We start from the raw sequence: 56,059 nt of genomic DNA, 5'->3' as shown, positions 1-56,059 counted from the left end.
GTTCACGACGGCGCGTCCCGCCTCGTCGAGACCGCCGGTGACGCGGCGCAGCGCCTGCTCGAAGTCGGCCGCGGCCGCTCGGAGCAGATCCCGGATCTGCTCCTGGCCACCGCCGAGGTCGCGCTGGACCGCCCGCTGGGTCATCACGACGGTGTGCAACTGGTTGATGCGGTCGGCGAGTTCGGCCGACACCTCGCGCACCTCCTGACGCAGCGAGGCGGCCAGGGCGGCGACGGCCATGTCGTACGCCATGCCGATGCGGTCGGCCCCCTCGGCGGCCGAACCCTCCAGCGCGGTGGGGAGCGTCGTGAGTGTGCGGTCGAGCCCCCGCACGGTGGCGGTGAGCAGGCGTGTCGACTCGTCGAGGGAGGTCTGTGTCTTCTCCAGGGTGTCCCTGGCCTCGTCACGGATCCGTTCCATGGACTCGGTGGCACGGTCGGTCGCGGCGGACCCGCGCAGTTCGGCGGCGGAGGCGACCGCGTCGAAGCGGTCGGCGACGGACACGCCGGCCGCCGCGATGTGCTCGGCGGCGATCCGTCCCGCCTCGCCGACCGAGTCGCGCAGCGCGGCCACGGACGCGGCCACTCCGCTGGTCAGCACGTCCGCCCCTTGGGCGACCTGGCCCGCGGCCGTGGACGCGCCCCGGGTGGCCTCGCGTGCCTCGGAGGCTCCCGCGCGCAGGACGACGAGCGCCGAGTCGAGCGAGGTCAGGGCCGTGACGGTGCGGTCGGTGGCGCCGTCGGCCTGCGCCACGGCGCGGCGCGCGCCCTCCTGGACGTCGACGGCACGGCCGAGGAGCGTGTGCAACTCCTTCGCCGCGCCCTGCAGTTCTTCCGTGAACCGGCGTGGTGAGGTGGCCGCCGCGCGGACCGCCAAGGCCTCGGTCTGCGCGAGGGCCCCGGACAGTCGCTGCGAGAGCACCAGGCGTTCCCGCTCGTCGCGTTCCTCCCAGCGGTGGCGCAGCATGGTGGTGGTGGCCAGCGCGGCCAGCGCGAGTACCGTCCAGACCGCCATCATGTCGAAGCGGAGGAACGGCCACAGATGTCCGTCGAAGCCCTGCTGCCACAGCGTCAGGAAGGAGCCCTCGAAGCGAGCGCCGGAATCGTTCATGCGCTGGTTGGCCCAGGCCGCGGCGCCGAGTCCGAACCAGGTGATCAGCAGCGGGACGAAGACGAGCGCCGTCGGCAGCAGACCGAGCCGGCGTGCCCGGTCGCCCTTCTCGGCGGGGCCGTCGCCGAGCGCGTCGGGCCCTCCGTACGCGGTGACGAGACTGCCGCCCGCCCACACCTCGAGCCCTCTGCCACTGCTGACAGCGTCCGCCAGGTCGTGTAACGCCGCACTGTGCCGGGCGAGTCTCGGATGCGCGGCCAGATCGGCCAACTCCGCCGACAGAGAAGCCGGTTCGCGATAGGTGGGACCCGGTGTCGGAGGCTGCGCGGGCGCGCGTCCTCGCATCCGGTGCGGAACGAGTCGGAACAGCCTCACAGCACACCACCCCCCGTAAGTGGCCGGTTGTCACCGGCCCACTGTCGGCGCGTCGGTGCGGCGAGATTCGGTCAGGTGACGTATTCCGCTGACGTATTCACCTTCACCACGACCCGCCGTTCCGGTGTCCCGTTCCGGCGGGTCGCTCGGATCAGCCGGCCTCGGACAGCGGCGCGTCGTCGGCGGGCGCGGTGAGGCCCGAGGCCGACCCGGTGTGCGGCGCGGGCGGTTCGAGGGGCGCGCGCTTGGGCCTCGGCGGACGGGGGGCGCGCGGAGTGGGTACGCCCGGCAGCCCACCGGCGTCGGCCGCGGGCCAGCCGCTCTGCGCGGCGATGGCCCGCAGGATGCCCGGTTCACGGATGACGATGCCCCGGTACTTGGTGGTCACGGCCCCGGCGGCGCGGAGGCTGCGCAGAGCGCGCTGCACGCTCGCGTCCGAGATCCCGGCGAGCGCGGCCAGGTCGGTGTGGCTGAGCGGTACGTCGATCCGCAGCCCCTCGGGCACGGCCCTCGCGTAGCTGCGGACGAGATTGTCCAGGGTGCGGGCCAGCCGGACGGTGGCCGTGCCGCCGCTCGTGTCGATGCGGTGACGGGTGGCGCCGCGCAGCTTGCCCGCCACGGATCGCTGCACCACCTCGGACGCGTCCCGGCTCTCCCGCAGGAAGGAGAGGAAGACGGCGCCGGTCAGGGTGCGGGTGACGGTGGGGCGGGCGGCGATCACGGTGGCCGAGCGCGGCTGCCCGTCCAACGCCGAGACCTCGCCGACCAGTTCGCCGCGCACCCGCAGGGCGAGCAGTACCGTGCCTCCGTCCTCGACGGCACCGACGACCTTCACACAGCCGTCGGTGAGGAGCAGCACGGTGGTCTCGGGTCCGCCTTCGCGTATGAGGACGTCGCCGGTGTCGTACCGCACGACACGGCCCAGCCGCAGCAGCGCGTTTCGGTCGTCGGACGACAGGTTGGCCATGAGCGTCCCCTGTGGCCAGCGACTCAAGGGCGTCGAGTGGCTCGTGGGACTGGAATGAGTGTGGTCGCGCATACGGTCCCCCCTCGGTCGACACCGTCCGCTTCGTGCACGGACCGGCGTGCCGGTGCGAGGAACTTAGCGCACAAAAGAGTTGTCGGTGAATCAGATGGACAGAACACCCTTGAGGTCGAAAGAGTGTACGTATTCCCCTCGCGGTGTCTCGACTCGTCACGCCTTGTCCCGGCAACCGGTCACCTGACCGGTTCTTGTCCGGTTCGCTCCGCCACCATGGCCCGGCCGCCCGCGCGCCAGCCGAAGGAGCCCTATGGACATCGTGATGCTGGGACACGGCGGGGTGGGGAAGAGCAGCTACCTCTCGCTGATGTACGCGGCGATGCGCGACGGCATCCAGGGCTTCGGACTCCGTGCCCGCGAGGCGTCCCTGCGCGAGGAACTCACCTCGGCGGCCGAGGAGGTGCTGAGGGGGCGCCGTCCCGGCGGTGGGCGGCGAGAGGTCCTCGAACTGCTGCTCCACTATCAGGGGCGCGCCGTGCTGCCGGTGCGCTGGCGTGACCACCGGTACCTCGCGGGGCAGGGCGGGGAACGGCTGCTCCTCGGCCTGTCCCGCGCGGACGGGATCATGGTGTTCGCCGACGCGCCCCGACTGCTCGGTGACGAGCCGTACCGCGCCGACCTGCGCCGTATGGGCGCGCTGGTGCAGCGGGCCCTGGCCGAGCGCGACGGGCGGCTGACGCCGTTCGTGCTGGTGTTCACGAAGTGCGACCGCCTGCCGTCCGCCGGGGGTGGGCCCGTACCGCTGGACTCCCTGGTCGAACCCTTCGAGGACGTCATCGCGAAGGTCGCCGTCACCGAGAACCTGCGTGGCGCGGTCGCCCTGGTCGCCTGCGGGCACGAGCCCGCGGGCGTGACCGTTCCGGTCCTGTGGATCCTGCACCACGCGATCGTCGGGCGCGGCCTCGCCCTGCATGCCGCACTGACCCCCGGACGTGTCCTCGCGTCGGCGGACGAGGCCGCCGAGTACGAACGCTTGGAACCCCTGTTCGCCCCCGCCGAACGACTGGTGACCCTGCTGTCCCGCGTGCCCAGCTTCTGAACGGCGTCCCGGAACCCGCGGCGGCGCCCGGCGGGCGGCGCCTGCCCGGCCCGCCGCCGGGTGGCGGCTCGGCCCCCGCTTTCGGGTGACCCCACCGCCTGTCGCCCGGGACGCGTCGTACCCCGTGTCCCACCATCGCAGTCGACCGGGGCCCTGGCGCCCGTACCGTCGCCGCGGGGAGTCCGTCATGCGCGTCCCCGCCCGGCGACCGGATACGCCTCTCACTCGAACGGGCGATCCGGAGCGACGCCGGCCGGCGGGGCCCGGCGGTTCTCCGGACCGGCCGGGGCGGGGAGACCGGACAGGTCCGAGCGCCGGAGCGGAGCAGGCGACCGTGCCCTGGACGCCCTGGACGCCCTGGACGCCCTGGACGCCCCGGACGCGCCGCACGCCGGCCGTCGCGCACCGAATCCCGAACCGTGCGGACAGCCTCCCGTCACTGGAATGGACGGTCATCGCAGCCCCTCGCGAGCGGAGGGGTGGTAGCAAGAGAGCTGATGGTCGAATTGAAGGCTTTAATCCCCAAAAGGGCTTTCGGCCCTTCAGGGGATCTCATCCCTCACCTCCCCGAGGAGGCGGTCCCATGACAGCGACGACGCCGAGCACGGCCGGCGCCACGGACGCCGGTGGTGCGCCTGCCGACGAGACCCCCACGATCCACATCCTCTGGATCAACGCGGGGCTGAGCTGCGACGGAGACTCGGTCGCGCTGACGGCCGCGATGCAGCCGAGCATCGAGCAGATCGCCCTCGGCGGCCTGCCCGGCCTGCCGAAGATCGCCGTCCACTGGCCCCTCATCGACTTCGAATGCGGTCCGGTCGGCGGCGCGGACACGTTCATCGAGTGGTTCTTCAAGGGGGAGCGGGGCGAGATCGACCCGTTCGTGCTGGTGGTCGAGGGGTCCATCCCCAATGAGTCGATCAAGCCCGAGGGCTACTGGTCCGGCTTCGGGGACGACCCGGCGACCGGCCAGCCGATCACGACCAGCGAGTGGATCGACCGGCTCGCGCCCAAGGCGCTGGCCGTCGTCGCCATCGGCACCTGTGCCACCTACGGCGGCATCCACGCCATGGCGGGCAACCCGACCGGCGCGATGGGCCTGCCCGACTACCTCGGCTGGGACTGGACGTCGCACGCCGGCATCCCCATCGTCTGTGTCCCCGGCTGCCCGATCCAGCCGGACAACTTCGCCGAGACGCTGACCTACCTGCTCTACCAGGCGGCCGGCTCCGCCCCGATGATCCCCCTCGACGACAAGCTGCGCCCCGCGTGGCTGTTCGGCGCCACCGTGCACGAGGGCTGCGACCGGGCGGGCTACTACGAGCAGGGCGAGTTCGCGACCACCTACGACTCGCCCAAGTGCCTGGTGAAGCTGGGTTGCTGGGGCCCGGTCGTCAAGTGCAACGTGCCCAAGCGCGGCTGGATGAACGGCATCGGCGGGTGCCCGAACGTCGGCGGCATCTGCATCGCCTGCACCATGCCCGGGTTCCCGGACAAGTTCATGCCCTTCATGGACGAGCCCCCCGGCGCGAAGTTGTCCACCAAGGCCAGCGGCGCGTACGGCGCGGTGGTCCGCAGACTGCGGTCCCTCACGACCCAGACCGTCGACAAGGAGCCGAAGTGGCGCCACACCGGCGACAAGATCACCACCGGATACCGGCCGCCGTGGTGAACCCCCGCCCCACCTGAGACGCGGCCGCACCGACCCGGCCACCCCCTCCCGGACCACCCGCGCGAAGAAGGGCACGACACAGACGATGGCACCGAAGACGAAGGCGGCCGGCGACGGTAGCGGCCTGATGGAGATGGCCTGGGACCCGATCACCCGGATCGTGGGCAGCCTGGGCATCCACACGAAGATCGACTTCAAGCAGAAGCGGGTCGCGGAGTGCTACAGCACCTCGTCCGTCTTCCGCGGGTACAGCGTCTTCATGCGGGGCAAGGACCCCCGTGACGCGCACTTCATCACCAGCCGCATCTGCGGGATCTGCGGGGACAACCACGCCACCTGTTCGGTGTACGCGCAGAACATGGCGTACGGCGTGAAGCCCCCGCACCTCGGGGAGTGGATCATCAACCTCGGCGAGTCCGCCGAGTACATGTTCGACCACAACATCTTCCAGGAGAACCTGGTCGGGGTCGACTACTGCGAGAAGATGGTCAAGGAGACCAACCCCGGTGTCCTCGAACTCGCCGAGCGCACCGAGGCACCGCACGCCGGGGAGCACGGCTACCGCACGATCGCCGACATCATGCGCTCCCTGAACCCCCTCGAAGGGGAGTTCTACCGCGAGGCCCTCCAGGTGAGCCGCTACACCCGCGAGATGTTCTGCCTCATGGAGGGGCGCCATGTGCACCCCTCCACGCTCTACCCGGGCGGCGTCGGCACCATCGCCTCCGTACAGCTCTTCACGGACTACCTCAGCCGGCTGATGCGCTACGTGGAGTTCATGAAGCGCGTCGTCCCCCTGCACGACGACCTCTTCGACTTCTTCTACGAGGCCCTGCCCGGGTACGAGGAAGTGGGACGCCGGCGGGTACTGCTCGGCTGCTGGGGCGCGCTCAACGACCCCGAGTACTGCGACTTCACCTACGCCAACATGACCGACTGGGGCCGGCGGATGTTCGTCACGCCCGGCATCGTCGTCGACGGCAAACTCGTCACCAACGACCTCACCGAGATCAACCTCGGCATCCGCATCCTGCTGGGCAGTTCCTACTACGAGGACTGGCAGGGCCAGGAGCAGTTCGTCACCCACGACCCGCTCGGCAACCCGGTCGACCCGCGGCACCCGTGGAACCAGCACACCATCCCGGCCCCGCAGAAGCGCAACTTCGACGACAAGTACAGCTGGGTCATGTCACCCCGCTGGTTCGACGGCAAGGACCACCTGGCCCTGGACACCGGCGGCGGCCCCATCGCCCGACTGTGGTCCACCGCCCTGTCCGGCCTCGTCGACACGGGTTACGTCAAGGCCACCGGGCACAGCGTCGTCATCAACCTGCCCCGCACGATGACGAAGCCGGAGACCACCTTCGAGTGGAAGATCCCGCGCTGGAGCAACGCGCTGGAGCGCAACCGCGCCCGCACCTACTTCCAGGCCTACACCGCCGCCGTCGCGCTGCACTTCGCGGAGAAGGCCCTGGAGGAGGTCCGCGCCGGACGCACCCAGACCTGGGAGAAGTTCGAGGTGCCCGACGAGGCCGTCGGAGTCGGCTTCACCGAGGCGGTCCGCGGCGTCCTCTCCCACCACATGGTGATCCGCGACGGCAAGATCGCCAACTACCACCCGTACCCGCCCACCCCGTGGAACGCCAGCACCCGGGACACCTTCGGCACCCCCGGCCCGTACGAGGACGCCGTGCAGAACACCCCGATCTTCGAGGAGAACTCCCCGGAGAACTTCAAGGGCATCGACATCATGCGCGCCGTCCGCAGCTTCGACCCCTGCCTGCCGTGCGGCGTCCACATGTACGTGGGCGGCGGCAAGACCGTACAGAAGATGCACATGCCCACCGGACTGAGCGGACTGGGCGGATGAGCGCGGCGCGGACGGCCGGGGCGGCGAACCCGGTGAACGCGACGCAGACCGGACTGCGGATCGAGGACGTGCTCGACCGGCTCGCCGCCACCGGGGACCCGGCCGTCCGCGCGGCCGCCGAGGAACTGGTGCAGGCCCTGATGGACTTCTACGGGGCCGGACTCGCGCGGGCGCTCCAGCTGCTCTCCGTACCCGGAAACCGTCGCGCAGGCGGTGACCCGGTCGCACCGCTGCTCGGCGACGAACTGGTCGCGAGCCTCCTCGTCCTGCACGACCTGCACCCCGAGGACCGGACGACCCGGATCGCCCGCGCGCTCGACGCCGTGCGCGAACACGAGCTGGACGTCGTGGACTTCGACGAGACGACCGGAACCCTCACGCTCCGGTCCGCCGCGGCGGCGGGCACGGGCTGCGGGTGCGCCGCGAACGGGACGACGGCGAAACAGGCCGCCGAGGACGCGCTCGCCTGCTTCGCGCCCGAGGTCACGGCCGTCGAGGTGCAGTCCGCCGGCACGCCGGGGGAGCCCCCGCTGCTGCAGATCGGCCTCGGCCCGGATGGCCGGACCGCCGGCCGTCCGGCCCCGGCGAAGACCGCGTGAGCGCGCCCACCGGCGCCCGCCCGGCCACCCGCGGACCGGGCCTGCGCAGGTTCCTGACCGGACGTGAGCCGCGCCAGGAGCGGTGCGGACTGTGCGCGGTCGCGGTGGACGAGGCCCACCACCGCCACCTGGCCGACACCGAGAAGCGGGCCATCGTCTGCGCCTGCCTCCCCTGCGCCCTGCTCATGCGGCAGCCGGGCGCCGCCGCCGCGGGCCGCTTCCGCGCGGTACCGGACCGCTACCTCACCGACCCGGACCACCGTCTCGACGACGGTGCCTGGGAAGCGCTCCAGATCCCGGTCGGCGTCGCCTTCTTCTTCCGCAACGCAGCGCTCGACCGGCTGGTGGCCCTCTACCCGAGCCCGGCCGGGGCCACCGAGAGCGAACTCGACCCCGCCGTCTGGCAGACCGTCCTGGGCGGCAGCCGACTCGCCGGACTGCTCGAACCCGACGTGGAGGCGCTGCTGCTGCGCCGCGTCGACGGCCGCGTCGAGTGCGCCCTCGTACCCATCGACATCTGCTACGAACTGGTCGGCCGGATGCGCCTGTTGTGGCAGGGCTTCGACGGTGGCGCGGAGGCCCGCGCCGCCCTGGACACGTTCTTCCAGCGGGTCGGGGAACGCACCAGGAACGTGGGGGAGGAGAGCCGGCCGTGACCGAGTTCTCCTTCACCTGCACCGGCGTGCGCGCCGACCGGTTCGCCGCCGGACCGACCCTCGTCTTCCGGCTGCGCGTCACCGCCTCCGGCGACGAACCGGTGCACGCCGTCGCGCTGCGCTGCCAGATCCGCATCGAACCCGCCCGGCGCGGCTACGAGCCCGCCGAGGCCGACGCGCTCGCCGACCTCTTCGGCGAGCGCTCCCGCTGGGGCAGCACCCTCCAGCCGGTGCAGTTCGCACAGGTGTCCCTCATGGTCCCCGCCTTCACCGGGGAGACCGAGGCGGACCTCGTCGTGCCCTGCACCTACGACATGGACATCGCCGCGACCCGCTACTTCGACGCCCTCACCGACGGCGAGGTCCCGCTCCTGATGCTCTTCTCCGGCACCGCGTTCACCGGAGCGGGCGGCTTCCGCGTCGAGCCCGTCCCGTGGGACCGCGAGGCCGTCTTCCGGATGCCCGTCACCACCTGGCGGGAGATGGTCGAACAGCACTTCCCCGGCTGCGGCTGGATCCGGCTGCCCCACGACACCATGGACGCCCTGCTCGCCTTCCGCTCCCGCGGGGCGCTGCCGTCCTGGGACGCGACCGTACGGGCCCTGCTCGGCGAAGGCACCGGCACGGATCCCGGCACACCCCGGCCCGCCTCCACCCTCACCCGCATCACCGGAAGGACCGCTCCGTGAGCGTGACCGCGTTCGCCCCGGAGACCGAGGCACGTCTCGCCCTCGCCCGGCAGGTCGCCGACGCCGTCCTCTTCGAGGGCTATGTGCTCTACCCGTACCGGGCCTCCGCCGCCAAGAACCGGCTGCGCTGGCAGTTCGGCGTCCTCGTACCGCCGACCTGGGGCGCCGCGACCGAGGAACACGACTTCCAGCACACCGAATGCCTGATGGAACCCCGGGCGGACGCCACGCTCGCGGTCGAGCTGCGCTTCCTGCGCGCCCGCCGGCGTACCGTCCAGCGGGCGCGCCCCGACGGCGGCTTCGACACGGTCCCCGAACTCCGGCTCGCGGACCGCATTTTGGTTCCCTGGGACGAGGGAACCGAGGAACGCGTCGAAGCGGTCGTACGGGTCGGTGAACTCCTCGGCGACGGTGTCACCATCCCCTTCGAACGCCCCGGCGCGGAGGACACCGAACCCGTCCTCGACGAGACCGGCCGCCCGGTGGGCCGCATGATCCGCCGCTACGAGGAGATCACCGGCGCCCTGCGGCTGTCGGCCCGTGAACTCGACGGCCCCTACCGGGTGATGCGGCTGACGGCCGTCGTGGAGAACACCAGCACCTGGACACCCGCGGACGGCGCGGCCGCCGACCGGGACGCGGCGCTGCCGCGCTCCCTGGTCGCCGCCCACCTGCTCATGGGGCTGAGCGCCGGGTCGTTCCTCTCGATGACGGATCCCCCCGAGTGGGCGAAGGGCGCGGTCGCCGCCTGCCGCAACCTGCACACCTGGCCCGTACTCGCGGGCGAACCCGGCCGCGCCGACGTGGTGCTCTCCTCACCGATCATCCTGGAGGACCACCCGGCCATCGCCCCGGAGAGCCCCGGAGCCCTGTACGACGCCACCGAGATCGACGAGATCCTCGCGCTGCGCACCGCCGCCCTCACCGACGAGGAGAAGCGCGAGGCACGGGGGACCGACGAGCGGGCCGCCGCGGTGATCGACCTCGCGGACTCGATGCCGCCCGAGGTCCTGGAGCGCCTGCACGGGGCCGTCCGCAGCCTGCGCGAGGTGACCGGACCGGCCCCCGCCCCGACCCTCGCCACGGACGGCTTCCCCGACGAGTTCGGGGTACCGCGACCGGACACGCCGTGGTGGGACCCGGCGAGCGACGCCGGATTCGACCCCGGGCACGACCGGGTCGTCGTCGACGGGCACTCACTGGGCGCGGGCAGCCGGGTACTGCTGCGACCGGGCCTGCGGCGCACCGACGCCCAGGATCTGTTCCTGGCCGGGCGCGCCGCGAAGGTCGAGGCCGTGCTGCACGACGTGGACGGCGTGGTGCATCTCGCGGTGACGGTCGAGGACGACCCGGGCGCCGACATCCGACGCGAACAGGGCCGCTTCCTGTACTTCCAGCCGGACGAGGTCACCCCGATGGACGGCGACGCGTGAGCGCCGCCCCGGACCGGCCCCGCCCGGAGAGCGGCCGGGTCCTCGTCGCCGGCATCGGCAACGTCTTCCTCGGCGACGACGGCTTCGGCGTCGAGACCGCGCGCGCCCTGACCGCGCGACAACTGCCCGCCCACGTCGAGGTCGTGGACATCGGCGTACGGGGAGTCCATCTCGCCTACCAGGTGCTGGACGGCTACGACACCCTGATCCTGGTCGACGCCACCGCGCGCGGCGAGGCACCCGGCACCCTCTACGTCATCGAACACGACGGTCCCGAAGGGGACGCGCCGCCCGGCGCGGTCCTCGACGGACACCGCATGACCCCCGACACCGTGCTCGCCCTGCTGGGAACCCTCTGCGCCGGAACCGGCGGACAGCCGCCCCGGCGCACCCTGGTGCTCGGCTGCGAACCGGCCACGGTGGAGGAGGGCATGGGCCTCAGCCCGCCGGTCGCCGCCGCCGTACCGGAGGCCGTCCGGCTGATCGAGGAACTGCTGCGGGCCGACGAGCCGGGAGAGTCCGCGCCGCGGGCCACGGTCGGCGAAGCCGCGAAGGTCGGCGAAGCCGCGAAGTGAGGAGAGAGCAATGATCAAGACCCTCGTCGGCGGCGTGGCCGCGGCCGTCGTCGCCGCCGTCCTCGTGCAGTCCCTGCCCGACATCAGGCGCTACCTGAGGATGCGCAGCATGTGAGCCGGCACCCTCCCGGCCGGGTGACCGCCAGGGCGCGCCGCAGCGCGCCGCGTCGTTGCGGCGAACGGCGTACCCGGCCGGGAGGCGACGGCGCGCCGGTCCGCCGCCCCCGGACGCCTCCCCTGTAATGGGCGGCGGACGCCCCGCCACACGGGTCGCCACGGAGGTCGCCGCACGAGGCGGCCGGCCGGGTGGCGGCCGGCGCGGACCGGCCCCTGCCAGGACGGAGACCGATGCACGAGATGTCCATCGCGCTGGCCGTGATCGGCCAGGTGGAAGAAGCGGCGGAACGGGCCGGTGACGTCACGGCCGTGCGCTCGGTACGGCTCCAGGTCGGCGAACTCGCCGGTGTCGTCCCCGACTCCCTGTCCTTCTGCTTCGAACTGGCCTGCGCCGGGACCCTGCTCGAAGGCGCCGAACTGGTCACCGAGACGGTGCCCGGACGCGCCCGCTGCGCGCCCTGCGCCGACGAATGGGCCGTCGGGATGCCGCCCCTGCTGACCTGCCCGCGATGCGGTGGAGCCGGCACCGACCTGACGGCGGGCCGCGAACTGCGGATCCTCAGCGTGCAGTGGGAGGACGGACCCACGCACGCGCACCTTCGCGAACCGATCCCCGAGGAGCGCTGAACCATGTGCCGTGTGGTCGACCTTCAGCAGGCCGTACTCGCCAAGAACGACGAGAGCGCGCACACCCTGCGCGCCGAGCTGGCCGCCCGCGGCACCACCGTCGTCAACCTGCTCTCCAGTCCCGGCAGCGGGAAGACGGCCCTGCTGGAGCGCGAACTGGAGCTGGCCCGGCAGCGGTCCGTGCCGGTCGCGGCGCTCACCGCCGACCTCGCCACCGAGAACGACGCGGTGCGGCTCGCACGCTCGGGCGTCCCGGTCAAGCAGGTCCTCACCGACGGGCTGTGCCACCTGGAGGCCGACATGCTCCGCCGCCACGTCGAGGGCTGGCTGCCCGACCGCACCCGGCTGCTGTTCGTGGAGAACGTCGGCAACCTCGTCTGCCCGGCCTCCTACGACCTGGGGGAGACCCTGCGCGTCGTCCTCGCCTCCGTCACGGAGGGCGAGGACAAACCCCTCAAGTACCCCACCGCCTTCGGCCTCGCCCACCTGGTCGTCGTCACCAAGACCGACATCGCCGAGGCCGTCGAGTTCGACGAGGCGGCCTTCCGCGCGAACGTCGAACGCGTCAACCCCGGCGTCGAGGTGCTGCTGACCTCGGTGCGCCGGGACCTCGGGATCGGGACCCTGCTCGACCGGGCGCTCGCGGCCGCGGACGGCGCCACCCCGCACGCCCCCGTCATGGCCCACCGCCCGGACGCCTCCGCGCACGCCGGAGCCGCTCCCCACCACCACGAGCACCCCGACGGCACCGGCGCCATGGCGCACTTCCCGTCGTGAGCGAACCGCGGTCCCCGGCCGCGGTCCCCGGCGGGACACCGCTACGCCGCCGGGTCCTCGTACGGGGCGTGGTCCAGGGCGTCGGCTTCCGCCCGTACGTCTACACCCTCGCCACGGGCCTCGACCTGCGCGGGCACGTCACCAACACCCCTGAAGGCGTCGTCGCCGAGGTCGAGGGGACGCCCGGGGCCGTCGCCCGGTTCTGCGAGCGGATCGCGGTGCACGCGCCGCCGCTGGCCCGCGTGGAGTCCGTCGACCACCACGAGGTGCCCCGCACCGGGGACACCGCGTTCAGCATCCTCGCCTCCCGCACCGACGGCCCGGCCCGGACGCTGATCCCGCCGGACACCGCCACCTGCGCCGCGTGCCTGCGCGAACTCGCCGACCCCGACGACCGGCGCCACCGCCACCCGTTCGTCAACTGCACCCATTGCGGCCCCCGGTTCACCATCGTCACCGGCCTGCCCTACGACCGCGCCCACACCACCATGGCCGGCTTCCCGATGTGCCCCGACTGCGCGCGCGAGTACGCCGATCCCGCCGACCGTCGCTTCCACGCGCAGCCCGTCGCCTGCCCCGCCTGCGGTCCCCGGCTGCGCCTGCTCGTCCCCCGGCCGGGCGACGCCGGACCGCCGCGGCCGGACACGCGGGACGACCCGGTCGCCGAGGCCCGCCGGCTGCTGGCGGACGGCGCGGTCCTCGCGGTCAAGGGACTGGGCGGCTACCACCTGGCCTGCGACGCCACGAACCCCGACGCCGTCGCCCTGCTGCGCCGCCGGAAGGCCCGAGGGGACAAACCGTTCGCGGTCATGGCCCGCGGCCCCGACGACATCGGGCACCTCGTGCGTATCGGCGCCGAGGAGCGCGCCCTGCTCACCGGTGCCACCCGCCCCATCGTGCTGCTGCGCCGCCTCGGCGCCGCGCGCACCCCGCACGCCCCGTGGCCGGCCGCGTCCGTCGCACCCGGCAGCCCCGACCTCGGCGTGATGCTGCCGTACACCCCCCTGCACCACCTGCTTCTCGGCCTGCCCGGCGACGCCGACGGTGCCCGCCTGCTCGTCATGACCAGCGGCAACCTCTCGGGTGAACCGATCGTCACCGACGACGAGGAGGCGCTGCGGCGGCTGGCTCACCTCGCCGACGCCTGGCTCACCCACGACCGGCCGATCCATGTGCCCTGCGACGACTCGGTGCTGCGGGTGTGTGACGGGGAGCCGCTCATGGTGCGCCGCGCCCGCGGGTACGCGCCGCTGCCACTGACGCTCCCGGTGCCGGTGCGGCCGGCTCTCGCCGTCGGCGGCGACCTCAAGAACGCGCTGTGTCTCGGCGAGGGCCACCACGCCTGGCTGTCCGCCCACATCGGCGACATGGACGACCTCGCCACCCAGCGGGCCTTCGAGCGGGCCGTCGCGCAACTGGAGTCGATCACCCCGGTGCGGCCGGAGCTGCTGGCGGCCGACCGGCATCCCGGCTACCGCTCCGCCCGCTGGGCCGACCGGAACGCGGCGGGGCGGCCCGTCGTGCGGGTCCAGCACCATCACGCCCATGTGGCCGCCGCGATGGCGGAGGCGGGCCTCGACGGCAGCCGTCCGGTGCTCGGCGTGGCCTTCGACGGCACGGGGTACGGCGACGACGGAGCGGTGTGGGGCGGCGAGTTCCTGCTCGCGGACTACGACGGCTTCGTCCGGTTCGGGCACCTCGCCTACGTGCCGCTGCCCGGTGGTGACGCCGCCGTGCACCGGCCGTACCGGATGGCGCTCGCGCATCTGCGGGCGGCCGGGATCGACTGGTCCGGCGACCTGGCCTGCACGTCGGCCTGCCCACCCGACGAACGCGTCGTTCTGGCACGGCAGTTGGAGCGCGACCTGAACTGTGTCCCGACCTCCAGCATGGGCCGGCTCTTCGACGCCGTGTCCTCCCTGACCGGTGTCTGCCACCGGTCCGGGTACGAGGCCCAGGCGGCGGTCGAACTGGAGGCCGCCGCGCTGACGGCGTCCGCCGGGGACACCGGGACGTACGGGTTCGCGCTGCGGAGCGCGGAACCGGAGCGGGCGGTCCAGCCGGGCGGCGGCGCGCGGACGGACACGGTATCCCTCCCGACCGGCCCCGCGCCCGTCTCGGCGGACGGGGGAGTCGTCGTGGTCGAGCCTGCGTCTGTCTTGGCGGACGGGGGAGTCGTCGTGGCAGGCCCCGCGTCCGTCCGGGCGGAGCGGAGAACCGTCCTGAGCGCCCCGACGCCTGTGCCCGTCCGTCAGCTGTCCGTCCCCGCCGGCCCGGCGCCCGTCCTGGCGGACCCGGCACCCGTGTTCGCGGCGATCGTCGGCGATCTGCGCGCGGGCGTGGCGCCGGGTCTGGTCGCGGCCCGCTTCCACCGGGGCGTCGCCGCACTCGTCCATCGCCTCTGCGTGCTGGCACGGGAGCGGCACGGAGTGGACACGGTCGCCCTGACCGGCGGTGTCTTCGCCAACTCCCTGCTGTCCTCGGCCTGCGCCGCGGCGCTGCGCGCGGACGGCTTCACGGTCCTGCGCCACCACCTGGTGCCGCCGGGGGACGGCGGTCTGGCCCTGGGCCAGCTGGTGGTGGCCGCCCGCGCCGAGGAACGGACCCCGGCCACCGGCTGACGACCCGGCCCGGCCGGGCCCGGCGACCACGTACGACCCGCACGCCCTACAGCAAGGAGAGGCCCATGTGCCTGGCGGTACCCGGCAGAGTGCTGGACATCGAGGAACGGGACGGTACCCGGATGGCCAACGTCGATTTCGGCGGTGTGGTCAAGGAGGTGTGCCTGGAGTACCTGCCCGACCTCCAGGTCGGCGAGTACGCCATCGTCCACGTCGGATTCGCCCTCCAGCGGCTGGACGAGGAGTCGGCGAAGCAGACGCTGGAACTGTTCGCCACCCTCGGCATGCTGCAGGAGGAGTTCGGCGACCCCTGGGAAATGGCCGCGGAGGCGGGCGGAACCCTGCCGCCCGAGGGAGAGGGTGCGCGGCTGTGAAGTACATCGACGAGTTCCAGGACCCGGACCTGGCGCGCCGGCTGCTCGACGACATCCATTCCACGGTGACCAGGCCGTGGGCGCTGATGGAGGTCTGCGGCGGACAGACGCACACCATCATCCGACACGGCATCGATCAACTCCTGCCCGATCAGGTCGAGTTGATTCACGGCCCCGGCTGTCCGGTGTGCGTCACACCGCTGGAGGTGATCGACAAGGCGCTGGAGATCGCCTCCCGCCCCGGGGTGATCTTCTGTTCCTTCGGCGACATGCTCCGGGTACCCGGCACCGGACGTGACCTGTTCCAGGTGCGGGGAGCGGGCGGCGACGTGCGGGTCGTCTACTCGCCGCTGGACGCCCTGCGGATCGCCCAGCAGAACCCGGACCGGGAGGTGGTCTTCTTCGGCATCGGGTTCGAGACGACCGCGCCGCCCAACGCCATGACGGTGTACCAGGCCCGCAGACTCGGCATCAGGAACTTCAGTCTGCTGGTGTCCCACGTGCGTGTACCCCCGGCCATCGAGGCGATCATGCAGTCGCCGAGCTGCCGGGTCCAGGGCTTCCTGGCGGCGGGACACGTGTGCAGCGTGATGGGTGTGGAGGAGTACCCGGAACTCGCGGAGCGCCACCGGGTGCCGATCGTGGTGACCGGATTCGAGCCGCTGGACATCCTCGAAGGCGTACGCCGGACCGTGGCGCAGCTGGAGCGCGGCGAGCACACCGTCGACAACGCCTACCCCCGCGCCGTCCGCCCGGAGGGGAACGCGGCCGCGCGGGCCATGCTGGAGGACGTCTTCGAGGTCACCGACCGGGCGTGGCGCGGTATCGGCGTGATTCCCGACAGCGGCTGGCGGCTGTCCGCCAAGTACCGTGACCACGACGCCGAGCACCGTTTCTCGGTCGAGGGCATCCAGACCAGGGAACCGGCCGAGTGCCGCAGCGGCGAGGTCCTCCAGGGCCTGCTCAAGCCGCACGAGTGCGAGGCGTTCGGAACCCTCTGCACCCCCCGCACCCCGCTCGGGGCCACCATGGTCTCCAGCGAGGGCGCCTGCGCCGCCTACTACCTCTACCGGCGCCTGGACCTCACCCCCGCCGCCCGGGAGGCGACCCCCGTTGTCTGACACCACGAAGACCACCGACGTGCGGATGCCCGTCCTCGACCCCGCGGCCTGGACCTGCCCGGCCCCGCTGCGCGACCAGCCCCGTGTCGTCATGGGGCACGGCGGGGGCGGGGCGCTCTCCGCCGAACTCGTCCAGCACATTTTCGCGCCCGCCTTCGGCGGCGGCGTGCTCGCCCAGATGGGCGACGCCGCCGCCCTGTCGCTGGGCGGTGTCCGGATGGCCTTCTCCACCGACTCGTTCGTGGTGCGGCCGCTGTTCTTCCCCGGCGGCAGCATCGGCGATCTCGCCGTCAACGGCACCGTCAACGACCTCGCCATGAGCGGCGCCCGGGCCGCGTACCTCTCCTGCGGCTTCATCCTGGAGGAGGGCGTCGAGATGGAGACGGTCGCCCGCGTCGCCGAGGCGCTCGGTGCCGCCGCGCGCACCGCGGGCGTGGAGATCGCGACCGGGGACACCAAGGTCGTGGAGTCCGGCCACGGCGACGGGATCTACATCAACACGGCCGGGATCGGGCTCATCCCGGCGGGAGTCGACCTGCGTCCGCAGCGGGTCGTACCCGGCGACGTCGTGATGGTCAGCGGCGCGATCGGTGTGCACGGCGTGGCCGTCATGAGCGTCCGTGAGGGCCTGGAGTTCGGGGTGGAGATCGAGAGCGACTGCGCGGCGCTCGGCGGGCTGGTCGACGCCATGCTCGCGGTCACCCCGGACCTGCACGTGCTGCGCGACCCCACCAGAGGCGGCCTCGCGGCCTCCTTGAACGAGATCGCCGCCGCCTCGGGCACCGGGGTCGTCATCCGGGAGCGCGACGTCCCGGTCCCGCCCGCGGTCGCGAACGCCTGCGCCGTGCTGGGGCTCGACCCCCTGTATGTCGCCAACGAGGGCAAGTTGGTGGCCTTCGTTCCCCGCGCGCACGCCGACGCCGTGCTCGACGCGATGCGCGCCCACCCGCTGGGTGCCGGAGCGACGGTCGTCGGCGAGGTGGTGGCCGATCATCCGGGCATGGTGGTCGCCCGTACCGGGCTGGGCGGCACGCGGGTGGTCGACATGCCGATCGGGGAGCAGCTGCCGAGGATCTGCTGACGCACAGGGCGGGGCGGAGGGGCGCGGGGAGCGGGGCGCGGGGAGCGGGGAGCGGGTCATGCTCCTCCCGCCCCGTCCCGCCCCCTTGCGGTGTGTCCCGCCCGATTCCTCATTCGGCGCCGGACGCCGGGTGCGGGGTGTCCCGGACGTCGGCACGGGAGACGGCGAGGTAGGCGACGAACCCGATGATGGCGACGGTCCAGGACAGAGTCACGGGACCCAGCCCGAGTCCGAGGCCGCCGCGTGTGTGACCGAGGGCCATCCAGTCGGCGACCGAGGCGCCGAGCGGGCGGGTGATGACGTACGCCGACCAGAAGGCGGCCACCGCGCCGAGGGTGCTCCAGCGGTGCAGGACGGCCGGGACGGCGATGGCGACGGCGTACAGCACGGCTGAGCCCAGGTAACCGAGGCCGACCGTGGCGGAGAGGTCCCCGGCGGCGGTACCGAGCGCGAAGGTGGCCGACACGGTGGCCCAGTAGAAGAGTTCGCGCCTACGGGTGCGGATGCTGTGGATGGAGAGCGTGCGCTCGCTCGCGTACCAGAGGACGAAGACCGCCGCCAGCGCGAGCATGAACAACGGGGTCGAGATCGTGTACGGCACGCCGAGGCCGACGTGCAGGATGTCCGCCGCCATGGTGCCGAACACGCTGACCATGACGATCGCCGTCCAGTAGATCCAGGCGACGTAGCGGCGGGCGGTGAGCTGGAGTGCCAGCGAGGCCGCGAGGGCCAGGCCGCCGAGGCCGACCGCGGGGACGGGCCCGAGCCTCTGCGCGAGGAAGTCCGAGGCGGTCTCACCCATGCCCGTGGTCAGCACCTTGATCACCCAGAAGCAGACGGTGACTTCCGGGACCTTGCTCGCCACGTGGGTGGCGGTGGTGGTGCGACGACGGGAGGTGAGGTGCTCTGTGCTCATGCCCGCACGATGACATGGCGAAGTGCCCTGGTCACAGGGGTCTTTGCCATTGCTTTGGGGCTTCTGGTGCAGATGTTGTCAGGCGCCGTGACGAGCCTGAACGCAACCTGAACACGTCGGCGGACACCCCTGGATCCGCTGGCCGGCGAGGCGGCCCGGATGATACGAAGACCGGTCGGCCGGCCGCGCGGGATCGCGCCGCAACGCGTCCGTGCCGGCGGCGGGCTTCCCCTCCCCGGGTCGTGCACGCCGCGTGAGAACCTCCGGAACCCCGCTCGTTCTCCGCGGAAATCGGCGACGCGGAAATTGCGGGAGGCGTGAACGGGGGCGGGTGAACACCGGACACGACACGTGAATAGGGAACACGTGAATTCGGCGGCCCTTTCCTCACGCTCCAGCGTCGGGCGGCTGCCCGGTGTCACTTTAATGAATCCAGGGGTTCCGAATGACCGTTTTGGGGTAATTTTAGTCACAGTGCTTCGGACAGGAGGCACGTCCGTGGGAGCTGGTCCGCCAGATCGCGGGTGTGCCCCGTCAGCGAGTGTGCGCCCTCCCCATGGACTGCCCGTCAGTAGCCCTGAGGGAGCGGTGAGCACCATGCACACCACGGTCAGCACGAGGCATCACCCGCACGACGACGCCCCCGACACCGGCGAGGCCTTCGCGCGGCTCGCGCGGCTTGCCGACGGACCCGAGCGGGAGGCGCTGCGGGACGAGATCGTCCGGGCCTGGCTGCCCATGGCGCAGCGCGTCGCCGGCCGGTACCGGGGCAGGGGAGAGGCCGTGGAGGACCTCGTGCAGGTCGCCGCGCTCGGCCTGCTCAAGGCCGTCGACCGCTACGACCCGGCCCGGGGCAACGCCTTCGAGAGCTACGCCGTCCCGACCGTCACCGGCGAGATAAAACGACACTTCCGCGACCACATGTGGATGCTGCACGTGCCGCGCCGCGTCCAGGAAGTGCGTGCCAGGGTCCGTACGGCGCTCAAGGAGCTCTCGCAGACCACACCGGGCCGGCAGCCCACCGTCGCCGAGATCGCCGCGTGCGCGCATCTGGACGAGGACGACGTACGCCTCGGGCTCGAAGCCCTGGACTGCTTCGCCACCCTCTCGCTGGACGCCGAACTGCCCGGCGAGGACGACGGATGCGCGCTGGCCGACACGCTGGGCGAGCTGGACGCCGGATTCGACCTGGTCATCGACCGGGAGGCGGTCAAGCCCGCGCTGCGCGGCCTCCCGGAACGCGAGCGCACCATCCTCTACCTGCGCTACTTCCGCGGAATGACCCAGCTCGGCATCGCCGAGCAGCTCGGGATCTCGCAGATGCACGTCTCGCGACTGCTCAGCACCTGCTGCAGCACTCTGCGCGAGCAGCTGCTCACCGAGGCGGCGTAGGGCGCGGGTGGTGCGGGTCTGCCCGGCCGTCCGGAGGGTCGCCCCATCCGGGCGGCCGGGGGGCGGGCTCACTGCCGAACCCTCCCGGGAATGGTTGGCCAGCGGACCGCCTCTCTCCGAACTACCTGGGTGGGCTCGATCCAAACAAATTCCGGGCGACGGGTTGGGTGTGCCGCCGCCCGTTTCGGACGCGGGCCGCGTCATTTCCGGCAATCCATTCCCGTGGCGGGCGAATACCGGCCGGAGGATCATTCGTGCGGACGGAAATGTTCCCCCGCGTTCCCGAGCCGCCGGATTCCGCCCGGCCCACCCCGGCCCACGTCGGGCGACGGCGGGACACGACCTCGTCCGCACGCACCCGGTGACGCCCGTACGGGTCACCAGAACGCGCCGCCCCTCCGGGGGACCGTTGCAATGGACAGATGACGGCGCCTCCGGACGACTGCCTCGCCCGCAACGAGTGGATCTGCGGTACGTATCTGACCACCCGACGCCAGATCCTTCTCGACGCCGTCGCCCAGCACCTGCAGCTCACCGTGCTCGCCGTCCTCCTGGGACTCGTGATCGCCCTGCCGCTGGCCGTTCTCGCCCGCCGCTGGGGCTGGGCCGCCGGCCCGGTGCTCGCGGTGACCACCATCCTCTACACCGTCCCGTCACTGGCGATGTTCTCGCTGCTCCTGCCCGTGTACGGACTGTCGGCCGCACTCGTCGTCGCCGGCCTCGTCCTCTATTCGCTGACCCTTCTCGTACGGAACATCCTCGCGGGGCTTCGCGCCGTTCCCGAGGAGACCCGGCAGGCCGCGCGCGGTCTGGGATACGGGCCCGTCCGGCTGCTGCTCACCGTGGAACTGCCGCTCGCCGTGCCCGCCGCCATGGCCGGACTGCGGATCGCCACCGTGTCGGCCGTCTCACTGGTCACCGTCGGCGCGATCGTCGGGTTCGGGGGCCTCGGCAACCTCATCTACGCGGGCATGAACACCTACTTCAAGGCCCAGGTGCTCACCGCCTCCCTGCTGTGCGTCGTCATCGCCGTGGCGGCCGACCTCCTGCTGCTCGGGGTGCAGTGGCTCATCACCCCCTGGACACGCGGGGCCCGCGGATGAACACCCTGGCCGAGGCGTGGCGCTGGCTCACCGATCCCGCGCACTGGACCGGCGACGACGGTGTTTGGCACCGCCTCGCCCAGCACCTCGTCCTCACCGCCGTCTGTCTGGTCGTCAGCTGCCTGATCGCGCTGCCCGTCGCGCTCGTCCTGGGCCACCTCGGCAAGGGCGGCGCCCTCGCGGTCAACCTCTCCAACGTCGGCCGGGCCGTCCCCACCTTCGCCGTCCTCGTCCTCCTGCTGCTCACCCCGCTCGGCAGATACGGCGAGGGGCCCACGATCGTCGCGCTCGTGCTGTTCGCCGTCCCGCCGTTGCTCACCAACGCCTACGTCGGCATGCGGGAGGTCGACCGCGGTGTGGTGCGGGCGGCACGCGGCATGGGTATGACGGGACGTCAGATCCTGTTCCGGGTCGAACTGCCCCTGGCCCTGCCGATGGTGATGAACGGCGTGCGGATCGCCGCCGTCCAACTGGTCGCGACCGCCACCATCGCCGCGCTCGCGGGCGGTGGCGGGCTCGGCCGGATCATCACCGCGGGATTCAACCTGGCGAGCACCCCGCAGGTCGTCGCCGGTGCCGTCCTGGTCGCCGTGTTCGCGCTGATCGTGGAAGGCGTCTTCGAGACCGCCGAACGGCTCGCGCCCCGACTGGTGAGGGGCTCGCGATGAGACGCCGGGCCGTCCTCGCGGGGGTGCTCCTGCCGGCCGGGTGTGCCTCCGGCCCGTCCCTGGAGAATCGCGGCGCCGTCACCGCGCCGCCCGGTGACAGCAAGCACCTGACCATCGGCTCGGCCGGGTTCACCGAGAGCGACCTGCTGGCCCAGATGTACGCCCTGCTGCTGCGGCAGGCCGGATACAGGACCTCCATGCTCACGGTCGCCAACCGCGAACTCTACGAACCCGCCCTGGAGTCCGGTCAGATCGACGTCGTGCCCGAATACGCGGCCACCTTCGCGGACTGGCTGAACGCCAAGACGCACGGGGCCGGCGCGCCTCCGGTCGGCTCGCCCGACCTCACCGCGACCATGAGGGCGCTGCGGTCGCTCGCCACGCCCCGCGGACTCACCGTCCTCGACCCCGGCAGGGCCGTCGACCAGAACGCCTTCGCCGTGACCGGCCGGTACGCCAGGCAGCACCGGCTGAAGAACCTCAGCGACCTCGGGGCGTCCGGCCTGAAGGTGCGGCTCGCGGCGGGCGACGAGTGTGTGGAGCGGCCGTACTGCGAACCGGGTCTGAGAAAGACGTACGGCATCGACATCACCGCGGTCGACCCCAAGGGCGTCGGCACCACCCAGGCGAAGCAGGCCGTGCAGAGCGGCCGGGACCAGATGGTGCTCACCACGACGACGGACGCGACGCTGGGTGAGTTCGGGCTCGTCCTGCTCGCCGACGACAAACACCTGCAGAACGCCGACTACATCGTGCCCGTCGTCAACCGCTCGCGCGCGGGCGGCGAGGGCGTCACCAAGGCACTCGGCAGAGTCAACGACGTGCTCACCACCGCGGACCTCGCGTCCATGAACCAGCAGGTCGACAGCTGGCGACGGCTTCCGGAGGACGTGGCACGCGCCTGGCTGAAGGAGAAGGGCCTGCTGAGGTGACCGGCCCGAGTGACCGTACGCGGCCGCGGAACTCCCTTCGATCAGGGGCTCCCCGGCTCCCGGACACACCCCGGCCGGCCAGGAGGCACCCCGCGAGGGGCGCGGGGAACCGCACGCCCAGCCCCCACCCACCGGCACCCGCCCCACCCACCGGCACCCGCCCCACCCACCGGCACCCGCGCCACCCACCCGCACTGCCTCCATCCACGCGCCCGCGCTCCCATACAGACCCGCGCCCGCACCCGCGCCCGCCTCGGCCCCCCCGGAACGCACCCCCACCCCGTGGCCCCCCCGAACCCCAGCGGAGCGCCTACGCCTTGGTCACCGAGTCGAACGCCACCTGCCCCCGCGCGACCCCCCGCGCGTCCGCGTCCACCGAGCGCCGCAGCGCCTCGTGCAGCTTCGCCGGGGTCAGCACCCCGAGGAAGCGCGCGCCCTCCAGCACCGCTACCCACCCCGCGTCGTGCTGGAGCATGACACCGAACGCCTGTTTGAGCGGGGCCCCCACCGGGACCCAGGAGTTCATGCGGTGGACGTGGTCCCCGACGGACCCGCCCCCGGTCAGCTCGTCGACACCCACCCAGCCGTGCAGGTCTCCCTCGGTGTCCAGCACCACCGCCCAGCGGGCGCTCCCGGAACGCAACCGTGCCGCGGCCGTCCCGGCCGGCTCGTCCAGGCGGGCGACGGGAGGCTGTTCCAGGTCGTCGCGCTGGATCTCGGTGACCGACAACCGCTTCAGCCCGCGGTCGGCCCCGACGAAGTCGGCGACGTACTGCGTGGCCGGGGTGCCCAGCACGGCCCCCGGCGTGTCGAACTGCTCGACGCGCCCCTGCCCGTACACCGCGATGCGGTCGCCGAGCCGGACCGCCTCCTCGATGTCGTGCGTGACGAGCAGCACCGTCTTGCGCACCGACTCCTGCATCCGCAGGAACTCGTCCTGCAACTGCTCGCGGACCACCGGGTCGACGGCCCCGAAGGGCTCGTCCATCAGCAGGACCGGCGGGTCGGCCGCGAGGGCCCGCGCCACCCCGACCCGCTGGCGCTGACCGCCCGACAACTGGTCCGGATAGCGGGATCCGTACGTCTTCGGGTCCAGGCCCACGAGATCGAGCAGCTCGGCGGCGCGGGCGCGGGCCTTCGCCTTCCGCCAGCCGACCAGGGTCGGCACGGTCGCGGTGTTGTCGAGGACGGTCCGGTGCGGGAACAGTCCCACCTGCTGGATGACGTACCCGATGCGCCGGCGCAGCCGGACCGGGTCGACGGTGGCGACGTCCTCGCCCGCCACGAGGATCCGGCCCGAGGTCGGTTCGATCAGCCGGTTGACCATCATCATGGTGGTCGTCTTGCCGCAGCCCGACGGGCCGACCAGCGTCACGAGTTCACCCTCGGCGACCTCGAAGGACAGGCCGTCCACGGCCGTCGTCCCGTCCGGATACCGCTTGGTGACCTGCTCGAACCGGATCATTCCCTCACGCTAACCGCGTGGATCAGGCTCCGCTCACCAGCACCACCTCCAGGGTCCGCGGGCCGTGCACCCCCTCGACCCGGTCCAGTTCGATGTCACTGGTCGCCGAGGGGCCGGAGATCCAGGTGAGCGGGCGGCGCGGGTCGAGGCGCTCCAGGGCCTGCGGCACGGAGGAGACGACCTGGTCGGGAACGCGGACCACACAGATGTGGTGATCGGGGATCAGCGTGATGCGCCGGCGTCCCTGGTCGGGGCTTCCGTCCAGTACCAGGGTGCCGGTCTCGGCGATCGCGAGCGCGCAGCCCGTGACCACGCTCTCCACCCGGTCCAGCTCGTGGGGCGTGCTCACGGCGCGGTCGTGGACGCGGGTGGGATCGGCGGCCGACATCCACTCGGGCGGCAGACCCGGCGGGACGAGGACGTACCGCGTGCCCCGCCCGGCCAGCAGCCGCATGATCAGGTGGGGCAGCTCCTCGTCGTCGGTGCGGTGCACGATCGCCCGGTAGTCCGCCAGGTTCTCGGCGAGCAGGTCCACCGTCCCGGCGACATCGCGCGTACCGTGCTCGAGCAGGTAGTTCCGCTCGACCGCCTGCTCGTACGGCGTGTCGTCGCGCGGTACGTCGGCGATCGCGCGGCGTACCCGGCCGAGGATCACGTCTCTGCTGCTCACTTGGCCTCCGTCTCCTTGCCGCCGTCCGTGCGCCGCCACCAGTCGCGGAACGGCTCCGCGGGCAACCGGGGCAGGTCGCGGCTCGCACTCCACGCCCTGCCGGGCCCCGGCATCGACCGCGGATGGAACCGGCGTGTCCGCGACGCCAGCCGCTGTCCCGCTCCCAGGGCGCCGGGACGGCTGAACACCCAGCGGGCCGCGCGCATCGCCGCCCGCTCGGCGGCGTGCCCCTTGGCCGGTTTGAGCACCACCCTGTTGCCCTCCCGTGTCGTCGGACCACCCTCGACGACCCGCTCCCGGAGATGGACCAGGACCTCCGGGATGTCGATGGCGACCGGGCAGACCTCGTAGCAGGCACCGCAGAGCGAGGAGGCGTACGGCAGCGAGGCGTCGACCGCGCCGGCGGTGCCCCGCAGCTGGGGGCTGAGGATCGCGCCGATGGGGCCCGGGTAGACCGAGCCGTAGGCGTGGCCGCCCGCCCGCTCGTACACCGGACAGACGTTGAGACACGCCGAGCAGCGGATGCAGCGCAGCGCCTGGCGGCCGACCTCGTCCGCGAGCGTGTCGGTGCGGCCGTTGTCGATCAGGACCAGGTGGAAGGTCCGCGGACCGTCCTCGTCCGTCGTGCCCGTCCACATCGAGGTGTACGGGTTCATGCGCTCCGCCGTCGAGGAGCGGGGGAGGGTCTGGAGGAAGACCTCCAGGTCCCGCCAGGTCGGCACGATCTTCTCGATGCCGACGACGGAGATCAGCGTCTCGGGCAGGGTCAGGCACATCCGCCCGTTGCCCTCGGACTCCACCACCATCAGCGTGCCGGTCTCGGCGACCATGAAGTTGGCGCCGGAGACGCCGACCTTGGCGCGCAGGAACTTCTCGCGCAGATGCAGCCGGGCGGCCTCGGCCAGCTCGGCGGGCGTGTCGGTGAGACCCTCGGGGGCCGGGCGGCCCCATTCGCCCATCTCACGGGCGAAGATGTCACGGATCTCGCCCCGGTTGCGGTGGATCGCCGGGACGAGGATGTGCGAGGGCCGGTCCTTGCCCAACTGCACGATGAGTTCGGCGAGATCGGTCTCGTAGGCGTGGACGCCCGCGGCCTCCAGGGCTTCGTTGAGCCCGATCTCCTGCGTGGCCATCGACTTGACCTTGACGACCTCGCTCTCACCGGTCGCCCGCACCAGTTCGACGACGATCCGGTTGGCCTCGTCGGCGTCGACGGCCCAGTGCACGACACCGCCGGCCGCGGTGACGGACTCCTCCAACCGCACCAGGTAGTGGTCGAGATGACGGAGGGTGTGGTCCTTGATCTGCTTGCCTGCCTCGCGCAGGGCCGCCCAGTCGTCGAGTTCGGACACGGCGACGGCGCGCTTGGCGCGGATCGTGTGCGTGGCGTGGCGCAGATTGCCGCGCAGGATCGGGTTGTCGACCGCCTCGCGGGCGGCCTCGGGGAAGGCCGGCATGCCGACGAAGGTGCCGCTCACGCGCTCGGCTCCCCTTCCGTGTTCGCGAGGATCTCCGCGATGTGCACCGGACGCATGTCCGTGCTCAGCCGGGTCATCGTGCCACCGATGTGCATCAGACAGGAGTTGTCGGCGGCGCACAGGACGTCCGCGCCGGTCGACTCGGCGTTGCGCACCTTGTCGGCGCCCATCGCCGCCGAGACGTCGGGGTTCTTGACGGCGAACGTGCCGCCGAAGCCGCAGCACTCGTCGGCGCCGGGCAGCTCGCGCAGTTCGAGTCCCTTCACGGCCCGGAGCAGCCGGCGCGGCCGGTCGCCGAGCCCGAGGCTGCGCAGCCCGTGACAGGTGGGGTGGTAGGTGACGGTGTGCGGGTAGTAGGCGCCCACGTCCGTCACTCCGAGCACGTCCACCAGGAACTCGGTGAGTTCGTACGTCTTCGGAACGACCGGGGCGAGCGTGGCGGCGAGGGTGTCCCCGCGGCCCTCCGCCCGTGCCCGCTCGCCCATCCGCGGATACAGCTCCCGCACCATCGCGCCGCACGACCCTGAAGGCGTCACGATCGCCTCGTACGCACCGAAGACATCGGAGAAGTGCCGGGCCAGCGGCTCGGCCTCATGCCGGTATCCGGTGTTGTAGTGCGCCTGCCCGCAACAGGTCTGGGCCATCGGGAAGTCGACCTCGACACCCAGTCTGGTCAGCAGTTTCACCACGGCGCGACCGGTGTCCGGATAGAGCGTGTCGTTGACACAGGTCAGGAACAGAGCGACACGCATCGCGGCTCCTAGAGATCGATCATCGGATGAGTGCAGGGTACGCGGCGGGCGGGCGCCAGGGGAGACCCCGCTCGTGGAGTCCGGCGATCGCCTGTTCACGGACCGGCGATCCGGTTCTGCGCGGCACGCCAGGCGGCGGGGTCCCCCCGGGGCTCGTACCGCCGCAACGGCTGTGTACGGGCGAGGAGTCGCCGCATCGCCGTACGGTCGCCGACCAGCCCGTGGGCCCGTGCCTGGACGAGGACGTTGCCGAGCGCGGCGGCCTCCGCCGGGCCCGCCACCACCGGCAGTCCGCAGGCGTCGGCGGTCAGTTGGCAGAGCAGTTCGTTGCGGGTGCCGCCGCCGACGATGTGTACGACGTCGACCGGGTGGTCGGCGAGCCGCCGCGCGTCGTCGACCGCCCGGCGGTGGGCGAGCGCGAGGGAGTCGAGGATGCAGCGGGTGATCTCGGCGCGGGACCCGGGCACGGGCTGCCCCGTGGTCCGGCAGGCGTCGGCGATCCGGGCCGGCATCCGGCCGGGGGCGAGGAAGACGGCGTCACCGGCGTCCACGACCGACCGCAGCGGGGGGATCTCGGCGGCGGCCCGCAGCAGTGCGCCGAGGTCGGGGTGGTCCCACTCGCGCAGACACTCCTGGAGCAGCCACAGCCCCATGATGTTGCGCAGATAGCGCACCGTGCCGTCCAGGCCCAGCTCGTTGGTGAAGTTGGCCGCGCGGCTCGCCTCCGTGAGGACCGGCGCGGCCAGTTCCAGGCCCGCGAGGGACCAGGTGCCGGTGCAGATGTAGGCGAAGCGTTCGCCCGCGGCGGGGACGGCGGCCACCGCGGAGGCGGTGTCGTGCGAGCCGACGGTCGTCACCGGGACCGGGCCGGTCAGTCCGGTCTCCTCCAGGACCCGGGGCGTCAGGAGGCCGGCCGGGTCGCCAGGGCGGCGCAGTGGCGCGAACAGCCCCAGGTCGATGCCGAGCCGCTCCGCGAGGCCGTACGCCCACTCACCCGTCCGCGGGTCGATCAGCTGGGTGGTGGAGGCGTTGGTCAGCTCCGTGCCCGCCTCGCCCGTGAGCCAGTACGCCAGCAGGTCGGGAATGAGCAGCAGCCGCTCGGCGTGGGCGAGTTGGGGGGTCGAGCGGGCCGCGGTGAGCTGGTACAGGGTGTTGAACGGGGCGTACTGGAGCCCGGTCGCCGCGTACAGCTCGGCGGCGGGCACGGTGGCCCACACCTGCTCCGCGACACCCTCGGTACGGGCGTCGCGGTAGTGCACCGGGTTGCCGAGCAGCGCGCCGTCGGCGTCCAGCAGCCCGTAGTCCACGGCCCAGCTGTCGATGCCGACGGAGTCGACCCGCCCGGCGGCGCGCAGTCCGTCGAGCACTCCGGCGTACAGCGAGAGGATGTCCCAGCGCAGCCCCTCGGGGACCCGCACCGGCCGGTTGGGGAAGCGGTGGGCCTCGGTGAGGTCCAGGGTCCCGGGGCCGACGCGGCCGACCATGACGCGCCCGCTGGACGCGCCGAGGTCGACCGCGGCGAAGGTCTTGTGGTGCTCGCTCATCGCAGGAATGCCGCCGCGACACCGGCGTCGACCGGGACGTGCAGACCGGTGGTGTGCGTGAGGTCCCCGCCGGTCAGCGCGAACACCGCGTTCGCGACGTGCTCGGGCAGCACCTCCCGCTTGAGGATGGTGCGCTGGGCGTAGAACTCGCCGAGCTTCTCCTCCTCGATCCCGTACGTGGCCGCGCGCTGGGCGCCCCAGCCGCCCGCGAAGATGCCCGAACCGCGTACCACCCCGTCCGGGTTGACGCCGTTGACACGGATGCCGTGCTCGCCGAGCTCGGCCGCCAGCAGCCGGACCTGGTGGGCCTGGTCGGCCTTGGTCGCGGAGTAGGCGATGTTGTTCGGGCCGGCGAAGACCGAGTTCTTGGACGCGATGTAGACGATGTCGCCGCCCAGCTGCTGCCGGATCATCACCCGGGCCGCCTCGCGGGAGACCAGGAAGGAGCCGCGGGCCATGATGTCGTGCTGGAGGTCCCAGTCCTTCGCGGTGGTCTCCAGGAGCGGCTTGGAGATGGAGATGCCCGCGTTGTTGACCACCAGGTCGACGCCGCCGAAGGCGAGCACCGCCGTCCGGAACGCCTCGGCGATCTGCTCCTCGGAGGTCACGTCGACGGTGACGGCGACGGCCCTGTCGGGACCGCCCAGCGACGTGGCGACGTCGGCGGCGTTCTCCGCGTTCAGGTCGGCGACCACCACGCAGGCCCCCTCGGCGACCAGCCGCTCGGCGATGGCCTTGCCGATGCCGCTGCCCGCGCCCGTCACCAGGGCCACCCGGGTGGCGAGCGGTTTGGGCCGGGGGAGCCGCTGGAGCTTGGCCTCCTCCAGCGCCCAGTACTCGATGCGGAACTTCTCCGACTCCTCGATCGGCGCGTAAGCGGAGACGGCCTCGGCGCCCCGCATCACGTTGATCGCGTTGACGTAGAACTCGCCCGCGACCCGCGCGGTCTGCTTGTCCTTGCCGAAGGAGAACATGCCGATACCGGGGATCAGCACGATCGCCGGGTCCGCGCCGCGCATCGCGGGGGAGCCGGCGTCGGCATGCCGCTGGTAGTAGGCCGCGTACTCCTCGCGGTACGTGCCGTGCAGTTCCTCGAGCCGCGCGACCGCCTCGTCCAGGCCCGCGGTGGCCGGCAGGTCGAGGACGAGCGGCCTGACCTTCGTACGGAGGAAGTGGTCGGGGCAGGAGGTGCCGAGGGCCGCGAGGCGCGGGTGCTCGGCGCTCGCGAGGAAGTCGAGGACGACGCCGGAGTCGGTGAAGTGGCCGACCTGCGGACGGTCCTGGGAGGCCAGGGCCCGCACGTACGGCGCGAGGGCCGCCGCGCGCTCGCGGCGCTCGGACGCGGCCAGGGCCGTGTAGCCCTCGACGACCGGCCCGAAGGGCTCCGGCCTGCCGCGCGCGGTGAGGAACGCCTCGGCCGTCCTGATGATGTGCAGCGAGTTGCGCTCGCACTCCTCGGCGGTGTCGCCCCAGGCGGTGATTCCGTGGCCGCCCAGAACACAGCCGACGGCCCGCGGGTTGGCCTCCTTGACGGCCGCGATGTCCAGGCCGAGCTGGAAGCCCGGCCTGCGCCACGGCACCCAGACCACGGTGTCGCCGAAGCACTCGGCGGTCAGTTTCTCGCCGTCGGCCGCGCAGGCCAGCGCGATGCCGGAGTCGGGATGCAGGTGGTCGACGTGGGCCGCGTCCACCAGGCCGTGCATCGCCGTGTCGATGGAGGGGGCCGCGCCGCCCTTGCCGTGCAGGCAGTAGTCGAAAGCGGCGACCATCTCGTCCTCGCGCTCCACACCGGGGTACACCTCGGTCATCGCCCGCAGCCGGTCCAGCCGCAGTACGGCGAGCCCGGACTCGGTCAGCGTGCCGAGGTCGCCGCCCGACCCCTTCACCCACATCAGCTCGACGTCGCCGCCGGTCACGGGATCGGTGTCGGTGCCCTTCGCGGACGCGTTGCCGCCCGCGTAGTTGGTGTTGCGCGGGTCGGCGCCGAGCCGGTGCGAGCGGGCCAGCAGAGCGGCGGCTTCGGGATGGGGTGCCATGGTCCTGGTCCTTAAGGAGTGAGGGTGAGAGGGAGTGACACGTATGGCTGAGAGGCGGGGACGGGGCCGCGCCAGGGGCGCGGGGAACGGCGCGAGCGGCTCACCGGCGCGCGGACCGCGGCCGGCCGTGCGGGGAGGCCGCGGGCACGGCGCGCCCCGGCGCCCGAGGGCTGTCCCGTGATCCCCGGCGGGCGCACGACGACAGCCACGGCACCGCGCCGCGTTGTCGGGGTCGCCCGGACACACCCGGTACGAGGACGTCCCTCCGCCTTCGCGACGCACCGCGTCCGACGCCGCGCGCCGATCCACCGGGGATCACGGGACAGTCCTTACCGGGGCCGTCGGCGGACGCGGTAGGACACGACGCCTACGCTCCCCAGCCGGCCTGCTCCCCGCCGACCCGTTCCGCGGCGATCTTCCCCGCCCAACCGGAGCGGTGGTACGCGGCCACCGGGTCACCGTCCAGTCCGAGCTCCTCGCGGACCTCGCGCAGCAGCGGCCGTACGTCGGTGTTGTAGGCGTCCATGATCACGGCGTTGGCGGCGAGCACGTCACCCTCGCGCTGGGCGGCGGCCAGCGCGTCCCGGTCCACGAGCAGCGCCTTCGCGGTGGCCTCCTGCACGTTCATCACCGACCGGATGATCGCCGGGATCTTCGCCTCGATGTTGTGGCACTGGTCCAGCATGAACGCGACGTCCGGGGCGAAGCCGCCGCCGCGGATCACCTCGTACATGATCCGGAAGAGCTGGAAGGGGTCGGCGGCACCCACCATCAGGTCGTCGTCGGCGTAGAAGCGCGAGTTGAAGTCGAAGCCGCCGAGCTTCCGCTCCCGCAGCAGCGTGGCGACGATGAACTCGATGTTGGTGCCGGGCGCGTGGTGCCCGGTGTCGACGACGACCTGCGCCTTGGGGCCGAGCTTGAGGCAGTGCGCGTACGCGGTGCCCCAGTCCGGCACGTCCGTCGTGTAGAAGGCGGGCTCGAAGAACTTGTACTCCAGGAGCATCCGCTGGTCGTCCCCGAGCCGCTCGTAGACCTGGGCGAGGGCCTCGGCCAGCCGGTCCTGACGCTCGCGGATGTCGTCCTGGCCGGGGTAGTTGGTGCCGTCGGCGAACCAGAGCTTCAGGTCCTTCGAGCCCGTCGCGTCCATGATGTCGACGCACTCGAACAGGTGGTCGAGAGCTTTGCGGCGCACCGTCGCGTCCGGGTGGCAGACGCTGCCCAGCTTGTAGTCGTCGTCCTGGAAGGTGTTGGAGTTGATCGTGCCCAGCCGCAGTCCGCGCTCCTCGGCGTACCCGGCCAGGGCCGCGTAGTCCTCGACCCTGTCCCAGGGGATGTGCAGCGCGACGCTCGGCGCGGCACCGGTGTGGGCGTGCACCTGGGCGGCGTCGTCCAGTTTCTCCCGCGGGCTGCGCGGCACGCCGGGCTGGGCGAACACCTTGAAGCGGGTTCCCGAGTTCCCGTACGCCCACGACGGCGTCTCTACTGCCTGGGTCTTGAGTGCGGCCTTCACCGCGGCGAGCTCGGTCACTTCGGGGCTCCTGTGACTTCGGGTGTGACGTCGGGTCTGAGCGACGGCGACTTCGGTCCGGACTGCTTCGATCTGAACAGGGGTGGTCTGAAACGATTCAGATGGTTGAAGCTATGAGCACCCCGAAAAGCTGTCAACCCCCTTGGCGAAGACCGCTCTTCGTGACTCGGTTGTGACCTTTGGCTATCGAGAATTTCGGCCCGAACCCATTGACGTGACCTGGGCTACATGTCTAACGTCCCGGCAACCTAGTTGAAACCTTTCACGACGTCGTGAGGCCTCTCCGCCCGCGTCGTTGAGGAGCTCCCATGACCCACCGGTCCGACGCGGGTCCGGCCCCCGTACTGGCGCTGGAGGACATCTCCAAGTCCTTCGGCGCGGTGCGCGCCCTGCGGGACGTGTCCCTGGAACTGTTCCCCGGCGAAGTGCACGCACTCGCCGGTGAGAACGGCGCGGGCAAGTCGACCCTCATCAAGACGCTCGCCGGCGTGCACCGACCGGACGCCGGTCGGGTGCTGCTGGACGGCGAGCCCACCGTCTTCCACGGTCCCGCCGACGCCCGCGACGCGGGTATCGCGGTGATCTACCAGGAGCCCACGCTCTTCCCCGACCTGTCGATCGCCGAGAACATCTTCATGGGCCGCCAGCCCCGGCGCGCGCTCGGCCGCATCGACCACAAGGCCACCCACGCGGCGACCGCCGGCCTGATGAAGCGCCTCGGTGTCGAACTCGACCCCGAGCGCCCGGCGCGCGGACTGTCCATCGCCGACCAGCAGATCGTCGAGATCGCCAAGGCGCTCTCCTTCGACGCGCGGGTCCTGATCATGGACGAGCCGACCGCCGCCCTGACCGGCAGCGAGGTCGCCCGCCTCTTCGGCGTCGTGCGCACCCTGCGCGAGCAGGGCTCGGCCGTGCTGTTCATCTCGCACCGGCTGGAGGAGATCTTCCAGATCTGCCGACGCGTCACGACCCTGCGCGACGGCGCCCTGATATCCAGCGAGCCGCTGGAGGGCATGACGGAGGACGACCTCGTACGCCGGATGGTCGGCCGCGACCTCGACGAGCTCTACCCCAAGCAGGACGTCGAGGCGGGCGAGGTCGCCCTCAGCGTGCGCCGCCTGACCCGCGAGGGCGTCTTCACCGACGTCTCCTTCGACGTCCGGCGCGGTGAGATCGTCGGCCTCGCCGGTCTCGTCGGCGCGGGCCGTACGGAGGTGGCGCGGGCCGTCTTCGGCGTGGACCGCTGGGACGCCGGGGAGGTGGAGGTCGACGGCAGGGCGCTCACCAACGGCGCGCCCTCGGCGGCCATGTCCGCGGGTCTCGCCCTCGTCCCGGAGGACCGGCGTGCCCAAGGCCTGGTGATGGACATGTCCATCGAGCGCAACATCGGTCTGACCGGGCTGCGTACGACCGTCAGGGCGGGCCTGATGGACCGGGGCGCCGAGCGCAGCCGTTCCCTCGACTGGGCCGTCAAGCTCCAGGTCAAGTACGCCCGGCTCGCCGACACCGTGGCCACGCTCTCCGGCGGCAACCAGCAGAAGGTCGTCCTGGCCAAGTGGCTGGCCACCGGCCCGAAGGTACTGATCGTGGACGAGCCGACGCGCGGCATCGACGTGGGCACGAAGGCCGAAGTGCACCGACTGCTCAGCGAGTTGGCCGCGGACGGCGTCGCCGTCCTGATGATCTCCTCCGACCTGCCCGAGATCCTCGGCATGGCCGACCGGGTCCTCGTGATGCACGAGGGCCGGCTCACCGCCGAGATCCCGCGCTCCGAAGCCTCCGAGGAATCCGTGATGGCCGCAGCGACCGGGAGGGCCGCCGCATGACGACGACCGACACTGAGAGGGCCGCCGCATGACGGTGACCGCACCCAACCCCGCCCCCGCCGCCGAGGTCCCCCGGTCGAGCGGCACCCGGCTGGTGGACCGCGTCTTCAAGATGCGCGAACTCGCCATCCTGGTCGTCTTCCTGGTGATGATCGCCATCACCCAGATGGGCAACAGCCAGTTCCTGTCCGAACAGGGCATCAAGGACCTGCTGCTGAACGCGACCATCCTGGTACTGGTCGCCACCGGCCAGTCCCTGGTCGTGATCACCCGGAACGTCGACCTGTCCGTCGGCTCCACGCTCGGCATCAGCGCCTTCGCGGCCGGCACCTATCTGCAGGGCGGCGGGAACCCCGTCGTCGCGGTGTTCCTCGCGGTGCTGCTCGGCATCGGATGGGGACTCGTCAACGGGCTGCTGGTCAGCCTCGGCCAGGTGCCCGCGCTCGTCGTCACCCTCGGCACGCTCTACATCATCCGCGGCATCGACTCCATCTGGGTCGGCTCCCGGCAGATCACCGCCGCCGATCTCCCGGGCGGCTTCGTCGACTTCGGCTCCGGCGGCATCTCGGCGGTGCCGTACCTCGCGCTGATCGCCCTCGCCGTACTGCTGGTCACCGCCTACTACCTCAAACACTTCGGCAGCGGACGGGAGCTGTACGCGCTGGGCTCCAACCCCGAGGCCGCGCGGCTGGCCGGCATCCCGGTCCGCAAGCGCATCCTGACCGCGTACGTCGTCTGCGGCGCTCTCGCCGGTCTCGCCGGCGCCCTGTACCTCGCCCGGTTCGGCAACGTCGACTCCGGCACCAGCACCGGCTACGAACTCACCGTCGTCAGCGCCGTGGTGGTCGGCGGCGTCGTCTTCACCGGCGGCTCCGGCAGCGTCTACGGTGCCGCGCTCGGCGCCCTGCTGCTCACCTCCATCAACAGCGTGCTGCCCGCGCTCGGCGTCAGCTCCGTCTGGGTGCTCGCCATCAACGGTGTCCTGCTGATCCTCGCCATCGCGGTCGACCGGATCGTCGCGCTGCGCGTGGCCTTCGCACTGAAGAAGAGGAACGCCCGCCATGGCTGACTCGTCCCTCGCGCGCGCCGTCCGCTGGGACACGGTCGTCGGCGCCCTCCTCATCGTCCTGCTGCTGTTCTCCTTCGGCTTCGTCGACGGCTTCGGCAACGCCCTCAACCTGTCCTTCCTGATCGGCAACACCCTGCCCATCGCGCTGATCGCGCTGCCGATGACCCTGCTCGTGGTGGCCGGGGAGATCGACCTCTCGGTCGCCTCCACGGCGGGTCTGTCCGGCTCGGTGATGGGCGTCCTGTGGAACCAGGGCATGTCGATCGAGACGATCATCCCGCTGTGTCTGCTGCTCGGCGTGGTGTGCGGCCTGGTCAACGGCCTGCTGGTGACCAGGCTGGGACTGCCCTCCCTCGCCGTCACCATCGGCACGCTCGCCGCCTACCGTGGTATCGCGCAGATCGTGCTCGGCTCGGACGCGGTGACCGACTTCCCCACCCAGTACCAGGACTTCGCGGCCGGGCGCATCGGGAACACCTTCATCCCCCAGGCCTTCCTGCCCTTCCTGGTGCTCGTCGCGATCGCCGTGGTCGTCCTGCACGCCACCCCGTTCGGACGCTCGGCCTTCGCCGTCGGCGCCAACGAGGAGGCCGCGCGCTTCGCCGGCATCAGGGTCAAGCGGCAGAAGCTGATCCTGTTCGTCGCCACCGGCTTCATGGCCTCGCTGACCGGCGTCTTCTGGGCGCTGCACTACGCCAGCGCCCGCTACGACAACGCCACCGGCCTCGAACTCTCCGTCGTCGCCGCCGTCCTGCTGGGCGGCATCGACTTCGACGGCGGCAAGGGCACGCTCGGCGGCGCGATCGCGGGAGTCTTCCTGCTCGGCGCGCTGCAGAACGTGATGAGCCTCTCCAATGTCTCCGCGCAGTCGCAGATCGTCGTCACCGGCGTTCTGCTCGTCGTCTCCGTGCTCGGCCCCCGGGTCGCGCGGCAGATCTCCGTAGCGAGGGCGGGCCGCAGAGCCGCCTCGACTCCGACCTCGTAACCGCCCACCCTCGTAAAGGAACCTTCGCCATGCGCAAGTCAACGATCCGCCGCGCCTGCGTGGCGCTCGCCGCCGTCAGCTCGCTCGCCCTGGCCGCCACCGCCTGCGGCGGCACCACCAAGAAGGACGTGAAGGCCGACAGCGGTTCGAACGCCACGGCCGGCAAGGCCGACCCGAACGCGGCGACCAAGAAGGGTCTGACGGTCGGGTTCCTGCCCAAGCAGGTCAACAACCCGTACTTCACCTCCTCCGACAAGGGCGGCGAGAAGGCGCTGACGGAGCTCGGTTCCACGTACAAGGAGGTCGGCCCCAGCAGCGCCACCGACACCTCCGGCCAGGTGAGCTACGTCAACACGCTCACCCAGCAGCAGGTCGACGCGATGGCCGTGTCCGCGCAGGACCCGGGGGCGCTGTGCACCGCGCTCAAGCAGGCCATGAGCAACAAGATCAAGGTCGTCACCTACGACTCCGACACCAAGCCCGAGTGCCGCAACGCCTTCGTCTCGCAGGCCAGCGCCGAGGACCTGGGCCGTACCGAGGTGCAGCTGCTCGCCGAGCAGATCGGTTACAAGGGGGAGATCGCGATCCTGTCCGCCGCGCAGACGGCGACGAACCAGAACACCTGGATCGACTTCATGAAGGACGAGCTGAAGGACCCCAAGTACAAGGACGTCAAGCTGGTCAAGGTCGCCTACGGCAACGACGACGCCCAGCAGTCCTTCCAGCAGACCCAGGGCCTTCTCCAGGAGCACCCGAACCTCAAGGGGATCATCTCCCCGACCACGGTCGGCATCAAGGCCGCGGCCCAGTACCTGTCCGGCTCCAAGTACAAGGGCAAGGTCAAGCTGACCGGCCTCGGCACCCCCAACGACATGCGCAAGTACGTCAAGAACGGCACCGTCGACGGCTTCGAGCTGTGGGACCCGGCGAAGCTCGGTGAGCTCGCCGCCCGTACCGCCGTCGCGCTGGTGTCCGGACAGATCAGCGGCAAGGAGGGCGAGACCTTCAAGGCCGGCGACATGGGGTCCTTCACCCTCGGCAAGGACGGCGTGATCAACCTGGGCAAGCCGACCGTCTTCGACGCGAAGAACATCGACCAGTTCGACTTCTAGGTCCGGAGGGTCCTTGATGCAGCGTGTGTGCTTCCTGCTGAAGGTCCGGGCGGACCGCCTCGACGAGTACCGCGAGCGGCATGCCGCCGTGTGGCCCGAGATGCTCCAGGCGCTCTCGGACACCGGCTGGCACAACTACTCGCTGTTCCTGCGCGAGGACGGGCTGCTGGTCGGCTACGTGGAGACCGAGGACTTCACGGCCGCCCGCGCCGCCATGGAGGCCACCGGCATCAACGCCCGCTGGCAGGCGGAGATGGCGCCGTTCTTCGAATCGCTGGACGGCGCCAGACCCGACGAGGCGATGACCCCCCTCACCGAAGTCTTCCATCTCGCCTGACCAGGAGCCCCCCACATGAGACGACGCACCCTCCTGACGGCGGCGCCTTCGGGCGTCGCCACGGGTCCCGGTCCCGCCGGTACGGCGCGGGCCGCCGGCCCGGTCCCCGCCACGGGCACCGCTCTCACCGTCGACCCACCGGGCCCCGACCGGAACACGTCGGGCCCCCGGACCAGGAGGGCCGCCATCGGTGAGACGCGTGTCCCGCGGGCTGGGACGGCGTCGCTCGCGTCCCAGGAGACGCCCGGCGGCGCGGCGCCCCGGGCGCTCCGCATCACCGGATCCCGGCTGCCCGCATGAGCGCCGGTGCCCGGGGACGCGCGGGTAATGTGAAGGCCCGCCCGCCGCTTCTCGTTTACCTGGAGGTTCGTGCCTGATGGGTCAGTCGGTGGGTATCAAGGACGTCGCCCGCGCCGCTGGAGTCTCCGTGGGCACGGTCTCGAACGTGATCAACCGCCCGGACACCGTGGCCTCCGAGACCCGGGCGCGCGTCCAGTCGGCCATAGACCGGCTGGGCTACGTCCGCAGCGAGTCGGCGCGCCAGCTGCGGGCCGGGCGCAGCCGGATCATGGGCCTGCTCGTCCTCGACATGGGCAACCCCTTCTTCGTGGACGTGGCGCGCGGCGCCGAGCGGGCGGCGCGGGACGCCGGGCTCGGCGTGATGGTCTGCAACAGCGCGCAGAGCGCGAGCGAGGAGGCCGACTACCTGTCGCTCTTCGCCGAGCAGCGGGTGCGCGGGGTGCTGCTCACCCCCGCCGACGCGACGGGTCGCAACATCGAGACCTTCCGCCGCAACGGCATCCCCTTCGTCCTGGTCGACCGGGTCGCCGAGGGCACCACCGAGTGCTCGGTCTCGGTCGACGACGTGGCAGGCGGCGCGCTGGCCGTACGCCACCTCGTCGACGCCGGTCACCGCTCCATCGCGTACGTCAGCGGACCGCCGGGACTGAACCAGGTCACCGACCGGCGCACCGGCGCGCTGAACGCGCTGGCCGAGGCCGGGCTCGCGCCCACCGCGCTCAAGGAGCTGCCGACCGAGCGCCTGGACGTGGCCGCGGGCCGTGACGCCGGCGCCCGGCTCCTCGGCCTGGCCGTGCGCCCCACCGCCGTCTTCTGCGCCAACGACCTGCTCGCCCTCGGTGTCCTGCAGGCCATGTACGCCGCCGGGGTCGGCGTCCCCGACGACCTCGCGATCGTCGGCTACGACGACATCGAGTTCGCCGCCGCGGCGGCCGTCCCGCTCACCTCGGTGCGCCAGCCCGCGATGACGATGGGTGCCCTCGCCGCCGAGCTGCTGCTGGAGGAGACGGAGGCCGAGACGTCCCCGGTGCCGCACGAACACCGGCGGGTGGTGCTCCAGCCGGAGCTGGTGGTACGCCGCTCCAGCCTGTCGGCACGCTGATCCTTCCCGCCCGGTGCTGAGCGGCCGTTCAGTACGGTTTCTTGATCCCCGGGCTCGGACGGCGGGGGAGCATGTGTTCAACTGGGACGCAGCCTGGAATCCGTACGTCTGGGGAGTCCCGTTGACCGTCAGCTACCGCCAGCCCGGTGTCGTCCTCACCGACCACCGCTTCACCGTGCCCCTCGACCACGACGAACCGGCGGGGGAGAGCATCCAGCTGTTCGCCCGCGCGGTCGTCGCGAGCGAGAAGGCGCACCAGGACCTCCCCTGGCTGGTCTACCTCCAGGGCGGCCCCGGCTTCGGCGCCAACCGCTTCGTCGGCAAGCAGGCCTGGCTCGGCCGCGCGCTCAAGGAGTTCCGGGTCCTGCTGCTCGACCAGCGCGGCACCGGCCACTCGACGCCGGCCAACCGTCAGACACTCCCGATGCGCGGCGGCCCCCGGGCACAGGCGGACTACCTCACGTACTTCCGCGGCGACTCCATCGTCCGTGACTGCGAGGCCGTCCGCCCCCGGGTCACCGGTGGCGCGCCCTGGACCGTACTGGGCCAGAGCTTCGGCGGCTTCTGCGCGGTGAACTACCTCTCGACCGCCCCCGAAGGGCTGCGCGCGGCGCTGATCACCGGTGGACTTCCCGGGCTTGACGCGCACGCGGACGACGTCTACCGGGCCGCGTACCCCCGTATCGAGCGCAAAGTGGCGGCACACTACGCGCGTTACCCCCAGGACGTGGAGCGGGCCCGGCAGATCGCCGAGTACCTCGTGCGGCACGAACCGGTGCTGAACGGCGGCTACCGCCTCACCGTCGAGGCCTTCCAGTCGCTCGGCATCCTCCTCGGCGGCAGCGAGGGCAGTCACCGGCTGCACTACCTCCTGGAGGACGCCTTCGTCCGCACCCCGCAGGGGCCGGCCCTCTCCGACGCCTTCCAGGAGGAGGTGCAGGGTCTGCTCTCCTACGCGGGCCACCCGCTCTACGCGCTGGTCCACGAGGCGATCTACGGGCAGGACGACCGGCCCACCGACTGGTCGGCCGAGCGGGTGCGCGCCGAGTTCCCGCAGTTCGACGCCGCCAAGACACTCGCGGACGACGGACCGCTGCTGTTCACCGGTGAGTCCGTGCACCCCTGGACGTTCGACAACGACCCGGCGCTGCGGCCGCTGCGCGAGACCGCCGAGGAACTGGCCGCCCGCACCGACTGGCGTCCGCTGTACGACCCCGCCCGCCTCGCCGCCAACGAGGTCCCGGTGGCCGCGGCGGTCTACCACGACGACATGTACGTCGACACCGGGCACGCGCTGCGCACCGCCCGCGCCATCGGCGGTCTGCGCACCTGGGTGACCGACGAGTTCGAACACGACGGGGTTCGGGCCGGCGGTCCTCGTGTCCTGGACCGTCTGCTGGCGTTGACGCGCGACGAGGTCTGAGGTCCCCTACGGTTCTGACGGATTGTCAGAACCGAGAGGGGGCACGGATGATCGACACCTTGCGCACCGACGTCCCGGAGGGTGAGGAGCGGCTGCGCCTGGAGGTCGAGGACGGGATCGGCGTCCTCACCCTCTGCCGTCCGGCCAGGCTCAACGCGTGGAGCTGGGAGTCGACGCGTCAACTCGGCCTGCTGGCCGACCGGATCCGCTTCGACCGGTCGGTCCGGGTGGTGCTGCTGCGGGCGCAGGGCCGGGCCTTCTGCGCGGGCATCGACGTGACTGCGCCGGGCGGCGCGATCGAGGGGCGCACGGACGCGGAGCGGGCCCGCAACTACTACGAGGGAATCCGCTGGGCGCACGAGCGGTTCGCGGTCTTCGCCGGGCTGCCCCAGCCGGTGGTCGCGGCCGTCCAGGGGCACTGTCTGGGCTTCGGCTTCGAACTCGCGCTGATGGCGGACCTCAGGATCGCGGCCGACGACGCGGTGTTCGCCCTGCCGGAGGCGCGGCTCGGGGTGGCCGTCGACGCGGGCGGTGATCTGAGGATCGCCCGGGAGGCGGGGGCCGGGTGGGCGAAGTTCCTGGCCCTGACGGGGCGTTCGCTGGACGCCGCCACGGCGGAGCGGCTTCACCTGGTCCAACTCGTCGTGACCCGCGACGAACTGGACGGGGCCGCCCGTGCCGTCGCCGCCGAGATCGCGGCGAACGCGCCGCTCGCCGTGCGGGGCATCAAGCACGACATCGACACCTATGCCGACGCGGGGCTCGCGGCAGCCCTCGACCGCACCGCCGGCTCGGCGGCGCTCACCCTGGCGTCCGAGGACTCCCGCGAGGGATACGCGGCGAAGGGCGCCCGCCGCGTGCCTCGGTTCGAGGGGAAGTGACCGGCACGCTTCGATCGGTGCCGTGTGCCGTGTGCCGTGTGCGAACGGTTGCGGGCGGCGGGGTCCTGCGCGGTGGGCGGACGGTTGCGCGCGGGGTCGCGTGCGGTGGGGCGGGGGACGGGTGAGGGACGACGACGGGCTTCTCGCCGTGGCCCTCGACGACATCGCGCCCGTCGTCGGCCGTTCTGGTGATGGGCGTGACCGTCACCGACGGGAGGGTCGTCGGGATGTACATCCTGTCCGACCCCGAGGGGCTCGCGCGGCTCGACCTCTGCGCGTTCGGCGACCGACCGTCAGCCGGTGAAGGGGCCCAGGCCCAACTGGTCGCGCACCGGCACCACCGGTGCGCCGACGAGCACCCTGCGCTGCCAGTTCGCGCCGTCCACCACCAGGGTGTGGCCGGTGATGAAACGGGCGTAGGGGGAGGCCAGGAAGGTGGCGGCCCAGCCCAGTTCGCGCGGCGCGCCGACCCGCAGCGCGGGCTGGCGCGCGTCGTGCGCCCCGGTCCGGTCCAGCGCTCCCCTGATGTCCGCGGTCATGTCCTCGTGCGGCATCAGCCCGGGCACCAGCCCGTTGACCTGGATGCCGTACGGCCCCCATTCCACGGCCAGGGTCTCCACCAGGTTGCGCACCCCCGCCTTCGCCGCGGCGCTGTGCGCGTATCCCGGGCCGCCGGTCCAGGCGTACGAGGCGCCGACGTCGATGACCGAGCCGGGTGTGCCGGCGGCCAGATGACACCGCCCGAACTCGCGTGTCATCAGGAAGGTCCCGGTGAGGGTGATGTCGACGACCGCTCGCCAGGCGTTCGGCGTCATCTCCTCGGCGGGTACGGGGAAGTTGGCGGCGGCGTTGTTCACCAGGACGCCGGGCAGCGGGCTCGCGTCGAAGACCTCCGCGATGCGCTCCGCGTCCCGTACGTCGCACACCGCCGTCGTCACCCGGGTGCCGAGCCCGGCCAGCTCGTCCCGGGCGGAGCGCAGATGCTCCGCGTCGCGGCTCACCAGCAGCAGATCGGCGCCGAGGCGCGCGAACTCCGCCGCGATCGCCTTGCCCAGCCCGGTGCCGCCGCCGGTCACCAGGACCAGCGTGCCGTCGTACGTTCCGGGCGGCAGCGCGCTCGCGCCCAGCGGGGGAGGAGCGGGCAGACCGCGCGGGAGTGTGTCGTCCATGGCCGCCTCGATACCCGGTGCGGCCGAAAACCTCCAGAGCCGCGGTGCCCCTGTCCGGACCCGTCTTCCGCGGGCGCCGGGCCGCGCCGCCCGCCAGGGCCGTCCGGATCGTTCCCGGTCATGTCATCGGCCCAGTTCAGGCCCTTGTCCGCGGGTCAGTAGGCTGGGGGCATGCGGGAAGAGAGTGGGACCGGCACGGACCGGCTGCGGGAGCTGCGGGCCGACTGCGGTGAGTGCTTCGGGCTCTGCTGCGTCGCGCTGCCCTTCGCCCGTTCGGCCGACTTCGCGATCGACAAGGACGCGGGGAAGCCCTGCCCCAACCTGGCGGCCGACTCCCGGTGCGGCATCCACACGCGGTTGCGCCAGAAGGGCTTCACGGGCTGCACGGTGTACGACTGCTTCGGCGCCGGGCAGAAGGTCTCGCAGGTCACCTTCGGCGGCCAGGACTGGCGTTCCGTGCCGGGGGAGCGCGCCCGGCAGATGTTCGAGGTGTTCCCGGTCGTCCGCCAGCTCCACGAACTGCTCTGGTACCTGAACGAGGCGCTGACGCTGCCCGCGGCCGGCCCGGTGCACGCCGACGTCCGCCGCGCGCTCGTCACCACCGAACGGCTGACCCGGCTGACCGCCGGAGAACTGGGCGGGCTGGACGTCGGCGCGCACCGGCAGGAGGTCAACGTACTGCTGCTGCGGACCAGCGAACTGGTGCGGGCGGGAGCCGGACGCGGGAAGAACGGCGGGAAGAGCGGCGGGAAGAAGGACCGCCGGGGCGCCGACCTGATGGGCGCCCGTCTCAAGGGTGCCGATCTGCGGGGTGCGGACCTGCGTGGCGCCTACCTGATCGCCGCCGACCTCACGGGTGCGGATCTGCGCGGCGCGGACCTGATCGGCGCCGACCTGCGGGACACGGATCTCACGGACGCCGACCTGACCGGGGCGTTCTTCCTGACCCAGCCCCAGGTGAACGCGGCCCGGGGCGGCGCCGGCACCAGGCTGCCGCGGTCAGTCGGCCGACCGGATCACTGGACGGCCGTGCGCTGAGTCCGGTGCGGGCGCCCGCTCTTCGAGGTGCAGCCGCAGTCCTTCCGGCATCAGGGTGAGCCGCTCGGCGATCCGCAGCCGGTAGTCGGGCTCGGGGCGCAGTTCGTAGCGGCGCAGCAGCAGTCCGAGGACCAGCGTCGCCTCGTGCAGCGCGAACTGACGGCCGATGCAGGCGCGGGCGCCGGTGCCGAACGGCTTGAAGGTGTGGCCGGGCCGGGACCGTACGGCCGGTGCGTCGAAGCGGTCCGGATCGAAGGCCTCCGCGTCGGCTCCCCAGACATCCGGATCGCGGTGCAGCATCGCCGTCAGGACCAGGGTCCACGCCCCTGGGCGCATCGGGTGGACGCCGCCCAGCACGGTGTCCGCCCGGGCCTCGCGCGCGAAGGCGGGCGCCGTCGGCCAGAGCCGCAGGGACTCGTCGAGGATCCGGCGCACGTACCGCAGCTTGGCGACCTGGTCGTAGGCCGGCCGGGGCGTGTCGCCCCAGACGCGGTCCACCTCGGCCCGGGCGCGGGCCGCGATGGCGGGGTGCCGGGAGAGGTAGTGCAGGGCGAAGGAGAGCGCGCCCGAGGTCGTCTCGTGTCCCGCGACCAGGAAGGTGATGACCTGACGGCGGATGTTCTCCGGCGTCAGCCGCTCTCCGGTCTCGGGGTGGGCGGTGTCCAGCATGCGGTCGAGCAGGTCCCCTTCGCCCGCGGTTCCGCGTCGGGCCGCCACGAGCGCGTCGACCGTGCGGTTGAGGTAGGCCATGTCCGCCGCGTTGCGCCGGGTGGCGTCGCGCAGCACGACGGGCGCCAGCGGCGCGGGGAGCACGTTGAGGCGCTGCGCGTAGGTAAGGGTGCCGACCATGGCGGTCACGAAGGGATGGGGCCGGGAGCGCTCGAAGGAGCCGAAGTCGTGGCCGAAGCCGGTGCGGGCGATCGTCTCCAGCGTCAGCTTCGTCATGTCGGCGGGCACGTCGACCGCGCGTCCGGCGGCTCGCTCCCGGTCCCAGCGGTCGGTCAGCCGCTCGGCGACGGCCAGCATCATCGGGTGGTAGCCCTCCATGGCCTCGCGGCTGAAGCCGGGAGCCAGGACGTCGTGCGCCAGCTGCCAGTTCGGCTCGTGGTTGTAGGCCGTGAACAACCCGTCCCCGGCGACCGGCCTGAGGTTGGCGACCCCGAGTCCCACGTGCTTGGCGAACCTGGTCTCGTCCGCGAGTTCGGCCGCGAGTTCCGCGCCCCACACGAAGACGATCTCCTTGCCGAAGGCCCTGCGCCGGAAGATCGGCCCGAGCTGCCGCCCGAAGCGCATCGAATCCTGCAAGGGGGAGCGGATGCGGGAGCCGATCACGTCCCCGACGACCGGGATCCGGTACGGCGGATGCGGGATGCGGCGCAGCTCCGGCCAGCCCAGTTCGGCACTGCGGAACCCCTTGGGCAGTACGGACCCTGTCGTCTCCGCCATCACGCGATCTCCCTTGTGCCTGCGGCCGTTCGGCTCTGTTGTACGCGGGTTCAACAGCGGATCCCAGTCTGTTCCCGTTGCTGAACCGACGTCAAGTAAGGTGCGGGACATGGCTGCGAGACGCGGGGAAGGGGAGGAGCGCACGCGTCGTCGGCTCAGTACCGGGGAACGCAGGGAGCAGCTCCTGTCGGTGGGGGCGCGGCTGTTCTCGGAGAGTCCGTACGACGAGGTGTGGATCGAGCAGGTCGCCGAGATCGCCGGTGTGTCGCGCGGTCTCCTCTACCACTACTTCCCGACCAAACGGGACTTCTTCGCCGCGGTCGTGGAGCGCGAGAGCGAGCGCATGCTGCGCATGACGGCAGCGGCGCCGGGGGTCGCCGTGCGGGAGCAGCTCGGAGCCGGCCTGGACACCTTCCTGGCGTACGTCGAGACGCACGCCCACGGCTTCCGCGCCTTCCACCGTGCCGACGCGGCCGGTGACCGGGCGGTGCGTGCGGTCTACCGGCGGGCACTGGCCGTCCAGGAGCGGCAGATCCTGGAGGCGCTCGCCGCGGACCCGGACTTCGGCCCCGCGGCTGTGGAGCGGCCCGAACTGCGGATCGCCGTGCGCGGCTGGCTGGCCTTCACCACGGCCGTGTGTCTGGAGTGGCTGAGGGGCGCGGAGCTGACGCGCGAACAACTGCGCGACCTCTGTGCGCGGGCGCTGCTGGGCGCGATCGCCCCGTAGCCGTTGGGGGCGTCAGGGGCGCGGCGTGGTTGGCGTACACCCGGATCTTCGATAGGTTAGGCAAGGCTTACCTAATGGAGGTTGGGATGGGTGACCGAATGGGTGACCGTCATGTCTGGACGGCCGCGCCCGCCGTGGCCGAGCGCGCCCGCTCGGTGCTCGCCGCGGCCTGGTCCTGCGCGGTGACCGCCGAGGGCGGCCGGGAGGAACTCCTCGGCGCGCACAGCGTCACCGGGGACGGCAGGATCCTTCTGCGCGTGCCGGACGACAGCGCGCTGCTCGCCGCCGCCGTCTGCGCCCCCCGCGGTGAGCCGTCGGCCGTCCTGGAGTTCGCGGACGTCGCGCCCGTTCCGGTACGCCGCCGGATCCGCACCCGCCTCTGGACGGCCGGCTGGTTCACGGTCGGGGAGGGGCATCTGGAGTTCCGGGCCTCGCGGGTCGTGCTGCGCGACGCGTCCGGCGCCGTCGTCGTCGGCCTCGACGAGTTCGCCGACGCCGACCCCGATCCGCTGGCATCCGCCGAGGCCGCCCTGCTCACCCACCTCGCCGACGCGCACCCCGACGCCGTCGAGCGGCTGACCCGCCTCGTCGAGCCCGAGAGCCTGCACGGCGCGGTCCGCGTCCAGCCGCTCGCCGTCGACCGGCACGGCCTGACACTGCGCGTCGAGCGGGTACGGGGCGACGGCGATGTGCGCCTGGCCTTCCACGCGCCCGCCGACGACGTCTCCCAGCTCACCGAGCGCATGCACGTGCTGCTCACGCAGGCGAGCTCCACCGCCTGCCCCCGCGCGCTACAGCGGCAGCGCGCAGACGGCGACGGGTGACGCGAACGGCTTGCCCGCGAGCCTGAGGCCACCGCTCGCGCCGTCGACGTGGAAGACACTGACCGTGCCGGAGCGCTGATTCGCCGTGAACAGCAGCCGCTCGTCGGGCGAGAGGGCGAGCTGGCGCGGGAAGTCGCCGCCGACCGGGACGGTGTCCAGGAGCCGCAGCCGCGCGCCGTCCGCCTCGACCGCGTACCGCGTCAGGCTGTTGGCGCCGCGATTGGCCAGATAGGCGTACGCGCCGTCCGACGTCACCACGATCTGAGCCGGGTAGTTGGTCCCCGTCCCCGTACCCGTCGACTGCGCCTTCCCCGGACTGAGCCGCCCGCTCGTCCTGTCGTAGCCGCAGACGACGACCGTGTTGTCCACCTCGTTGGCGAGATAGGCGAAGCGGCCGCCGGGGTGGAAGGTGAGGTGGCGCGGGCCCGCGCCCGGACGGGTGTGCGCCTGGGAGACCTCGGCGAGTGTGCCCTCGGACGGGTCGAGCCGGTAGCTGTAGACGGTGTCGGTCCCCAGGTCGACGGCGAGGACATGGCTGCCGTCCGGTCCGGTGATGAACTGGTGCGCGTGCGGCCCCTGTTGGCCGGGGCCGGGAGCCGGGCTGGAGTGCCTGACCAGATCCGTGCGCTCGCCGAGCGCGCCCGAGGCGTCGATGGGGTGCACGGCCACACTGCCCGAGCCGTAGTTGGCGCTCAGCAGCCAGTGCCCGCTCGGATGTACGGACAGGTGGCACGGACCGGATCCTCCCGTGCCACGGGTGCCGAGCACCTTGTCGTCCGCGAGCCGTACGGCCGTCACCCCGCCCTCGGGCCGCTCGTCGACGGCGTACAGGGTGCGGTGGTCCGGGTGCACGGCGAGGTACGAGGGGTCGGCGACGCCGGTCACCGTGCCGGTGGCCGTGACGGCACCCGTGGCGGAGTCGTAGGTGGCCAGTCCGATGCCCTTCCCGCCGCCGTCGACCGACGTGTACGTGCCGAGGAACAGGGGACGGACGGTGGGGGCGGGCGAGCCGCCGGCGGAAGGCGAGCCGGCCGCGGACGGCGCACCGGCGGTCGGGGGTGACCCGACGCCGGGCGCGGTCGCGGCCCGTGCGGGCTCGGCCCGGGGCGCGGCCGGAGAGGGCAGCGCCGTCGCCGCGACGGCTCCCGCCAGCGCTCCGACGAACCGGCGCCTGCTCCAGCCGCCGCCCGCGCCGCGCGCCGGTCCTGCACCACTGCTCATGCCTGCACCTCGGGTGTCGGTTGCCTCAGCCGTGACCTCCACCATGGCGTGTGACACCCGTGCGGTGCAAAGACGGCGCGGTACGTCACACGGAGGCCGACGCGTACCGCCACCTACCAGTCACCGTCCGCGACCGGCTTGCCCGGTGCGTCCCCGAGCTGGATCACCTGCTCGGGCGAGGGCGCCTGCCAGGGCTCGTGGTCGTCGCCGAGCCACTCGCCGACGGGCCGCACCGCGCCGAGGGTGTCCGTGGGGGCCACGTCCCCGGCGTCCTGGTCGTAGTACTCGAACCAGGGCAGCCCGGCCCGGGTGTAGGCCGCGCGGTCCACCGGCGACGGCGGGGGAGCCTCACCCGTGACGCGTCGCCACTCGGGAGGTGTCACGAGGTGGACGAACACCCGGCCGGCCGGCTCACCGGCCCAGGCGCCGAGGGGCCGGTCGGAGGGGTGGATCTCCTGGCGCATCGAGCCCCCCACCCCGAGCCCCATGGCCGGCGCGCTTCTCGACCGGGCCGCGGCGGCGGGAGCGGCCATGGGGGCCGGCAGGGCGCCGGGCGCGGGGGGAGGTGACCCGTAACCGGTCAGGGTCCCTGCCGACCGGGCGGCCTCGGCCCGGCGGCGCTCCTGCTCGCGCCACTTCGCGAGCTCCGGCGCACGCAGCGGGAACGACTGCAACTGGAGGCCGCCCCACACCTCCTCGCCGGTCACCTGTCCCTCGACCGTGGCCCCCAGCCCGAGGGGCACGGCGACGAACTGGCGGACCTTTCCCTTGCCGGAGTTGATGCCGTCCAGCCAGGGCTGGCGAGGGAGCAGGACGTGGTTCTGCGGGTTCAGGGACAGCCGGGGGCTCCACGGCTCGCCCGAGATCGCGCACACCTTGCCCACCCCGACCTGCAGCGCGGCCGGTTCCGCCGAGCCCGCGAAGCTGAGCCACATGGCCTCGCGCAGGTAGACCGGCAGCATCACACCGCCGCGCGCACGCCACTCGGCGGGGACCGTGTCCGCGTAGTCCTCGACACGGCGCAGCGGGAACTCTCCGAGGCCGGGCGGCAGTCCGTGCGTCCCCGTCTCGGGCAGGCGCAGCGTCCGCATGAAGCGGATCCGCACACCCCCCGGCAGCAGCAGTGAGTTCTCCTCGATCCGTACGGTGCCCCCGGTCATCCGCGTTCCCCCTCGTCGTCGGCGCCGCGCCCACCCGTCGTGGCACGGGCCTCTCACAGAGAACGTCGCGAGGCCGTCCGACGGTTCCGGCTCCGGCGCGTCGGCATCGGGACCCGCAGACGGTTCCGTAGGCGGGTGAGGTGCGGGCGGCGCTCGCGCTGTTCACGCGCGCCGCGGTCGAGTTCCTCCATCAGACGCCGTGAACGGTGCTCCGTGTCGAGCTCGTCCAGGATGCGGTTGACCTCCGTGAGGACGGCGCCGTGCAGATGCCACTGACGGGCGTCCCGCTGGACCCCCTCCAGCAGCAGCTGGGCGAGCTTGTCGCGGGTCGCCGACGCGGTCGTCAGCTCCGCGGTGAGCCGGGTCTCCGCCGACTCGGCGTTCTGGCTCACGTCGGTGGTCACCAGGACGGCGAAACTCACCACGGCGTCGGCGACTTCGCTCAGCAGCTGCTCCATCACCGCGCCCACCTGTGGATCGAACAGGGGCTCGGGATCACGCTCCTTGGCGAGGTCGGTGAGGGTGCGCGCGAGCACCCGCAGCACCACCGTGCAGATCTCCAGCGTGTCGAGCCCGGTGCGCAGCACGATCCGGTGCAGCAGGCCCTCGCGGACACGGGGATTGAGCTTCAGGCTGTCCTCGGCCTGCCGGAGCGCCGCGTCGACCCCGACGATGTCGTGGTCCAGACGCCGCGCCTCGTGCAGCCGCGCGGTGGCGTGCTCCACGGGGGTGCGGCCCGCCGCCTCCTCCCCCATGCGCAGCATCAACTGCCGTACGCGCCGTGCCAGGTCCTCGATGGACTGGCCGGCCGCGCCCACCCACACCGGGGGAGCGAACAGCAGATTGCAGCCGAGCCCGACCACCGCGCCGATCAGCGTCTCCAGGACCCTGGCCCAGGCCGTGTCCCCGACCCGGGTGACACCGAGGACGAGCATGGCGCTGATCGCCACCTCGGGCACGAACTCGCTGACCCGGACCAGGTGGCCGACGGCCAGCGAGGCGAGGATGAGCAGCGCCAGGCTCCACCAGGTCAGCCCGACGAGCAGGCTGAAACCGATGGCGACGACGACGCCGGCCACGACGGAGTTCACGCGGCGGATGCCGGTGGTGAGGGTGGAGTAGAGCGTGACCTGCACGACGAGGAGCGCGGTGAGCGGTGCGGTGAGCGGCGCGGGCTCGGGACTGAGCCGGACCGCGATCACGTACGCGATGCTCGCCGCCGCGGCCGACCTCACCGACTGGACGACCACGGGTTCCTGGTGCCACTTCCGGAACTGTGGTCCCACCACGGCCCACACATCACGTACGTCTCGCATCCTTGGCCTTTTCCCCTTTCGTCCCTGTACCGAACGTGTTGATCGAGGACTGTAACTGTCCGCAACGAAGCCAAATTTGTCGTCGCCGGGCCCCTTCCCCGTTCTGCCCCGCCGACGCGCCGCCCATCGGCGCGCCGGCGTCGGGGACGCGCCTGCTCGCCGACGCCCTCGGGGCCTGAGGGGTCCGCACGGGGTGGTGATCCCCTTCACCGGGCGGAGGGGGCTTCGCCGGCGAGGGGTACGGGCCGGCGGCAGGTTCGCCGGCGGGAGGCGGCTTCGGCGTACGGAAGCGGTTTCACCGCACGTCAGCAGTGCGCCCTTCGGCGGTCAGTTTTCAGTGGTGGAGGCGGTGCGGCCACGGGACCGGTAGCCGGCCACCTTGGCGAGATTGCCGCAGCGGTCCATGGAGCACCAGCGGCGCCGGCGGGCCTGGGAGTCGTCCAGGAAGAGCAGGGAGCACGTGGGGCTCTCGCACTCCTTGATCCTTCCGAGCAGGGGGCCGCCGATCAGGAGGACCGCGTCCCGGGCCACGGTCGCCAGGGCCGCGGGGCCGGGCCGCGCGGCCGTCCAGCGCAGGACCGGCCGTGGACCGTCGTACGGCTCGGCGAGCTGAGGTGCGAGATCGGGCAGCGCCGCCGCTTCGTTCACCCGTGCGACGTCGTCCGGGTCGGGCGCTTCTTCGAGCATCGCGGCGCGTACGAGACGGTGGACGGCCTCGCGCAGCGTGCGGGCGCGGAGGAGATCGGCCTCGCTGATCCGTGCCGGGCCGCCGTCCGCTCCGGCGTGCAGGCCCGCCTCGGTGATCCAGCGGGCGAGTGCCTCGGGGTCCGGGAGCCGTTCGAACGGCGCGGTGTGCCGTTTGCCGAGCGTGGCGACGAAGTCCAGGGCGGGGCGGCCGCCGATGAAGGGGAACGCCGTCTGCGGCTCGGGGGCGGAAGCTGGGGGCATGGTCCGATTCTAACGCCTTGACACCTGTTCATAAGGTGTCGCACAGTGACACCACTTCAACCGGTGTCACTGTGCGGGTCGGCCTTGCGTGCGGTGTTCCGGTACGTCCCCCGAGGGAGCAGGTGCGGTATGCGTGCGGTGCGGATCGACGAGTTCGGCGGGCCCGAGGTGCTGGTCCCGGTGGAGGTGCCGGACCCGGTCGCCGGCCCCGGACAGGTGCTGGTGCGGATCGCGGCGGCGGGGGTGAACCGCGCGGACGCGCTCGTGCGGGCCGGGGTGTACCACCGGGCCGGCCGGCCCCCGCTGATCCCGGGCGTCGAGGCGTCCGGCGTCGTGGAGGCCGTGGGGGAGGGGGTGACCGGGGTCCGGGCCGGGCAGCGGGTCATGGCCCTGGACGGGGTGAACGCGCCTGGTTTCTATGCCGAGTTGGCTGTCGTGCCGGCCGAGCGTGTGACCGTGCTCCCGGAGGGCGTCGAGCTGACGCAGGCCGCCACCCTGCCCGTGGCGTGGCTGTCCGCCTGGTACTGCCTGCTCAGGCTGGCGAAGGTGACCGAGGGCGACACCGTACTGGTGAAGGCCGCGGCGAGCGGGGTGGGCAGCGCGGCCGTGCAGATCGCGGCGGGCGCCGGCGCCCGGGTCATCGCGTCGGCGGGTTCGGCGGAGAAGACCGCCTGGGCGGCCGGGTTCGGTGCGCGGGACACCCTCGACACCTCCGCGCACCCCGACGACGCCGAGGTCGACGAGGTGCTGCGGCTGACCGGGGGCCGCGGTGCGGACATCGTCCTCGACACCGTCGGCGGCCCCGCCTTCGCCCGGAGTCTGCGCGAGGTCGGCCACGGCGGACGGGTGGTCGCCCTCGCCAACGTGGCCCTGGAGCCGAGCGTCGTCGACACCCGTGACTTCTACCCGAAGAACGCGTCCGTCCTCGGGTTCCAGCTCACCAACCTGCAGATCCACGGCTACGACCCGCGCGCGGACCTGCGGGAACTCGCCGAGCGGGTCGCGGCCGGCCGGTACCGGGTGCCGGTCGAGGCGGTGTTCCCGCTGGAGCGGGCACGCGCCGCGCACGAGCGCCTGGAACGCAGGGAGCACCGCGGCAAGATCGTGCTCGCCGTTCAGGACGGCGCGTGACCCCCGGCGGGCGCTGGGTCCCGTACGGGCACTCCCGCGCGGGAGTGCCCGTCCCGGACGGACCCGACCGTGCGGGGGTGGCCGTCCCGCGCCCACCCGGCCGTGGCGGCGGTCGTCACGGACGGGGGCGCGCGGGGCGGTGAACGGGTCGGGCGCGGAGGCGGATCAGTCCCGGTGCGGCGGCGGGCGGCGTCCACCCGGGGTCGACGCCGCCCGCCCCGGTGCTACGCGGATTCCGGTGGCCGGCTGCGGAGCCCGTCGGCGACGAGGTCGAGGATCCGGGCGGCCCGTTCCTGGCTGCCGGGCCCCGGGGGGATCCGCCACAGCACGCTGAGCTGGAGGAGTACGTCCTCCGGGTCGGTGCCCGGCTTCAGCGAGCCCTCGGCGGCGCCGGCGTCGAGGAGGGCGGTGATCGCGCCGAGGAAGGGTCCGTAGTGCTCGTCGTCGAGGCCGCCGTTGGTCGCCGCGTGGATGACCTCGGCCACGCCGTACTTGAGCTGGCCGTACCGGGCGACCTCCTCGAACCAGCCGCGCAGGGCCGTGAGCGGCGGGAGCGAGCCGGCCAGGGTGTGGGCGAGGTCGATGAGCTTCTGGATCTCCTGGTCGTAGAGCTCGACGACGAGGGCTTCCCGGGTCGGGAAGTGCCGGTACAGGGTTCCGACGCCGACCCCGGCCTGCTTGGCGATGGACGTCATGGAGGCGCTGGTGGAGGCCGAGAACGCCTCGGTGGCGGCGGCCAGGATGCGCGCCCGGTTGCTGCGGGCGTCGGAACGCGTCGGCTTCGGTGGCAGCGAGTTCACGGGTGTCGGTGGTCCGTTCAGTGCGGATTGCGAAACGGAAGGGCTTCCGGTACGTTCGAAGCCGTAACGGAGGGGCTTCCGTTTCATTTTCCCACACCCACCTGACGAAGCGGAGAACGGCCATGGCCGAAGTGGTTCTGGTGACCGGTGGCAGCGGCTACATCGCGGGCTGGTGCATCGCGGAGCTGCTGCGCGGCGGCTACGAAGTGCGGACCACCGTGCGGGACGAGGGGAAGAAGCAGGCCGTCGTCGACGCCGTGTCGACCGTCGTCGACCCCGCCGGCCGGCTGGGCTTCGCCGTCGCGGACCTCACGGCGGACGACGGCTGGGACGCCGCGGTCAAGGGTGTCGACCGCGTACTGCACGTCGCCTCCCCGCTCGGCGGCGCCGACCCCCGTGATCCGGACGCGCTCATCGCCCCGGCCCGCGACGGCGCGCTGCGCGTACTGCGTGCCGCGACCAGGGCCGGGGTCGGGCGCGTCGTGATGACCTCGGCGGCGAACGCCGCGAGCCCGTCGTCGTACGCGACGGAGGGCGTGACCGACGAGACGCTGTGGACCGACCCGGACGATCCCACGCTGATCCCCTACCGCCGCTCGAAGACGCTCGCCGAGCGGGCCGCGTGGGACTTCATGGACAGCCACCCGGGACGCACCGAACTGACCACCGTGCTGCCCGGCGCCGTGTTCGGCCCCATCCTCACGACGGCCACCCTCGGTTCCGTCGGAATCGTCGGGCGCATGATCTCCGGTGCCATGTCCGGCATCCCGCGGATCGGGCTGGAGATCGTGGACGTCCGTGATCTCGTCGACGTGCACCTCCGGGCGATGACGTCGCCGGACGCCGCGGGCCAACGCTTCCTCGCCACCGGCGAGTTCACCTGGATGACGGAGATGGCCCGCATCCTGCGGGACGGCCTCGGCGCGGACGGCCGCCGGGTCTCCACCCGGCAGGTCCCGGACTTCGCGGTCCGGCTCGCGGCCCGGTTCCGGGACCCGTCGCTGCGTGAGATCACGCCGGCCCTCGGCCGCCGCAACCGGCACAGCACGGACAAGGCGCGGCGGGTTCTCGGCTGGCGGCCCCGGCCGGCCGGCGAGACCGTACTGGACTGCGCCAGAAGCCTCATCGAGCACGGCGCCGTCCAGCACGTCTGAGCACCGGTGCCGGTGCCGGTCGCGCCGCGCGGCGGAGGTGACGGCGGAGCGGATGACGGCGGAGCGGGTGACGCCCGTCGTGCGGCGTGCGCGCGATTCCCGCCGCGTGGTGAGGCGGGAGGCCGGCCCGTGATCCCCCCGGGGGGCCGGCGCTCGGTGTCGGACGCCGTGCGTCGTACGCCGGAGGGTCGTACGGCGGAGGGCCGTCCTCGTGCCCGGTGTGTCCGGTCGGTCCGACCGCGCGGCGGGGTGCCGTGGCCCTCGTCGCCCGGCCGCCGGGAATCATGGGACCGTCCTCAGTCCGGCCCGGGAGCCGGTCCCTCGTCGGTGAGGCGGTCGTAGATCCAGCCGCAGGCCCGGCCCTCGTCGGCGAACCGTTCGAAGACCTCGCGCCGTCTCCGCTCGTGGACGCCCACCAGCCATTCCCCGTCACGTTCTTCGAGGAAGTACCGGTCCGCGGCCCGATGTTCGCCGGGGCAGTCCGGGATCTCGTAGTACGCGGAGGGGACCCCGGCCGCCCGGAGGGCCCGGCACAGCTCGAACCGGTCCATGGCGTCGGTCCTTCCTCGGGGCCGAAGCCGGACCCGGATGTGACCGGGTCCGGCTTCGGCGGGTTCCCGCGCGGACGCGGGGGACTACTTGACGATTCGCCGCAGGGTGCCGTTGCGTACGAGGTCCGCCACCGTGGTACGCGGGATGCTCGGACAGAACTGACTTGACGTCACATACTGGATGCCGAGGCCCGACTGCTCGAACCCGGGGGCGGTCCTGCCCGCGCACACCACGACGTCCTTGGTCACCTTGTACACGTGGTAGTCGTACGGGTAGCGCGGGTCCATGGTGTTGAGGCTCGACGGCGGGATCGAACGCTTGCCGTACCTGGTGCCCGCCGGGGCGAGGAACCGGCCCGCCTCGCTGCCGAACCGGTCCAGCTTCTGGCCCGCGTGGAGCATGAGGGGAGCGGCCACCACGGTCTGGTTCCTGTGCGTGTAGCCGTCGTCCGGCGGGTAACGCCAGTCGCCCTGACCGGAGTCGGCGGTGGGGTCCCACCACCGGTTCAGGAACGTCACGGCGGTGAGGCCGCCGAGCCGGTCGTACCTGTGGAGGATGCGGCCCAGCTTTCCGTACATCGGCAGCCGCTTGGGGCCCAGCCGCCAGTCACCGCAGAAGAAGTACGGGCGCAGCGCCGGCGCGATAGGGGCGGGCATCAGGCCCCTGCACACCTGCGGCTGGACGAGCCCGCCGAATGCGACCCTCGACAGCGCGGGCGAAACCGCCGCTGCCGGAACCGGCTTGACGGGCCAGGCGTGCGCGGCAGCACCTGAAACGCCGCCGTCCCTGTCCGCGGGGGCCGCGGACGATGTGACGGAGGCGCCCAGCACCAGGGAGCCGGTCAGGCCTCCCACCGCCGCCAGGCTCGCACACCAATGTGACGATCTCACCAAACCTCCTGCGGGAACGTGTGTCCGGACATGCCGCCGCGTGCCCTGGGAGGGCGACGTGGGGCGACCGGAATGTCGGGACTTACACAAGCCAAAGGGGTCCGACCGAGCGAGCGGACGTGCCGGAACGCGTCCGAACGGGTCCCGGCTTCATACCGTTGCTTCATCCGCGCCACCCCGTCCGGCCCTGCGAACCGGCACAGGAGCGGGAATTCATGACCCGAGCCACGCCGGACGGGCGGGGGTGGAGGCGGAACGACACGGTTCGGCGGGACGGGGCAGGACAGAGCGGGACGGTGCCGCGGGACGAGTGGGGAGACGGTCCGGGAACGGCGTCCCAGCACACCGCCACCGGATGGACGCTTCGTTCGGTGGGGCCGCCCCGG

52 protein-coding genes (1 of these 52 only partly in view) are annotated in these 56,059 nt (G+C 72.4%); 33 read left to right on the top strand and 19 right to left on the bottom strand.

Translation table 11 applies throughout. The features are described 5' to 3' along the window. On the bottom strand, positions 1-1,380 hold the 5' portion of the coding sequence (locus tag GFH48_RS05855; RefSeq protein WP_194280503.1) for a coiled-coil domain-containing protein. Its footprint begins 660 nt before the window's first position; only the first 1,380 of its 2,040 coding nucleotides appear in the window; its start codon is at positions 1,378-1,380; the stop codon falls past the left edge of the window. 256 nt (positions 1,381-1,636) lie between these two features. Then, positions 1,637-2,452, bottom strand: a complete 816-nt coding sequence (locus tag GFH48_RS05850; RefSeq protein WP_194280502.1) for a Crp/Fnr family transcriptional regulator — start codon at positions 2,450-2,452, stop codon at positions 1,637-1,639. A 325-nt stretch (positions 2,453-2,777) separates the two neighbouring features. On the opposite strand from GFH48_RS05850, the gene GFH48_RS05845 reads away from it, so the two are divergent. The 15 genes from GFH48_RS05845 to hypE all read left to right on the top strand — a co-directional run bounded on the left by GFH48_RS05845 (position 2,778) and on the right by hypE (position 17,778). Next, positions 2,778-3,566: a hypothetical protein gene (locus GFH48_RS05845; protein WP_153287233.1), complete on the top strand. Its 789-nt coding sequence runs from the start codon at positions 2,778-2,780 to the stop codon at positions 3,564-3,566. A 583-nt stretch (positions 3,567-4,149) separates the two neighbouring features. Continuing rightward, positions 4,150-5,238 (top strand): NADH-quinone oxidoreductase subunit B family protein, encoded by a 1,089-nt coding sequence (locus GFH48_RS05840; RefSeq protein WP_153287232.1) that lies wholly within the window; start codon positions 4,150-4,152, stop codon positions 5,236-5,238. 85 nt (positions 5,239-5,323) lie between these two features. Then, positions 5,324-7,108: a nickel-dependent hydrogenase large subunit gene (locus tag GFH48_RS05835; protein ID WP_153287231.1), complete on the top strand. Its 1,785-nt coding sequence runs from the start codon at positions 5,324-5,326 to the stop codon at positions 7,106-7,108. Beyond that, the gene (locus GFH48_RS05830) at positions 7,105-7,707 is read left to right on the top strand and encodes a hypothetical protein (protein WP_153287230.1); all 603 of its coding nucleotides are present in this window, start codon (positions 7,105-7,107) and stop codon (positions 7,705-7,707) included. Before GFH48_RS05835 ends, GFH48_RS05830 begins: the two co-directional genes overlap by 4 nt. After that, the gene (locus GFH48_RS05825) at positions 7,704-8,363 is read left to right on the top strand and encodes a DUF5947 family protein (protein ID WP_153287229.1); all 660 of its coding nucleotides are present in this window, start codon (positions 7,704-7,706) and stop codon (positions 8,361-8,363) included. Before GFH48_RS05830 ends, GFH48_RS05825 begins: the two co-directional genes overlap by 4 nt. Next, positions 8,360-9,052 (top strand): DUF6084 family protein, encoded by a 693-nt coding sequence (locus GFH48_RS05820; RefSeq protein ID WP_153287228.1) that lies wholly within the window; start codon positions 8,360-8,362, stop codon positions 9,050-9,052. The genes GFH48_RS05825 and GFH48_RS05820 overlap by 4 nt, the downstream gene beginning before the upstream one ends. After that, complete coding sequence (locus tag GFH48_RS05815; RefSeq protein ID WP_153287227.1) at positions 9,049-10,485, top strand: hypothetical protein; 1,437 nt, start codon at positions 9,049-9,051, stop codon at positions 10,483-10,485. The genes GFH48_RS05820 and GFH48_RS05815 overlap by 4 nt, the downstream gene beginning before the upstream one ends. After that, positions 10,482-11,060 (top strand): hydrogenase maturation protease, encoded by a 579-nt coding sequence (locus tag GFH48_RS05810; RefSeq protein WP_153287226.1) that lies wholly within the window; start codon positions 10,482-10,484, stop codon positions 11,058-11,060. Before GFH48_RS05815 ends, GFH48_RS05810 begins: the two co-directional genes overlap by 4 nt. 10 nt (positions 11,061-11,070) lie before the next feature. After that, positions 11,071-11,175, top strand: a complete 105-nt coding sequence (locus tag GFH48_RS40055; RefSeq protein WP_392877703.1) for a DUF6893 family small protein — start codon at positions 11,071-11,073, stop codon at positions 11,173-11,175. A 233-nt stretch (positions 11,176-11,408) separates the two neighbouring features. Beyond that, positions 11,409-11,804: a hydrogenase maturation nickel metallochaperone HypA gene (gene hypA, locus GFH48_RS05805; protein WP_153287225.1), complete on the top strand. Its 396-nt coding sequence runs from the start codon at positions 11,409-11,411 to the stop codon at positions 11,802-11,804. 3 nt (positions 11,805-11,807) lie between these two features. Further along, on the top strand, positions 11,808-12,581 hold the full coding sequence (gene hypB, locus GFH48_RS05800) for a hydrogenase nickel incorporation protein HypB (protein ID WP_153287224.1): 774 nt from the start codon (positions 11,808-11,810) through the stop codon (positions 12,579-12,581). Beyond that, entirely contained in the window at positions 12,578-15,202 is a 2,625-nt protein-coding gene (gene hypF, locus GFH48_RS05795; protein WP_228120378.1) for a carbamoyltransferase HypF, read from the top strand. The genes hypB and hypF overlap by 4 nt, the downstream gene beginning before the upstream one ends. A 65-nt stretch (positions 15,203-15,267) precedes the next feature. Next, positions 15,268-15,576 (top strand): HypC/HybG/HupF family hydrogenase formation chaperone, encoded by a 309-nt coding sequence (locus tag GFH48_RS05785; protein ID WP_153287223.1) that lies wholly within the window; start codon positions 15,268-15,270, stop codon positions 15,574-15,576. Then, on the top strand, positions 15,573-16,697 hold the full coding sequence (hypD, locus tag GFH48_RS05780) for a hydrogenase formation protein HypD (RefSeq protein WP_153287222.1): 1,125 nt from the start codon (positions 15,573-15,575) through the stop codon (positions 16,695-16,697). Before GFH48_RS05785 ends, hypD begins: the two co-directional genes overlap by 4 nt. 25 nt (positions 16,698-16,722) lie before the next feature. Beyond that, positions 16,723-17,778 carry a hydrogenase expression/formation protein HypE gene (gene hypE / locus GFH48_RS05775; protein WP_153292739.1) on the top strand — a complete coding sequence of 352 codons (1,056 nt, stop codon included), beginning with the start codon at positions 16,723-16,725 and terminating at the stop codon, positions 17,776-17,778. Between the two features lie 109 nt (positions 17,779-17,887). Here the strand turns inward: hypE and GFH48_RS05770 are convergent, their stop codons facing one another. Further along, positions 17,888-18,694 carry a COG4705 family protein gene (locus tag GFH48_RS05770; RefSeq protein ID WP_153287221.1) on the bottom strand — a complete coding sequence of 269 codons (807 nt, stop codon included), beginning with the start codon at positions 18,692-18,694 and terminating at the stop codon, positions 17,888-17,890. A gap of 597 nt (positions 18,695-19,291) precedes the next feature. On the opposite strand from GFH48_RS05770, the gene GFH48_RS05765 reads away from it, so the two are divergent. The 4 genes from GFH48_RS05765 (at position 19,292) to GFH48_RS05750 (ending at position 22,789) form a co-directional block, all read left to right on the top strand. Further along, positions 19,292-20,086 carry a SigB/SigF/SigG family RNA polymerase sigma factor gene (locus tag GFH48_RS05765; protein WP_153292738.1) on the top strand — a complete coding sequence of 265 codons (795 nt, stop codon included), beginning with the start codon at positions 19,292-19,294 and terminating at the stop codon, positions 20,084-20,086. Between the two features lie 422 nt (positions 20,087-20,508). Further along, on the top strand, positions 20,509-21,189 hold the full coding sequence (locus GFH48_RS05760; RefSeq protein ID WP_153287220.1) for an ABC transporter permease: 681 nt from the start codon (positions 20,509-20,511) through the stop codon (positions 21,187-21,189). Next, positions 21,186-21,857, top strand: a complete 672-nt coding sequence (locus GFH48_RS05755) for an ABC transporter permease (protein ID WP_153287219.1) — start codon at positions 21,186-21,188, stop codon at positions 21,855-21,857. The genes GFH48_RS05760 and GFH48_RS05755 overlap by 4 nt, the downstream gene beginning before the upstream one ends. Then, positions 21,854-22,789: an ABC transporter substrate-binding protein gene (locus GFH48_RS05750; protein WP_153287218.1), complete on the top strand. Its 936-nt coding sequence runs from the start codon at positions 21,854-21,856 to the stop codon at positions 22,787-22,789. Before GFH48_RS05755 ends, GFH48_RS05750 begins: the two co-directional genes overlap by 4 nt. Before the next feature lie 310 nt (positions 22,790-23,099). On the opposite strand, the gene GFH48_RS05745 is transcribed toward GFH48_RS05750, so the two are convergent. From GFH48_RS05745 to rhaI, 7 genes are all read right to left on the bottom strand, one after another. Then, positions 23,100-24,254 carry an ABC transporter ATP-binding protein gene (locus GFH48_RS05745; RefSeq protein ID WP_153287217.1) on the bottom strand — a complete coding sequence of 385 codons (1,155 nt, stop codon included), beginning with the start codon at positions 24,252-24,254 and terminating at the stop codon, positions 23,100-23,102. 22 nt (positions 24,255-24,276) lie between these two features. Further along, on the bottom strand, positions 24,277-24,924 hold the full coding sequence (locus GFH48_RS05740; RefSeq protein ID WP_153287216.1) for a LutC/YkgG family protein: 648 nt from the start codon (positions 24,922-24,924) through the stop codon (positions 24,277-24,279). After that, complete coding sequence (locus GFH48_RS05735) at positions 24,921-26,402, bottom strand: LutB/LldF family L-lactate oxidation iron-sulfur protein (RefSeq protein WP_153287215.1); 1,482 nt, start codon at positions 26,400-26,402, stop codon at positions 24,921-24,923. Before GFH48_RS05735 ends, GFH48_RS05740 begins: the two co-directional genes overlap by 4 nt. Then, complete coding sequence (locus tag GFH48_RS05730; RefSeq protein WP_153287214.1) at positions 26,399-27,154, bottom strand: (Fe-S)-binding protein; 756 nt, start codon at positions 27,152-27,154, stop codon at positions 26,399-26,401. The genes GFH48_RS05735 and GFH48_RS05730 overlap by 4 nt, the downstream gene beginning before the upstream one ends. Positions 27,155-27,249: 95 nt before the next feature. Continuing rightward, positions 27,250-28,698 (bottom strand): rhamnulokinase, encoded by a 1,449-nt coding sequence (locus GFH48_RS05725; protein ID WP_153287213.1) that lies wholly within the window; start codon positions 28,696-28,698, stop codon positions 27,250-27,252. After that, entirely contained in the window at positions 28,695-30,734 is a 2,040-nt protein-coding gene (locus GFH48_RS05720; protein WP_153287212.1) for a bifunctional aldolase/short-chain dehydrogenase, read from the bottom strand. The genes GFH48_RS05725 and GFH48_RS05720 overlap by 4 nt, the downstream gene beginning before the upstream one ends. Positions 30,735-31,101: 367 nt before the next feature. Continuing rightward, positions 31,102-32,262, bottom strand: coding sequence for an L-rhamnose isomerase (gene rhaI / locus GFH48_RS05715; protein WP_153287211.1), 1,161 nt, complete (start codon positions 32,260-32,262; stop codon positions 31,102-31,104). 308 nt (positions 32,263-32,570) lie between these two features. Here rhaI and GFH48_RS05710 point away from each other — a divergent pair, with 308 nt between their 5' ends. From GFH48_RS05710 to GFH48_RS05670, 9 genes are all read left to right on the top strand, one after another. Next, positions 32,571-34,088, top strand: a complete 1,518-nt coding sequence (locus GFH48_RS05710; protein WP_153287210.1) for a sugar ABC transporter ATP-binding protein — start codon at positions 32,571-32,573, stop codon at positions 34,086-34,088. A gap of 28 nt (positions 34,089-34,116) precedes the next feature. Further along, positions 34,117-35,157 (top strand): ABC transporter permease, encoded by a 1,041-nt coding sequence (locus GFH48_RS05705; RefSeq protein ID WP_153287209.1) that lies wholly within the window; start codon positions 34,117-34,119, stop codon positions 35,155-35,157. Then, entirely contained in the window at positions 35,150-36,142 is a 993-nt protein-coding gene (locus GFH48_RS05700; RefSeq protein ID WP_153287208.1) for an ABC transporter permease, read from the top strand. The genes GFH48_RS05705 and GFH48_RS05700 overlap by 8 nt, the downstream gene beginning before the upstream one ends. A gap of 29 nt (positions 36,143-36,171) precedes the next feature. Further along, entirely contained in the window at positions 36,172-37,254 is a 1,083-nt protein-coding gene (gene rhaS, locus GFH48_RS05695) for a rhamnose ABC transporter substrate-binding protein (protein ID WP_153287207.1), read from the top strand. 16 nt (positions 37,255-37,270) lie between these two features. After that, on the top strand, positions 37,271-37,591 hold the full coding sequence (locus GFH48_RS05690; protein ID WP_153287206.1) for an L-rhamnose mutarotase: 321 nt from the start codon (positions 37,271-37,273) through the stop codon (positions 37,589-37,591). 15 nt (positions 37,592-37,606) lie between these two features. After that, the gene (locus tag GFH48_RS05685; RefSeq protein WP_153287205.1) at positions 37,607-37,891 is read left to right on the top strand and encodes a hypothetical protein; all 285 of its coding nucleotides are present in this window, start codon (positions 37,607-37,609) and stop codon (positions 37,889-37,891) included. Positions 37,892-37,967: 76 nt separating this feature from the next. Continuing rightward, positions 37,968-38,993 (top strand): LacI family DNA-binding transcriptional regulator, encoded by a 1,026-nt coding sequence (locus GFH48_RS05680; protein WP_153287204.1) that lies wholly within the window; start codon positions 37,968-37,970, stop codon positions 38,991-38,993. 121 nt (positions 38,994-39,114) lie between these two features. Beyond that, a complete protein-coding gene (locus GFH48_RS05675; protein ID WP_153287203.1) occupies positions 39,115-40,416 on the top strand; it encodes an alpha/beta fold hydrolase in 1,302 nt (433 codons plus the stop codon). Positions 40,417-40,463: 47 nt separating this feature from the next. Further along, complete coding sequence (locus GFH48_RS05670; protein WP_153287202.1) at positions 40,464-41,297, top strand: enoyl-CoA hydratase/isomerase family protein; 834 nt, start codon at positions 40,464-40,466, stop codon at positions 41,295-41,297. A gap of 293 nt (positions 41,298-41,590) precedes the next feature. Here GFH48_RS05670 and GFH48_RS05665 read toward each other — a convergent pair whose 3' ends face one another. After that, positions 41,591-42,466 carry an SDR family oxidoreductase gene (locus tag GFH48_RS05665; protein ID WP_153287201.1) on the bottom strand — a complete coding sequence of 292 codons (876 nt, stop codon included), beginning with the start codon at positions 42,464-42,466 and terminating at the stop codon, positions 41,591-41,593. A 171-nt stretch (positions 42,467-42,637) separates the two neighbouring features. Here GFH48_RS05665 and GFH48_RS05660 point away from each other — a divergent pair, with 171 nt between their 5' ends. Further along, positions 42,638-43,504 carry a pentapeptide repeat-containing protein gene (locus GFH48_RS05660; RefSeq protein WP_153287200.1) on the top strand — a complete coding sequence of 289 codons (867 nt, stop codon included), beginning with the start codon at positions 42,638-42,640 and terminating at the stop codon, positions 43,502-43,504. On the opposite strand, the gene GFH48_RS05655 is transcribed toward GFH48_RS05660, so the two are convergent. Next, the gene (locus GFH48_RS05655; protein ID WP_153287199.1) at positions 43,466-44,950 is read right to left on the bottom strand and encodes a cytochrome P450; all 1,485 of its coding nucleotides are present in this window, start codon (positions 44,948-44,950) and stop codon (positions 43,466-43,468) included. The genes GFH48_RS05660 and GFH48_RS05655 overlap by 39 nt on opposite strands. A 109-nt stretch (positions 44,951-45,059) precedes the next feature. On the opposite strand from GFH48_RS05655, the gene GFH48_RS05650 reads away from it, so the two are divergent. Together GFH48_RS05650 and GFH48_RS05645 are read left to right on the top strand one after the other, a co-directional pair. After that, the gene (locus GFH48_RS05650) at positions 45,060-45,677 is read left to right on the top strand and encodes a TetR/AcrR family transcriptional regulator (RefSeq protein WP_194280501.1); all 618 of its coding nucleotides are present in this window, start codon (positions 45,060-45,062) and stop codon (positions 45,675-45,677) included. A 98-nt stretch (positions 45,678-45,775) separates the two neighbouring features. Further along, positions 45,776-46,501: a DUF2470 domain-containing protein gene (locus GFH48_RS05645; RefSeq protein WP_153292737.1), complete on the top strand. Its 726-nt coding sequence runs from the start codon at positions 45,776-45,778 to the stop codon at positions 46,499-46,501. On the opposite strand, the gene GFH48_RS05640 is transcribed toward GFH48_RS05645, so the two are convergent. The 4 genes from GFH48_RS05640 to GFH48_RS05625 all read right to left on the bottom strand — a co-directional run bounded on the left by GFH48_RS05640 (position 46,469) and on the right by GFH48_RS05625 (position 51,146). Beyond that, entirely contained in the window at positions 46,469-47,722 is a 1,254-nt protein-coding gene (locus tag GFH48_RS05640; protein ID WP_153287197.1) for a lactonase family protein, read from the bottom strand. The two genes, GFH48_RS05645 and GFH48_RS05640, sit on opposite strands and share 33 nt — an antisense overlap. A gap of 113 nt (positions 47,723-47,835) precedes the next feature. Beyond that, a complete protein-coding gene (locus GFH48_RS05635) occupies positions 47,836-48,882 on the bottom strand; it encodes a hypothetical protein (RefSeq protein ID WP_153287196.1) in 1,047 nt (348 codons plus the stop codon). Between the two features lie 53 nt (positions 48,883-48,935). Next, positions 48,936-50,198 (bottom strand): FUSC family protein, encoded by a 1,263-nt coding sequence (locus tag GFH48_RS05630; protein ID WP_153287195.1) that lies wholly within the window; start codon positions 50,196-50,198, stop codon positions 48,936-48,938. A gap of 327 nt (positions 50,199-50,525) precedes the next feature. Beyond that, positions 50,526-51,146, bottom strand: coding sequence for a CGNR zinc finger domain-containing protein (locus GFH48_RS05625; protein WP_153287194.1), 621 nt, complete (start codon positions 51,144-51,146; stop codon positions 50,526-50,528). 129 nt (positions 51,147-51,275) lie between these two features. Here GFH48_RS05625 and GFH48_RS05620 point away from each other — a divergent pair, with 129 nt between their 5' ends. After that, on the top strand, positions 51,276-52,277 hold the full coding sequence (locus GFH48_RS05620) for a quinone oxidoreductase family protein (protein WP_153287193.1): 1,002 nt from the start codon (positions 51,276-51,278) through the stop codon (positions 52,275-52,277). 224 nt (positions 52,278-52,501) lie between these two features. Here GFH48_RS05620 and GFH48_RS05615 read toward each other — a convergent pair whose 3' ends face one another. After that, positions 52,502-53,077 (bottom strand): TetR/AcrR family transcriptional regulator, encoded by a 576-nt coding sequence (locus GFH48_RS05615; protein ID WP_322746977.1) that lies wholly within the window; start codon positions 53,075-53,077, stop codon positions 52,502-52,504. Positions 53,078-53,199: 122 nt separating this feature from the next. Here GFH48_RS05615 and GFH48_RS05610 point away from each other — a divergent pair, with 122 nt between their 5' ends. Beyond that, positions 53,200-54,231, top strand: coding sequence for an NAD-dependent epimerase/dehydratase family protein (locus tag GFH48_RS05610; protein WP_153287191.1), 1,032 nt, complete (start codon positions 53,200-53,202; stop codon positions 54,229-54,231). A gap of 296 nt (positions 54,232-54,527) precedes the next feature. Here GFH48_RS05610 and GFH48_RS05605 read toward each other — a convergent pair whose 3' ends face one another. Beyond that, positions 54,528-54,782 (bottom strand): hypothetical protein, encoded by a 255-nt coding sequence (locus GFH48_RS05605; protein ID WP_153287190.1) that lies wholly within the window; start codon positions 54,780-54,782, stop codon positions 54,528-54,530. Positions 54,783-54,866: 84 nt separating this feature from the next. Continuing rightward, positions 54,867-55,439, bottom strand: coding sequence for a TNT domain-containing protein (locus GFH48_RS05600; RefSeq protein ID WP_153287189.1), 573 nt, complete (start codon positions 55,437-55,439; stop codon positions 54,867-54,869). Between the last annotated feature and the right edge of the window lie 620 nt (positions 55,440-56,059).

Source organism: Streptomyces fagopyri, assembly GCF_009498275.1.
Lineage (GTDB): Bacteria > Actinomycetota > Actinomycetes > Streptomycetales > Streptomycetaceae > Streptomyces > Streptomyces fagopyri.
The sequence above is the reverse complement of the archived record's forward strand: the minus strand, read 5'-3'. Positions and strand labels throughout refer to the sequence as shown.

What these genes read in the sequence shown, in the direction of transcription:
- GFH48_RS05605 (WP_153287190.1), bottom strand. Translation starts at nt 54,782, where the DNA reads ATGGACCGGTTCGAGCTGTGCCGGGCCCTCCGGGCGGCCGGGGTCCCC.
- GFH48_RS05680 (WP_153287204.1), top strand. Translation starts at nt 37,968, where the DNA reads ATGGGTCAGTCGGTGGGTATCAAGGACGTCGCCCGCGCCGCTGGAGTC.
- GFH48_RS05840 (WP_153287232.1), top strand. Translation starts at nt 4,150, where the DNA reads ATGACAGCGACGACGCCGAGCACGGCCGGCGCCACGGACGCCGGTGGT.
- GFH48_RS05655 (WP_153287199.1), bottom strand. Translation starts at nt 44,950, where the DNA reads ATGGCGGAGACGACAGGGTCCGTACTGCCCAAGGGGTTCCGCAGTGCC.
- rhaS (WP_153287207.1), top strand. Translation starts at nt 36,172, where the DNA reads ATGCGCAAGTCAACGATCCGCCGCGCCTGCGTGGCGCTCGCCGCCGTC.
- GFH48_RS05835 (WP_153287231.1), top strand. Translation starts at nt 5,324, where the DNA reads ATGGCACCGAAGACGAAGGCGGCCGGCGACGGTAGCGGCCTGATGGAG.
- GFH48_RS05600 (WP_153287189.1), bottom strand. Translation starts at nt 55,439, where the DNA reads ATGCCCGCCCCTATCGCGCCGGCGCTGCGCCCGTACTTCTTCTGCGGT.
- GFH48_RS05685 (WP_153287205.1), top strand. Translation starts at nt 37,607, where the DNA reads ATGAGACGACGCACCCTCCTGACGGCGGCGCCTTCGGGCGTCGCCACG.
- GFH48_RS05850 (WP_194280502.1), bottom strand. Translation starts at nt 2,452, where the DNA reads ATGGCCAACCTGTCGTCCGACGACCGAAACGCGCTGCTGCGGCTGGGC.
- GFH48_RS05620 (WP_153287193.1), top strand. Translation starts at nt 51,276, where the DNA reads ATGCGTGCGGTGCGGATCGACGAGTTCGGCGGGCCCGAGGTGCTGGTC.
- GFH48_RS05720 (WP_153287212.1), bottom strand. Translation starts at nt 30,734, where the DNA reads ATGGCACCCCATCCCGAAGCCGCCGCTCTGCTGGCCCGCTCGCACCGG.
- GFH48_RS05690 (WP_153287206.1), top strand. Translation starts at nt 37,271, where the DNA reads ATGCAGCGTGTGTGCTTCCTGCTGAAGGTCCGGGCGGACCGCCTCGAC.
- GFH48_RS05625 (WP_153287194.1), bottom strand. Translation starts at nt 51,146, where the DNA reads ATGCCCCCAGCTTCCGCCCCCGAGCCGCAGACGGCGTTCCCCTTCATC.
- GFH48_RS05770 (WP_153287221.1), bottom strand. Translation starts at nt 18,694, where the DNA reads ATGAGCACAGAGCACCTCACCTCCCGTCGTCGCACCACCACCGCCACC.
- GFH48_RS05785 (WP_153287223.1), top strand. Translation starts at nt 15,268, where the DNA reads ATGTGCCTGGCGGTACCCGGCAGAGTGCTGGACATCGAGGAACGGGAC.
- GFH48_RS05755 (WP_153287219.1), top strand. Translation starts at nt 21,186, where the DNA reads ATGAACACCCTGGCCGAGGCGTGGCGCTGGCTCACCGATCCCGCGCAC.
- GFH48_RS05750 (WP_153287218.1), top strand. Translation starts at nt 21,854, where the DNA reads ATGAGACGCCGGGCCGTCCTCGCGGGGGTGCTCCTGCCGGCCGGGTGT.
- hypB (WP_153287224.1), top strand. Translation starts at nt 11,808, where the DNA reads ATGTGCCGTGTGGTCGACCTTCAGCAGGCCGTACTCGCCAAGAACGAC.
- GFH48_RS05745 (WP_153287217.1), bottom strand. Translation starts at nt 24,254, where the DNA reads ATGATCCGGTTCGAGCAGGTCACCAAGCGGTATCCGGACGGGACGACG.
- GFH48_RS05830 (WP_153287230.1), top strand. Translation starts at nt 7,105, where the DNA reads ATGAGCGCGGCGCGGACGGCCGGGGCGGCGAACCCGGTGAACGCGACG.
- GFH48_RS05670 (WP_153287202.1), top strand. Translation starts at nt 40,464, where the DNA reads ATGATCGACACCTTGCGCACCGACGTCCCGGAGGGTGAGGAGCGGCTG.
- GFH48_RS40055 (WP_392877703.1), top strand. Translation starts at nt 11,071, where the DNA reads ATGATCAAGACCCTCGTCGGCGGCGTGGCCGCGGCCGTCGTCGCCGCC.
- hypA (WP_153287225.1), top strand. Translation starts at nt 11,409, where the DNA reads ATGCACGAGATGTCCATCGCGCTGGCCGTGATCGGCCAGGTGGAAGAA.
- GFH48_RS05765 (WP_153292738.1), top strand. Translation starts at nt 19,292, where the DNA reads ATGCACACCACGGTCAGCACGAGGCATCACCCGCACGACGACGCCCCC.
- GFH48_RS05760 (WP_153287220.1), top strand. Translation starts at nt 20,509, where the DNA reads ATGACGGCGCCTCCGGACGACTGCCTCGCCCGCAACGAGTGGATCTGC.
- GFH48_RS05640 (WP_153287197.1), bottom strand. Translation starts at nt 47,722, where the DNA reads ATGAGCAGTGGTGCAGGACCGGCGCGCGGCGCGGGCGGCGGCTGGAGC.
- GFH48_RS05730 (WP_153287214.1), bottom strand. Translation starts at nt 27,154, where the DNA reads ATGCGTGTCGCTCTGTTCCTGACCTGTGTCAACGACACGCTCTATCCG.
- GFH48_RS05610 (WP_153287191.1), top strand. Translation starts at nt 53,200, where the DNA reads ATGGCCGAAGTGGTTCTGGTGACCGGTGGCAGCGGCTACATCGCGGGC.
- GFH48_RS05710 (WP_153287210.1), top strand. Translation starts at nt 32,571, where the DNA reads ATGACCCACCGGTCCGACGCGGGTCCGGCCCCCGTACTGGCGCTGGAG.
- GFH48_RS05635 (WP_153287196.1), bottom strand. Translation starts at nt 48,882, where the DNA reads ATGACCGGGGGCACCGTACGGATCGAGGAGAACTCACTGCTGCTGCCG.
- hypE (WP_153292739.1), top strand. Translation starts at nt 16,723, where the DNA reads ATGCCCGTCCTCGACCCCGCGGCCTGGACCTGCCCGGCCCCGCTGCGC.
- GFH48_RS05645 (WP_153292737.1), top strand. Translation starts at nt 45,776, where the DNA reads ATGGGTGACCGTCATGTCTGGACGGCCGCGCCCGCCGTGGCCGAGCGC.
- GFH48_RS05650 (WP_194280501.1), top strand. Translation starts at nt 45,060, where the DNA reads ATGGCTGCGAGACGCGGGGAAGGGGAGGAGCGCACGCGTCGTCGGCTC.
- GFH48_RS05700 (WP_153287208.1), top strand. Translation starts at nt 35,150, where the DNA reads ATGGCTGACTCGTCCCTCGCGCGCGCCGTCCGCTGGGACACGGTCGTC.
- GFH48_RS05630 (WP_153287195.1), bottom strand. Translation starts at nt 50,198, where the DNA reads ATGCGAGACGTACGTGATGTGTGGGCCGTGGTGGGACCACAGTTCCGG.
- GFH48_RS05845 (WP_153287233.1), top strand. Translation starts at nt 2,778, where the DNA reads ATGGACATCGTGATGCTGGGACACGGCGGGGTGGGGAAGAGCAGCTAC.
- GFH48_RS05665 (WP_153287201.1), bottom strand. Translation starts at nt 42,466, where the DNA reads ATGGACGACACACTCCCGCGCGGTCTGCCCGCTCCTCCCCCGCTGGGC.
- GFH48_RS05725 (WP_153287213.1), bottom strand. Translation starts at nt 28,698, where the DNA reads ATGAGCGAGCACCACAAGACCTTCGCCGCGGTCGACCTCGGCGCGTCC.
- GFH48_RS05660 (WP_153287200.1), top strand. Translation starts at nt 42,638, where the DNA reads ATGCGGGAAGAGAGTGGGACCGGCACGGACCGGCTGCGGGAGCTGCGG.
- GFH48_RS05705 (WP_153287209.1), top strand. Translation starts at nt 34,117, where the DNA reads ATGACGGTGACCGCACCCAACCCCGCCCCCGCCGCCGAGGTCCCCCGG.